Annotated in this window: 45 protein-coding genes, 1 tRNA gene and 1 other RNA gene (1 of these 47 running past the window's edge); 30 read left to right on the forward strand and 17 right to left on the reverse strand. The window is 45.3% G+C overall.

Annotated elements, in window-relative coordinates:
• Positions 1-51: 51 nt before the first annotated feature.
• Positions 52-136 (reverse strand) — tRNA-Tyr (locus KIT90_RS13300).
• A 282-nt stretch (positions 137-418) separates the two neighbouring features.
• On the opposite strand from KIT90_RS13300, the gene KIT90_RS13305 reads away from it, so the two are divergent.
• Positions 419-1,516 carry an efflux RND transporter periplasmic adaptor subunit gene (locus tag KIT90_RS13305; RefSeq protein ID WP_027726604.1) on the forward strand — a complete coding sequence of 366 codons (1,098 nt, stop codon included), beginning with the start codon at positions 419-421 and terminating at the stop codon, positions 1,514-1,516.
• Positions 1,516-4,629 carry a multidrug efflux RND transporter permease subunit VmeF gene (vmeF, locus tag KIT90_RS13310; RefSeq protein ID WP_285377063.1) on the forward strand — a complete coding sequence of 1,038 codons (3,114 nt, stop codon included), beginning with the start codon at positions 1,516-1,518 and terminating at the stop codon, positions 4,627-4,629. The genes KIT90_RS13305 and vmeF overlap by 1 nt, the downstream gene beginning before the upstream one ends.
• Positions 4,630-4,718: 89 nt before the next feature.
• Here vmeF and KIT90_RS13315 read toward each other — a convergent pair whose 3' ends face one another.
• Positions 4,719-5,294: a porin family protein gene (locus KIT90_RS13315; RefSeq protein WP_285377064.1), complete on the reverse strand. Its 576-nt coding sequence runs from the start codon at positions 5,292-5,294 to the stop codon at positions 4,719-4,721.
• 202 nt (positions 5,295-5,496) lie between these two features.
• Here KIT90_RS13315 and KIT90_RS13320 point away from each other — a divergent pair, with 202 nt between their 5' ends.
• Positions 5,497-5,814, forward strand: a complete 318-nt coding sequence (locus tag KIT90_RS13320) for a DUF1244 domain-containing protein (RefSeq protein WP_039841519.1) — start codon at positions 5,497-5,499, stop codon at positions 5,812-5,814.
• A 73-nt stretch (positions 5,815-5,887) separates the two neighbouring features.
• On the opposite strand, the gene KIT90_RS13325 is transcribed toward KIT90_RS13320, so the two are convergent.
• Positions 5,888-6,982, reverse strand: coding sequence for a PLP-dependent cysteine synthase family protein (locus KIT90_RS13325; RefSeq protein WP_285377065.1), 1,095 nt, complete (start codon positions 6,980-6,982; stop codon positions 5,888-5,890).
• A gap of 145 nt (positions 6,983-7,127) precedes the next feature.
• On the opposite strand from KIT90_RS13325, the gene KIT90_RS13330 reads away from it, so the two are divergent.
• Entirely contained in the window at positions 7,128-7,595 is a 468-nt protein-coding gene (locus KIT90_RS13330; RefSeq protein WP_020195052.1) for an Lrp/AsnC family transcriptional regulator, read from the forward strand.
• Between the two features lie 57 nt (positions 7,596-7,652).
• On the opposite strand, the gene tesB is transcribed toward KIT90_RS13330, so the two are convergent.
• Complete coding sequence (tesB, locus tag KIT90_RS13335; protein WP_039841523.1) at positions 7,653-8,513, reverse strand: acyl-CoA thioesterase II; 861 nt, start codon at positions 8,511-8,513, stop codon at positions 7,653-7,655.
• A gap of 167 nt (positions 8,514-8,680) precedes the next feature.
• Here tesB and KIT90_RS13340 point away from each other — a divergent pair, with 167 nt between their 5' ends.
• The gene (locus KIT90_RS13340; RefSeq protein WP_005437540.1) at positions 8,681-9,115 is read left to right on the forward strand and encodes a YbaY family lipoprotein; all 435 of its coding nucleotides are present in this window, start codon (positions 8,681-8,683) and stop codon (positions 9,113-9,115) included.
• A gap of 37 nt (positions 9,116-9,152) precedes the next feature.
• On the opposite strand, the gene KIT90_RS13345 is transcribed toward KIT90_RS13340, so the two are convergent.
• Positions 9,153-9,455 (reverse strand): DNA base-flipping protein, encoded by a 303-nt coding sequence (locus KIT90_RS13345; RefSeq protein WP_005446629.1) that lies wholly within the window; start codon positions 9,453-9,455, stop codon positions 9,153-9,155.
• A gap of 272 nt (positions 9,456-9,727) precedes the next feature.
• On the opposite strand from KIT90_RS13345, the gene KIT90_RS13350 reads away from it, so the two are divergent.
• From KIT90_RS13350 to gmtX, 6 genes are all read left to right on the forward strand, one after another.
• Complete coding sequence (locus KIT90_RS13350; protein WP_005437538.1) at positions 9,728-10,471, forward strand: hypothetical protein; 744 nt, start codon at positions 9,728-9,730, stop codon at positions 10,469-10,471.
• Between the two features lie 172 nt (positions 10,472-10,643).
• Positions 10,644-12,641, forward strand: coding sequence for a GGDEF domain-containing protein (locus KIT90_RS13355; protein WP_045412781.1), 1,998 nt, complete (start codon positions 10,644-10,646; stop codon positions 12,639-12,641).
• 142 nt (positions 12,642-12,783) lie between these two features.
• Positions 12,784-12,880, forward strand: an RNA gene (gene ffs / locus KIT90_RS13360) — signal recognition particle sRNA small type.
• Positions 12,881-13,046: 166 nt separating this feature from the next.
• Positions 13,047-14,510 (forward strand): gamma-mobile-trio recombinase GmtY, encoded by a 1,464-nt coding sequence (gene gmtY, locus KIT90_RS13365; protein ID WP_285377066.1) that lies wholly within the window; start codon positions 13,047-13,049, stop codon positions 14,508-14,510.
• A 7-nt stretch (positions 14,511-14,517) separates the two neighbouring features.
• Entirely contained in the window at positions 14,518-17,109 is a 2,592-nt protein-coding gene (locus tag KIT90_RS13370; protein WP_285377067.1) for an integrase family protein, read from the forward strand.
• Positions 17,102-17,767 carry a gamma-mobile-trio protein GmtX gene (gmtX, locus tag KIT90_RS13375; RefSeq protein ID WP_285377068.1) on the forward strand — a complete coding sequence of 222 codons (666 nt, stop codon included), beginning with the start codon at positions 17,102-17,104 and terminating at the stop codon, positions 17,765-17,767. Before KIT90_RS13370 ends, gmtX begins: the two co-directional genes overlap by 8 nt.
• A gap of 114 nt (positions 17,768-17,881) precedes the next feature.
• Here the strand turns inward: gmtX and KIT90_RS13380 are convergent, their stop codons facing one another.
• From KIT90_RS13380 to KIT90_RS13390, 3 genes are all read right to left on the reverse strand, one after another.
• A complete protein-coding gene (locus KIT90_RS13380) occupies positions 17,882-19,657 on the reverse strand; it encodes an ATP-dependent helicase (RefSeq protein WP_285377069.1) in 1,776 nt (591 codons plus the stop codon).
• Positions 19,650-21,428 (reverse strand): AAA family ATPase, encoded by a 1,779-nt coding sequence (locus KIT90_RS13385; RefSeq protein WP_285377070.1) that lies wholly within the window; start codon positions 21,426-21,428, stop codon positions 19,650-19,652. Before KIT90_RS13385 ends, KIT90_RS13380 begins: the two co-directional genes overlap by 8 nt.
• Positions 21,429-21,582: 154 nt before the next feature.
• Positions 21,583-21,900 (reverse strand): helix-turn-helix transcriptional regulator, encoded by a 318-nt coding sequence (locus KIT90_RS13390; RefSeq protein ID WP_285377071.1) that lies wholly within the window; start codon positions 21,898-21,900, stop codon positions 21,583-21,585.
• A 133-nt stretch (positions 21,901-22,033) separates the two neighbouring features.
• Between KIT90_RS13390 and KIT90_RS13395 the strand changes: the two genes are divergently transcribed.
• Together KIT90_RS13395 and KIT90_RS13400 are read left to right on the forward strand one after the other, a co-directional pair.
• Positions 22,034-22,528: a hypothetical protein gene (locus KIT90_RS13395; protein ID WP_306310053.1), complete on the forward strand. Its 495-nt coding sequence runs from the start codon at positions 22,034-22,036 to the stop codon at positions 22,526-22,528.
• Positions 22,522-23,889 carry a DEAD/DEAH box helicase gene (locus tag KIT90_RS13400; protein WP_285377073.1) on the forward strand — a complete coding sequence of 456 codons (1,368 nt, stop codon included), beginning with the start codon at positions 22,522-22,524 and terminating at the stop codon, positions 23,887-23,889. Before KIT90_RS13395 ends, KIT90_RS13400 begins: the two co-directional genes overlap by 7 nt.
• 303 nt (positions 23,890-24,192) lie before the next feature.
• On the opposite strand, the gene KIT90_RS13405 is transcribed toward KIT90_RS13400, so the two are convergent.
• Both KIT90_RS13405 and KIT90_RS13410 read right to left on the reverse strand, forming a co-directional pair.
• Entirely contained in the window at positions 24,193-26,406 is a 2,214-nt protein-coding gene (locus KIT90_RS13405; RefSeq protein WP_285377074.1) for an AAA family ATPase, read from the reverse strand.
• A gap of 180 nt (positions 26,407-26,586) precedes the next feature.
• Positions 26,587-27,141, reverse strand: a complete 555-nt coding sequence (locus KIT90_RS13410) for a recombinase family protein (protein WP_285377075.1) — start codon at positions 27,139-27,141, stop codon at positions 26,587-26,589.
• Between the two features lie 131 nt (positions 27,142-27,272).
• Here KIT90_RS13410 and KIT90_RS13415 point away from each other — a divergent pair, with 131 nt between their 5' ends.
• The 4 genes from KIT90_RS13415 to KIT90_RS13430 all read left to right on the forward strand — a co-directional run bounded on the left by KIT90_RS13415 (position 27,273) and on the right by KIT90_RS13430 (position 33,154).
• Positions 27,273-27,971: a hypothetical protein gene (locus tag KIT90_RS13415; protein WP_285377076.1), complete on the forward strand. Its 699-nt coding sequence runs from the start codon at positions 27,273-27,275 to the stop codon at positions 27,969-27,971.
• Positions 27,961-28,665 carry a hypothetical protein gene (locus KIT90_RS13420; protein WP_285377077.1) on the forward strand — a complete coding sequence of 235 codons (705 nt, stop codon included), beginning with the start codon at positions 27,961-27,963 and terminating at the stop codon, positions 28,663-28,665. The genes KIT90_RS13415 and KIT90_RS13420 overlap by 11 nt, the downstream gene beginning before the upstream one ends.
• Positions 28,666-29,482: 817 nt before the next feature.
• Entirely contained in the window at positions 29,483-32,236 is a 2,754-nt protein-coding gene (locus KIT90_RS13425; protein WP_285377078.1) for a cation-transporting P-type ATPase, read from the forward strand.
• 183 nt (positions 32,237-32,419) lie between these two features.
• Entirely contained in the window at positions 32,420-33,154 is a 735-nt protein-coding gene (locus KIT90_RS13430; RefSeq protein WP_285377079.1) for an RNA methyltransferase, read from the forward strand.
• 90 nt (positions 33,155-33,244) lie between these two features.
• On the opposite strand, the gene fdxA is transcribed toward KIT90_RS13430, so the two are convergent.
• A complete protein-coding gene (gene fdxA, locus KIT90_RS13435; protein WP_005431654.1) occupies positions 33,245-33,568 on the reverse strand; it encodes a ferredoxin FdxA in 324 nt (107 codons plus the stop codon).
• Between the two features lie 232 nt (positions 33,569-33,800).
• Here fdxA and KIT90_RS13440 point away from each other — a divergent pair, with 232 nt between their 5' ends.
• The 5 genes from KIT90_RS13440 to udp all read left to right on the forward strand — a co-directional run bounded on the left by KIT90_RS13440 (position 33,801) and on the right by udp (position 41,180).
• Positions 33,801-35,420 (forward strand): NAD(P)/FAD-dependent oxidoreductase, encoded by a 1,620-nt coding sequence (locus KIT90_RS13440; RefSeq protein WP_009707141.1) that lies wholly within the window; start codon positions 33,801-33,803, stop codon positions 35,418-35,420.
• 346 nt (positions 35,421-35,766) lie between these two features.
• Positions 35,767-36,186: a CBS domain-containing protein gene (locus KIT90_RS13445; RefSeq protein WP_005437523.1), complete on the forward strand. Its 420-nt coding sequence runs from the start codon at positions 35,767-35,769 to the stop codon at positions 36,184-36,186.
• A 63-nt stretch (positions 36,187-36,249) separates the two neighbouring features.
• Positions 36,250-37,701, forward strand: coding sequence for an MATE family efflux transporter (locus KIT90_RS13450; RefSeq protein WP_039985985.1), 1,452 nt, complete (start codon positions 36,250-36,252; stop codon positions 37,699-37,701).
• A gap of 100 nt (positions 37,702-37,801) precedes the next feature.
• A complete protein-coding gene (locus tag KIT90_RS13455) occupies positions 37,802-40,108 on the forward strand; it encodes a zinc/cadmium/mercury/lead-transporting ATPase (protein ID WP_285377080.1) in 2,307 nt (768 codons plus the stop codon).
• Positions 40,109-40,421: 313 nt separating this feature from the next.
• On the forward strand, positions 40,422-41,180 hold the full coding sequence (gene udp, locus KIT90_RS13460) for a uridine phosphorylase (RefSeq protein ID WP_005437517.1): 759 nt from the start codon (positions 40,422-40,424) through the stop codon (positions 41,178-41,180).
• A 159-nt stretch (positions 41,181-41,339) separates the two neighbouring features.
• Here udp and KIT90_RS13465 read toward each other — a convergent pair whose 3' ends face one another.
• Both KIT90_RS13465 and KIT90_RS13470 read right to left on the reverse strand, forming a co-directional pair.
• On the reverse strand, positions 41,340-42,500 hold the full coding sequence (locus KIT90_RS13465) for a DUF1887 family protein (protein ID WP_005437515.1): 1,161 nt from the start codon (positions 42,498-42,500) through the stop codon (positions 41,340-41,342).
• Between the two features lie 165 nt (positions 42,501-42,665).
• Positions 42,666-44,657, reverse strand: a complete 1,992-nt coding sequence (locus KIT90_RS13470; protein WP_078607682.1) for a methyl-accepting chemotaxis protein — start codon at positions 44,655-44,657, stop codon at positions 42,666-42,668.
• 235 nt (positions 44,658-44,892) lie between these two features.
• Between KIT90_RS13470 and hinT the strand changes: the two genes are divergently transcribed.
• From hinT to KIT90_RS13505, 7 genes are all read left to right on the forward strand, one after another.
• Entirely contained in the window at positions 44,893-45,243 is a 351-nt protein-coding gene (gene hinT, locus KIT90_RS13475; RefSeq protein ID WP_005437511.1) for a purine nucleoside phosphoramidase, read from the forward strand.
• 72 nt (positions 45,244-45,315) lie between these two features.
• Positions 45,316-46,710: a COG3014 family protein gene (locus KIT90_RS13480; protein ID WP_020195037.1), complete on the forward strand. Its 1,395-nt coding sequence runs from the start codon at positions 45,316-45,318 to the stop codon at positions 46,708-46,710.
• Positions 46,710-47,102: a YcfL family protein gene (locus KIT90_RS13485; protein ID WP_005437509.1), complete on the forward strand. Its 393-nt coding sequence runs from the start codon at positions 46,710-46,712 to the stop codon at positions 47,100-47,102. Before KIT90_RS13480 ends, KIT90_RS13485 begins: the two co-directional genes overlap by 1 nt.
• Positions 47,103-47,189: 87 nt before the next feature.
• Positions 47,190-47,780 (forward strand): penicillin-binding protein activator LpoB, encoded by a 591-nt coding sequence (lpoB, locus tag KIT90_RS13490; protein WP_005431666.1) that lies wholly within the window; start codon positions 47,190-47,192, stop codon positions 47,778-47,780.
• A 42-nt stretch (positions 47,781-47,822) separates the two neighbouring features.
• Positions 47,823-48,704, forward strand: a complete 882-nt coding sequence (gene thiK / locus KIT90_RS13495; RefSeq protein ID WP_285377082.1) for a thiamine kinase — start codon at positions 47,823-47,825, stop codon at positions 48,702-48,704.
• 75 nt (positions 48,705-48,779) lie between these two features.
• Positions 48,780-49,319 carry an alpha/beta hydrolase YcfP gene (gene ycfP / locus KIT90_RS13500; protein WP_005437506.1) on the forward strand — a complete coding sequence of 180 codons (540 nt, stop codon included), beginning with the start codon at positions 48,780-48,782 and terminating at the stop codon, positions 49,317-49,319.
• 526 nt (positions 49,320-49,845) lie between these two features.
• Positions 49,846-51,135: an NAD(P)/FAD-dependent oxidoreductase gene (locus KIT90_RS13505; protein ID WP_038896278.1), complete on the forward strand. Its 1,290-nt coding sequence runs from the start codon at positions 49,846-49,848 to the stop codon at positions 51,133-51,135.
• Between the two features lie 86 nt (positions 51,136-51,221).
• Here the strand turns inward: KIT90_RS13505 and KIT90_RS13510 are convergent, their stop codons facing one another.
• The 4 genes from KIT90_RS13510 to KIT90_RS13525 all read right to left on the reverse strand — a co-directional run bounded on the left by KIT90_RS13510 (position 51,222) and on the right by KIT90_RS13525 (position 56,661).
• Positions 51,222-51,770 (reverse strand): GNAT family N-acetyltransferase, encoded by a 549-nt coding sequence (locus KIT90_RS13510; protein WP_041054844.1) that lies wholly within the window; start codon positions 51,768-51,770, stop codon positions 51,222-51,224.
• A 79-nt stretch (positions 51,771-51,849) separates the two neighbouring features.
• The gene (locus KIT90_RS13515; protein ID WP_285377084.1) at positions 51,850-52,617 is read right to left on the reverse strand and encodes a peptidoglycan binding protein CsiV; all 768 of its coding nucleotides are present in this window, start codon (positions 52,615-52,617) and stop codon (positions 51,850-51,852) included.
• Between the two features lie 7 nt (positions 52,618-52,624).
• On the reverse strand, positions 52,625-56,086 hold the full coding sequence (gene mfd / locus KIT90_RS13520) for a transcription-repair coupling factor (RefSeq protein ID WP_285377086.1): 3,462 nt from the start codon (positions 56,084-56,086) through the stop codon (positions 52,625-52,627).
• A gap of 5 nt (positions 56,087-56,091) precedes the next feature.
• The gene (locus KIT90_RS13525; RefSeq protein WP_045412803.1) at positions 56,092-56,661 is read right to left on the reverse strand and encodes a PilZ domain-containing protein; all 570 of its coding nucleotides are present in this window, start codon (positions 56,659-56,661) and stop codon (positions 56,092-56,094) included.
• Between the two features lie 264 nt (positions 56,662-56,925).
• On the opposite strand from KIT90_RS13525, the gene lolC reads away from it, so the two are divergent.
• On the forward strand, positions 56,926-57,671 hold the 5' portion of the coding sequence (lolC, locus tag KIT90_RS13530; protein ID WP_285377088.1) for a lipoprotein-releasing ABC transporter permease subunit LolC. Its footprint extends 463 nt past the window's final position; only the first 746 of its 1,209 coding nucleotides appear in the window; its start codon is at positions 56,926-56,928; the stop codon falls past the right edge of the window.

The raw sequence follows: 57,671 nt of genomic DNA on the forward strand, positions 1-57,671 counted from the left end.
CCTAGCTTCCAAGTTGTTCTTATGTTCAAAGGAAAAACACAAGAAAGAATATGGTGGAGGGGGACGGATTCGAACCATCGAAGGCAGTGCCGGCAGATTTACAGTCTGCTCCCTTTGGCCACTCGGGAACCCCTCCAGGGTATTTTTATACTTAAGATTGTTTTCCCAACACATCTCTCAAGTGCGGAGCGCATCATAGCAAACTCGCTCAGGCTGTAAAGCGTTTTTCTTACGTTTTTACGTTGAATGCTGCCTTTTTGGGCAAAGATGGTAGAAAGTCAGCGTTTTGTATGTCGTTTATACAAAAGAGAAACTGACTTTTTACTTGAATTTACACTACTTGACGTTAGGCGTCGTATCAACTGATAAACTGTATTCAGTTTAATGACATAAGTTTATCTGATTAGTAGTCAAAATTATGAGTATGAGAGCCACTTTATCTGTTTTAACGCTTTCTATTTTAATGGCATCACCAGCCGCTTTTGCAGCCAAACGTGGTCCATCAACAGTTACGGTGGTAACTGAGCAAGTAGAGACGCATCAAATCAACCAGTCTTTGTCACTGATCGGCAAGCTTGAAGCTGCCCAATCGGTTGTTGTTGCTTCTGAGGTCGCAGGCAAGGTCAAAGAGATCGCCGTAAAAGCCAACCAAAACGTTCAACAAGACCAACTTCTTATTCTATTAAATGACGATAAAGCGCAAGCTGCATTAGTAGAAGCAAAAGCTTACCTAAAAGATGAGCAACGTAAGTTAAAAGAGTTTCAGCGTTTGGTTAAACGTAACGCCATCACTCAAACAGAAATCGATGCACAAAAAGCGAGTGTAGAGATTGCCGAAGCACGTCTTGATGCATCAAAAGCCAACTTAGCGGACCTAAATATCAGTGCACCTTTTGCCGGCACCGTTGGTTTCATCGATTTCAGCCGAGGAAAAATGGTGAGTGCAGGTTCTGAACTGCTGACTCTGGATGACCTTTCTGTCATGGAGTTGGATCTGCAAGTACCAGAGCGTTACCTGTCGATGCTGTCTGTCGGTATGGAAGTTCACGCGACGACCAGTGCTTGGAACGGTGTTGATTTCGTCGGAAAAGTAACCGGTATCGATACTCGCATCAGTGCAGAGACTTTGAATCTACGTATTCGTATTGAATTCGACAATCCAGAAAATCATCTCAAGCCGGGTATGCTTATGAATGCGTCTTTGGCATTCCCTGCAATTGAAGCGCCAATTATCCCAGTTCAAGCGCTGGAATACTCAGGTACTAAGCGTTTCGTGTACGTTATTGATGAAGACAACAAAGCTAAGCGTCAAGAAGTGTTCTTGGGTGCTCGTGTTGATAATGAAGTAGTGATTGAATCTGGCGTAGAGATCGGTGACAAGATCGTCGTGCAAGGCATTGTGAACATGCGTGATGGTGTTGAAGTCAAAGAGATCGTCGCTCCAGGAAAAGCGAAAACCGCTAAGGCAAGTGGTGAGCAGGGCACGCAAGACGAAGCGGCTAAGGAAGCGAACTAATGTTACTTTCTGACGTTTCCGTAAAGCGCCCCGTTGCGGCGTTGGTATTAAGCATGCTGCTGTGTGTATTCGGCTTTGTGTCGTTTACAAAACTAGCAGTGCGCGAAATGCCAGACATCGAAAGCCCAGTTGTATCGATCAGCACTCGTTACGAAGGCGCTTCTGCAACCATCATTGAAAGCCAAATTACTTCAGTATTGGAAGACCAACTTTCGGGTATCAGTGGTATTGATGAAATCAGTTCCACTACTCGAAACAGTATGTCGCGCATCACCATCACCTTTGAATTGGGTTATGACCTTAATACGGGCGTAAGTGATGTTCGTGATGCGGTGGCTCGTGCTCAACGTTCATTACCGGACGAAGCCGACGATCCTGTGGTCTTTAAGAACAACGGTTCGGGTGAAGCTTCCCTCTATATTAACCTTAGCTCGTCTGAAATGGACCGAACCCAGCTAACAGACTACGCGGAACGTGTTCTGATGGACCGTTTCAGTCTGATCTCTGGTGTAAGTTCTATCGATCTGTCTGGTGGCCTTTACAAAGTAATGTATGTGAAGCTTAAACCAGACCTGATGGCGGGTCGCTCGGTTACAGCATCTGACATTACAGCCGCTCTGCGAAGTGAAAACTTAGAAAGCCCGGGTGGTGAAGTACGTAACGACTCAACCGTGATGTCGGTGAGAACCGCGCGTACTTACAACACGCCAGAAGATTTCCAATACCTTGTCGTGAAACGCGCAAGTGATAACACGCCTATCTACCTAAAAGATGTGGCGGATGTGTTTATCGGCGCAGAAAACGAAAACTCGACGTTTAAGAGTGATGGTGTGGTTAACATCAGCTTAGGTGTGGTGCCTCAGTCTGATGCAAACCCGTTAGAAGTGGCACAAGCTGTTCGCTCCGAAGTCGATAAGATTCAGAAGTTCCTGCCTGACGGGACTCGTCTAGCGATTGATTATGACGCTACCGTTTTTATCGAACGTTCGATTGACGAGGTTTACAGTACCCTCTTTATTACGGGTGGTTTGGTAATTCTGGTTCTGTACATCTTTATCGGTCAGGCGCGTGCGACCCTTATTCCGGCGGTGACTGTACCCGTTTCACTGATTTCCTCGTTCATTGCGGCTTACTACTTTGGCTTTTCTATCAACTTGATTACTTTGATGGCACTGATCTTGTCTATCGGTCTGGTTGTGGACGATGCGATCGTAGTAGTAGAGAATATCTTCCACCATATTGAGCGTGGTGAATCACCATTATTGGCCGCTTACAAAGGTACGCGAGAAGTAGGCTTCGCGGTTATCGCAACAACGCTTGTCCTTGTGATGGTATTCCTACCGATTTCCTTCATGGATGGCATGGTAGGCTTGCTGTTTACCGAGTTCTCTGTATTGCTGGCAATGTCAGTGATCTTCTCCTCACTGATTGCTCTGACACTGACTCCTGTTCTAGGCAGTCAGATTCTAAAAGCGAATGTGAAACCAAACCGATTTAATCGAGCGGTTGATAAATTGTTCGCCAAGTTAGAATCGGGTTACCGCAAAGCACTGCGCGGCGCGTTGAAAGTTCGCTGGGCGGCACCTTTGGTTATCGTTGCGTGTATGGGCGGCAGCTATGGCTTGATGAATCAAGTACCTGCACAGTTAACTCCGCAAGAAGACCGTGGTGTTATCTTTGCCTTTGTTCGTGGTGCAGATGCAACGTCATACAACCGTATGTCTGCAAACATGGACATCGTAGAAGACCGTTTAATGCCGTTGTTGGGCCAAGGCTTTTTGAAGTCGTTCAGTATCCAAACCCCAGCTTTCGGTGGCCAAGCAGGTGACCAAACGGGCTTCGTTATCATGATTCTGGAGGATTGGAACGAACGTGACGTTACCGCGCAAGAAGCGTTGAATGAAGTGCGTAAGTCACTGGCCGGTATTCCTGACGTTCGTGTCTTCCCATTCATGCCAGGTTTCCGTGGTGGATCGAGTGAGCCAGTTCAGTTCGTGCTTGGTGGATCGGACTATGATGAGCTTTTGGTCTGGGCAGAAATGCTTAAGAATAAGGCCGAAGAATCACCAATGATGGAAGGCGCGGAGATCGATTACTCCGAGAAAACACCTGAGCTGTTGGTGTCAGTAGATAAGCGCCGTGCAGCTGAACTTGGCGTGAGTGTACAAGACATCTCTGAAACACTGGAAATCATGCTTGGCGGTAAGAGTGAAACGACTTACATCGACCGTGGTGAAGAATATGACGTTTACCTGCGTGGTGATGAAAACAGCTTCAATAATGCGGCAGATCTAAGCCAAATTTACTTGCGAACCACAAGTGGTGAGCTGGTGACATTGGACACGGTGACCAAGATTGAAGAAGTCGCGGCATCGATTCGTTTGTCTCACTATAACAAGCAAAAGTCGATCACTATTACGGCTAACTTATCGGAAGGTTATACCTTAGGGGATGCACTCGATTTCCTAGATCAAGAAGCGATTGATAGCTTACCGGGTGATATTTCAGTGAGCTACTCTGGTGAGTCAAAAGACTTTAAAGAGAACCAAGCTAGCGTAGCGGTCGTGTTCGCATTAGCTCTTTTGGTGGCGTACTTAGTACTCGCAGCGCAGTTCGAAAGCTTCGTTAACCCGCTGGTGGTGATGTTCACCGTACCGATGGGCGTATTTGGTGGCTTCCTTGGTTTGGTTGTGATGAGCCAAGGGATGAACATCTACAGCCAGATCGGCATGATCATGTTGATCGGTATGGTAACCAAGAATGGTATCTTGATCGTTGAGTTTGCTAACCAGTTACGTGACCGTGGTATCGAGTTTGAAAAAGCGATCACAGATGCGGCAGCACGTCGTCTACGCCCAATCATGATGACGGCATTTACGACGCTGGCTGGTGCGATTCCGCTGATCATGTCGACGGGCGCGGGCTATGAAAGCCGTGTGGCAGTAGGTACGGTCATCTTCTTCGGTATGGGCTTCGCGACGCTAGTCACCTTGTTCGTTATCCCTGCAATGTACCGATTGATTTCTGCGAAGACGCGTTCACCTGGTCATGTTGAAGCGGAGCTTAATAAAGCGCTTAGCCATGACACTAAGGGACGTATCGCACACCCTTAATCGAACTCTAAAACACAAAAGCCGAGGCAATGACCTCGGCTTTTCTTTGTCTTCAATTCTAGGTTTAAAGCCAGAATTGAAGCGTGCGATTAGAAGCGTTTACCCAAGCTCACTTGCACGCCTTCATAACTGTCGTAGAAGTCATCAAAACCCATGTCGGCGACGTTGTAAATGTATTCAGCACGTAGCCAGATATCTTTACTCATATCCCAATGGATACCTGCACCGATGTTGAATAGCGCGCCAGAATCATCTGTGACTTTTTGTTCGTTTGGAACATACATTTCAGCTTGAGTGCCAAGAGCGGTTACGCGGCCAAATAGTGACAGTGGCGTATCACCTAAGTTATCACTGGTTACAACCGCAGACATACCAGCTTGGTAATAGTGAAGGTCTAAGTCAGTTTTTAGAGCATCATTCTTAAGTTCATTTTGTGAATAACGCAGTACCCCTTCAAATGCGAGGTATTGGTTTACATGGTAACCCCAGCCAACCGTAATGTGAGGTGTCGACCAGCCACTGTCGCGATCAGAACCAAAATTCGGTGTATCAAAGCCCACATTACCTGTACCTAGGTATAAATAAGATTGGTGGGTTTGCTCTTGAGTGGCGAAAGTTGGCAGACTCATGGTCAATGCAGATAATAATAGGATGGCGTTTTTCATAACTTGGCGATAACCTTTGTGAAAGACCGTTTTTAGAATTAGTATTAATTTAATCAATAAGATAACTGGCAGTTATCATATCAGTCTTTTGGGTGAGTGCGTGGTTTTAGAGGGAAATTTGTTGTAATGGCGCAAATTTTAGACTCATCAGGCTCACTCATTTCTATGCTATGAACTGCGAGATAATTAAAAGGAAAGTAAAGTGGCTGAATTCAAATACAAAAATCTATCCCAAGAAGAGCAAGACAAACTGGACGCAGCGACGTTTCGCCGTTTGTTAGCGCATTTGGATGCAAACAAAGACGTGCAAAACATTGATCTTATGATCCTTGCTGGTTTCTGTCGTAACTGTTTCAGCAAATGGTACAAGGCAGAAGCGGAAGACCTTGGTGTGGATATCGACATCGATGATGCTCGTGAGCGTGTTTACGGCATGACTTACGATGAGTGGAAACAAAACCACCAACCAAAAGCGACACCAGAGCAGTTGGCTGCATTTGAGGCACGTCAGAAAAAGTAACGCTTCTCAGAGCAAAGATAATAAAAAACAGCCCGCTGAATGAGCGGGCTGTTTTTGTATGTGAAGTCTGATTTTATTCAGTGATTGGACCGCAGCATGCTGGCTCAACGCAGCCTTTCGACTGAATAATTTCAAGCTGTGCTAAGTAAGGTTGAATGTCACCGATGTTCTCTTTTACCCACTCTGTGTTGTAGTAAGTGTCTAGGTAACGTTCACCTGAATCACAAAGTAGTGTCACGATAGAACCAGTCTCACCACGTTGCTTCATTTCACACGCTAGCTGAAGTACGCCATATAGGTTAGTACCTGTCGATGCGCCAACTTTACGACCGATCAAACCAGACAACCAATGCGCCGTTGCAACACTCGCAGCATCAGGGATCTTGCGCATTTCGTCTACGACACCAGCGATGAAGCTTGGCTCCACACGTGGGCGGCCGATGCCTTCGATCTTACTGCCGTTTTCGCCTTTGATATCTGCATTACCAGATTGGAAGTAGTCGTAGAATACTGAGTTATCAGGATCAACCACACACAGTTTTGTGTCGTATTTTTGGTAACGGATAAAGCGACCAATCGTTGCAGATGTACCGCCAGTACCTGGGCTCATCACAACCCAACTTGGGATCGGGTGATCTTCTAGCTCCATTTGGCTAAAGATAGAGTTCGCAATGTTGTTGTTACCACGCCAGTCCGTGGCGCGCTCAGCGTAAGTAAATTGGTCCATGTAGTGACCGTTTAGCTCTTTCGCTAGGCGACGAGACTCATCGTAAATTTGGTCTGAACGGTCAACAAGGTGCGCTTTACCGCCGTAGAATTCGATTTGTTCAATTTTCTTGCGTGCTGTGGTTTTTGGCATTACTGCGATAAACGGTAAGCCAAGTAGACGCGCGAAGTACGCTTCAGAAACCGCTGTACTGCCTGATGATGCTTCGATCACCGTGGTTTCTGGACCAACCCAACCATTACAAATCGCGTAAAGGAAAAGCGAACGTGCTAAACGGTGCTTCAATGAGCCCGTTGGATGCGTGCTTTCATCTTTTAGGTAGATGTCGATGCCTTCCAAAGAAGGTAGGTCTAATTTGAATAGGTGAGTATCTGCTGAACGTTGAAAGTCTGCTTCGATTTTGCGTACAGCATTGTTGATCCAGTTGTGGTCAGTACACATAACGTGACTCCTCGAAAATCTGTAGGGTAGTTGTTTTTGTCTATAGGGATAATCTACCTATAACCTTAGAGAAAAACTTTGCTATTATTGTTCTGTTATTCATCAATGGTAGAAAAGTTTTCTCTAAATTAGGAAAATGCTAGGAATGAGCTTAGATAAAATCGACAGGCAGTTACTTTCTTTCCTCCAAAACGACGGAACCTTGTCTCTAAATGACTTGGCCGAGCGAGTGAACCTGACTACTACGCCCTGCTGGAAGCGTTTAAAAAAGCTAGAAGATGAAGGCTATATCGAAAAGCGCGTGGCGTTGTTGAGCGCAGAAAAGCTCGATTTGTCGTTTATTGCGTTTGTGCAACTTAAGACCAGTGACCATTCAGAAGGTTGGTATCACCACTTTGTGACCACGGTAAGTGATTTTCCTGAAGTGATGGAGTTCTATCGTATGGCGGGGGAGTACGACTACATGATGAAGGTTGTGGTCAAAGACATGAAGTGCTTTGACGAGTTCTACAAGCGATTGGTGAACAGTGTAAGAGGGCTATCCAACGTTACTTCGACCTTTGCGATGGAGCCAATCAAGTATACAACTGAGTTGCCTATTTACGGTGCCTAACCCGAATCAAAAAAGGAGTGCATCGGCACTCCTTTTTTGATTGAACATCGCGATGGCTTATTTGGTAAAGCGCATCACGCCTTCTTGAACTGCGGTCGCAACAAGGTGGCCTTGCTGGTTGTAAATCTCACCACGAACCAAACCACGCGTATTGCTTGCTGTTGGGCTTTCGATGGCATACAGCAACCATTCATCCATCTTAAATGGACGGTGGAACCAGATAGAGTGGTCGATGGTTGCCACTTGGAAGTTTGGTGTCATCAACGATACTTCGTGTGGGTGTAATGCGGTGATCAGAAAGCCCCAGTCCGACGCATAAGCGAGTAGGTATTGGTGAATCAACTGATTATCTGGCATCTCACCGTTGGCACGAATCCACAAATATTGTTTCGCTTCGGTTTTCTTCGGCTTCAGTGGGTTAACGATGTTTACCGGACGTGTTTCAATTGGCTTCTCGCCGCAGAACGTTTTACGTAGTTTCTCTGGCAAAAATTCCGCAATGTGGCTTGCTAGTTCCGTCTCAGAAGGGAAGTTCTCTGGCCCAGGAATGTCTGGCATGGTGTTTTGGTGATCAAACCCCGGAGCGTCACCATGATAAGAAGCGGTCAGGTAGAAAATCGGACGACCGTTCTGAATTGCCTTCACGCGGCGAGTACTAAAGCTACGGCCATCACGCAGGTTTTCGACATCGTAAATGATCGGCTTTTCAGGATCGCCAGGGTATAGGAAGTAACTGTGAAATGAATGTACAGTACGTGCGTCTTCTACCGTGTATCGCGCGGCAGATAGTGCTTGTCCAATAACCTGACCACCATAAACTTGAGGTAAACCTAGGTTCTCGCTTTGTCCGCGGAACAAGCCTTCTTCTAGTTTTTCGAGTTGTAGTAGGCTGAGCAATTCTCTTAATGGTTTACTCATGATGTCTCCTCACCTTATTTTTATTGCTGCTTCAATTATGAAACAAAATCAACTGTTTGGTAATTTCTAACTTAGTCAAACTATTGTCAAATCGCTAAACGTACAGCAGACAGTTTAATAATCTCCCTCTATACTTAGCGCGAAATGATACACCCGTTGAGGAAACTATGAAAAAAACACTACTACTTGTTACTTCTTTACTATTCGGTGCTGCACTAGTGGGTTGCCAAACTTCTCAAAACACAGAAATGGAATCGGCTGAGGCGTCTATGAAGACAATTACAGGTACAGTGGCTTACCGTGAGCGTATCGCACTGCCTCCACACGCAGTAGTAACGGTTGCACTTGAAGACGTTTCTCTGGCGGATGCTCCAGCTAAAGTTCTTGCTAAACAAACATTCGAAACTGAAGGTAAGCAAGTACCTTTGGCATTTGAACTAAGCTACAACAGCAACGACATTAAACCTAACCATCGTTACAGCTTGCGTGCTCGTATTGAGGTTGATGGTAAGTTGCGTTTTATCAATGATACTAGCATCCCAGTGATTACGGACGCAGAGCAAACACACGAAGCAAACATTCGTCTAGTTGGCACGCGTTAATTGCTACCGGCAATGTAAACCTATTAAAAATGGCAGCTTAAGGCTGCCATTTGTATTTTCTGAGTGAGACTTTTCCGATCTCAGACACTTCAATCCCTTCTGCTTCAAGCTTTTGCTTTTGTCTTTCTAGGTCTCGACCTTTTAATGAAATCTTGCCTTGACTGTTAATGACTCGAAACCAAGGCAGTTTACTGCCCTCCGGCAGATTACCTAGCGCTTTACCTACGTGCCTTGCGTAACCAGGGTAGCCCGCCATTTTTGCTATTTCACCATACGTAGAAACCCGCCCTGTGGGAATTTGGTGAATTACAGCAAAGATTTGCATCAAAAATTGGTCCATACTGAAAGTGTCCACTGTTGTTTACCAAGGAATGGTAATACACAAGACTTGTACTTCGCTATCAGTTCTTGCTCCTTAACATCATTTGCCGCTCGTCCGTACCTACCATTTTTCCGTGTTCCTTTTTTGAGCTGTAATTGATTACCAGAGTAAGTTGGAAATACAAAAACAGGCTTATGCTTAGTTTATAAATAGACCCGCTCAACGACTTTTAATGCCCAGTTTGACATGCCGTTGAGTTACCAAGTTGGTTGGGGAAGCCAGGAGGCGCTATGATTTTTTCGACACTTCAATTTCTTGTTACGACTCTTCTTGCCGTGGTGTGCGCTCGTGCCATCAGTTTGAGCGAAGGAGAGATTCCGGTTCTCGCCTTAATGATTCCCGCATTGTGGATACTGCCACAAGGTGGCCTTGCAGGTCTGATTCTGCTCGGTGCCATGACCGTTTATGGCGTCACCTTATCGATGCAGCCGATTGCGCTGTCTGTCGGTATCCTGATCCTTTTCCCATTACTCATGGTGGTGTTCTCTCGTCGGAGTTCGTTGGGCGTGTTGCTGACTGCTGGTCTAATTGTTCTCACGTTACAAGTAGGCATTATGGTCACGCAGGAGGGAGGTAAGCTAGGAGGTTCCGCTTGGCTAACCGCTGTGCAAACCTTATCGGTGATTGTGATGTGGTGGTCTGCCAATCATTGGAAACCATCGGAAAAGCATGCTTGGTGGTCTTTGTTGTTGTTACTGCCTTTATGGCTAGCGGATTTGCCGTATGCGGTGCTTGTAGCATTAAGCATCACAGGTATTTTGGCGTCGATGGAAGCGCTGACTAAGATTAAAAATTCATTGCGCTGGGGTAAATTGCTTTGTTGGACCTTACCAACCGTTGGCTTTGCCGCTTTGGTCGTTAGCCCCAATATCGAAGTTCCTAACCCTGTTTTTGTTGTGTGGATATGCTTACTGGGCACCGCTTGGATGACGGACTACATCTTACGTAGTAGTGATGAGCAAGCCGAGTTATAAAATAGTTGTAGCTGCACTGAGTAAATAGTGACCCGTGCGGCAGACTATTGATTTGTTTATGAAATAATAGGCCGGATGTTATATGTTCGGCCTTTCATATTTATTGTGCATTTAATAATAAAAATTCAATCTTAGCCCCTATATAAAGTGGGCCTTTTTAGAAACGTTAGTCATGGTTAAAGTAGTTCAAAGGCTGTTGGTTTTTGCTTGCTTTCTATTGAGTCTGAGTCTCAAAGCAGAACCAGAACAAGTCTCTCATTATAAGGTGGCGACAGAGGCGGATGATGTCGTTACGCGTGTCCTGTTTGACGCGGTGGCAGAGAACTTTGGTGTCTCAATTCAGTATGTTAATTACTCGAGTTTTGATGCGATTTTAGATTCTGTCGCCCGTGGTGAAAGTGATTTTGCCGCCAACATCACCTACACCCCAGAAAGGGCAAAGCTGTTTAGTTACTCGCGTCCCACCAACATTGAATACACCTACCTGTATGGTTTAAGTGATACGATTTTGAGTGATGCGACCGTCGTTGGTGTCCCACAAGACACCATCTACGAAGCGTTACTTGAACAATATTATCCTGAGTTGATTCAGGTGCCTTACCAAGGGCATGAAGAGGCGGTATCGCTGTTACGTTCTAGACAAGTAGATGGCGTTGTCGATGCCATCAATCAACTCAAACCAATGTTACTTGAAGGCTTTGATGCCAAGCTGCTTAATGACCACATCTCAATAAAGCCAGTATCGATTGTTAGCCAAAAGGGAACCCACCTTGAAGAACTGTCTCGATTTGCTGATTTTATCCATAGCGAAGCAGTGCAGAAGTTACTTCGAGAGAAGGTGGCTTTGTACCAATTTGAGTTGAGACAAACCGCATTACGTGAGTCTATCAAGCAACTTCCTATCGATTTAGAAAAGCCGTTTACCATCAAGTTTGAATCTATCTTTCCTTATGTAGTGTACAAAGAAGATGGTTCTGTTGAAGGAATGACGGCGGATATCGTCTTAAAGAGTTGTGAGATTTTGGCATTGAATTGCCAAGTGATCAGCAAACCAAACGAGAGCTGGGAATCTATGTATAACCAGTTTATCCAAGGTGAGTTCGATATGCTTGCTCCTTTAACGATTAGCCGCGAGCGACGTACGTTTAGCCACTTCCCTCAGCCTCATTACTACCCAACCTCCGTCATGGTTAAGCGCCTTGGCTACAAACCAAACGTGTATTCTCATGTCTCTCAGCTGATTTCTGAGCGTATTGGTGTGGTGAAAGATGACTTCTTCGATCAAATGCTCACACAAATGCTGCCATTAAAGGAACTCAATCGTTTTGATTCTCAGCAGTTGATGTTGGATGCCTTATTGGCGAGAGAGATTGATTACATTGCGATGGATACCGCAATGCTCAATCATTTCTTACGTTTGAGTGAGCTAATTCCCATCGAGCAAGACGATGCCATCGGAGAGTTTTACGAATCAGAACTGTCGGTTGGCTTAGCAACCAGTCAGCGCGGTGAGATTCTCGCCCCTTACTTTAGCCGCGCTATATCCATGTTGGACTTGGAAAAGATTGTTGCCCAATACGATTTGAGGCCAGACTGGCGCACTGCATTGGAATACGAAGTTCGGTTAGCAACTCAGACGCAAGCGGTATTTATTTTTGTGTTGGTGTTTGCGCTTGGTGTGACGCTGTATCTGTATCGCCAATCGAATACCGACAACTTAACCGGATTAAGAAATCGTCGCTCGCTGCAAGTGAAGTATCGACAAGGCGTGCCAAAAGACTTGGCTATCTTGTACCTCGATATCAATAAGTTTAAGCAAATCAACGATACTTATGGGCACAGAGCAGGGGATAAAGTACTGCAATTGCTTTCGCTAAAGATACATCGCGTTTGGGCAGGTAGAAGTTATCGTATTGGTGGTGATGAGTTTATCCTGCTGGGTTACCCGACAGAAACGCAGTTAACCAGAGCGATTGAAGAGCTAAGTGCCCTTGATGTAAAAGGTGAACATTTTGGTGATTTGAATCAGGTAACGATCTCTGTCGGTGTGTCGACTAAACGCGAGCGCAGCGTTAGCCTAGAGCAAGCATTGCATTTAGCGGATGAGGACATGTACTCAAGTAAGCAAGCCTCTCGCACAAGCGTTGAGCCAAACCCTTGCATGAGTTGACTTTAAAACGCTGAATTGACCGAGTTTTGTTCAAACAGAAATGAAATGGGCAAAATCGTCGCTTTAGCCCTTGCAATCCGAGAGGCGATGCTGAATAATCCTCACATCATTTGAGACGCGCTCTCAAAACAGAATTATGGGGCCCTGGTCCTCTCGCAACAATAGCTCGTGAACTCGGTCAGGTCCGGAAGGAAGCAGCCGCAGCGGGTGACTTGTGTGCCGGGATGTGGCTGGGGTCCCACCCTTTATGAAGCCTGCAATATATGTTATATCTATAGTAGATAAAACTATACTATAAGCGGTTCTAAGCCAGAGTAAGATTAGTTTCTCACTCTGGCTTTTTTGTTAGATTTATAGCTATAACTGTACTAAACCTACTAAAACTGATTTGTTCAAGATAGGTTTATGGTTGGGATCGTAAAAGTCACCGCTCAAATCAAAACGGATCATTCAGGCGCCGTTCTTGAAGTCCCGGTTTTGTTGACACATCAAGGGGTGTTTGAACCTCTGCTTGATTACATCCTCAGTCAATCTCATCGAAATAGTCTTCCTTGGATGAATCGCGTCGTGTTGTCCTGTCAGTTGCTTCTCGAATATATGGAAGCAAACAAAGGGTTGTTTTCTGAACCCAGTAAATTATTTCTCTCGTTTGTCCAAAAGCTGTCGATAGGAACCATTGGTAAGGATGGAAGCGATCCATCACAACTTTACTGGTTGCCCCGTTCGGTTTCTAACGTGAATCAGCTTCTCTCATCACTGAACGGTTTAACTGACTGGTTGGTGCTCCACAATCAAAGCCAGAGCATTAACCCATTTGAGCAAGCCACAAGTCATCAAGAACGTCTAAATTACGCCGCTTGGTTTAAAAGAAATCAGCATAACTTTCTTGGTCATATCAAAAATAACGCACTGACAGACATGCTCAAAAAAGTCAGAAAAGTGCGCGGAAAACAAGATGTACTGAAAGTTGATGGTGACGCCATTTCTTTCCCTGAAAACTTATTTAAGTCTTTTTTTATCGATGGTGCTGGCTCAGCAAGAGATGTGCGGGTTGCAGTGCGAGACCAATTGATTTTGTTATTGATGCACGGTGCAGGCGTCAGAGAAAGTGATGCCTTGCACTTGTGGATTGATGACGTTTTTCATGATCCTGAAAACAGCAATAGCGTGATTGTCAGGCTCTATCACCCAGAGGATGGGAAAGCACCAAACAATTGGCGAGGTCGAAAGCGACAAACAACGAGAGCGGCGTATTTAGCTGAGAAATATCATCTTAAACCACGCAATAAGCTAACAGGCACGGCGCGAGTTGGTTGGAAAAACAGAGTGGTAGATGACAGTGATAATTTCATTCATCTTCATTGGTTTCCTGCTTATTACGGTGAGCTGTTTGCAAAGCTGTGGCGGCAATATTTGCTGTACTTACTCCCACTTGAGCGAACTCATCCATACGCGTTTGTTAGCTTTTCAAAACATCATCTCGGCCAGTCATTGACGCTGAACGCGTTTAATCAAAGTTATAAAGCGGCGATGGCACGAATACAGCAAACCGTTTCTAAACCCACAGGTCGAACGCCACACGCTCACCGACATGCTTATGGGCGCCGGTTATCGAATGCAAAAGTCGACCCGTTACTGATCAAAAAAGCACTTCATCATGCTTCACTTTTATCGCAGTCGGTCTACACCCAACCGGGCATTAGAGATGTCACAGATGCGTGTGAAGAGGCAATGGCTCGCCTAGATAGGCAAGAGCACGCGATATTTCGGCAGGATGTCGAACTGAGTTGGAAAGAGATCATGGAAACGGGGTTTGAAGATATCGACCCTAATGGTTTGTTCGCTGGCAAATACCCTAAATTTCGATAGGTGATGGATGAAATCAACCGATTATGAATTTACTTGGTTCACGCGAAATAATGGCTCTGGTTGGGAGACTTGGCGTGAATTGGCGGCAACATGGTTGAATGAAAAGCAATACAGCATTGATCATAAACGACATGCATTAGCCCGTTTTCTGGAAGAGTATTTAGTACCTCTTTTCATTACAGATCCTGTCGAGTTGTTTGATATGGGGGCACAGGACTACAATCAGTTTCTAACAAAATTCGACTTATCAGAGCGTTACCGAGTTAGGCAAAACAATGAGGTTTGCACGTTTATCGACTGGGTATTGGAAACGTATTATTCTCAACCGGATGATAATGGTGATCCAGTGCCAATGTTTAAAAATCCGTTCCGCAAAGAAAGTAATCCAATTAATAATCAAGAAACGGTCTACAACACTCTACCTTTTTACTACATAAAAAAACTGCGGAAAATAATCTGTCCTACACAAAGAGGAAACTTTTCAGATTGGCGTTGGGCAATTGAACAATCCGGTTATTTTCTGGTAAATAGCAGACACAAGAGGGATTGGTTTATTGTCGATAAAGCGATGATAGACCCAAGTGATCACGACTGTGTTTGGCGTGAGGTCAAGCTTGATAAAGATCGTTCTATTCGAGTCAACGGTGTGCTAAAGCACTACAAAGCGGGGGAATCGCTTCATCTGATTTGGTCACCAGTGCGGGCAATGGTGCTGTACGTAAAGTTGCAATTGCCTCTGAGGACGTATCAAGTTCGGATGTTAGATTCTGGCGAAGCGGATACTTGGCGATATGAGCGTGGTCAATGGGTGCACAACAAGAAACACGATTTTGTTCAAGGCAATGAGAAGCGGCCATGGCAAAAAGGTGTAATGCACAGGATCGTTACGCCGGACATCGGCGATGTGATGACGGGCTTATACATCAATACCAACAAAACGGCCGATAGAAACAAAGATGAAATCACGCGAGGTTATGTCATCCCTTGGCAGAATGAAGATGTACTGTATTGGCTTGAAAAATTGCGCAACTGGCAAGAGAAGTACAATCCAATTAGTAAGCAGACTTCAATTTATGATTTAGACTACAAGCACTTTGGCAGCACCAAATCGCTAACGCAACGGGATGAGATTGGCAATATTTGTTTTCTTTTCCGCAATGCAGCCGCTCGAATTGAGCGAGAAATAGAACTTCCCATAACCGCTGGGTTTGTTAGTACCCTCTGGCTTGAATTGCTTAGTCAGCTAGAAGAGGATGTTTACAAAGTCGGTCACACCTTAACGGATGGTGGCAAAGTACATTTTGTTGATCCGAAGAATCCTCGTAAAGCACTGTTCCCACTTCATTCGCTGCGCGTTTCACTCATCACCTGTTATACCCTCGAAGGCGAAATTCCAACGCCCGTACTGTCAAAACTTTTGGTGGGACACAGCCGTTTCATCATGACGCTGCATTACACCAAAGTCAGTGCTGTGATGATGGCTCGAAAGATGAAGCAGGCCGAGGATAAGATCACCGAAAAAGGTCAAGAGAGTTTGCAAACATTCCTTGCCACTCAATCGATAGAAGAGATTGGACTACAGACTTCGTATCAAGATTTGGAAGCGTTGCAGAATATTTTCCGGGTTCGTAATCCGGCAGGCTGGCAAGAAAAAGCCATTGGGATCTGCTTAGCCGGAGGTAATACTCAGCCCTCAGCTGAGAACACGCCTATTCCAGGTTGTTGGAATGGCGGAGAGCGGCTAAAGCGAGCCAATCGAAATCAAGCGGATCTTTATGGTCCGGTGCCTCATGGCCTAGAAAACTGTGTTCGTTGCCGCTGGTTCATCACAGATCTAAGTTATCTCCGTGCCTTAACTGCGCATTTTAATAATCTCAGCTATCACGCCTCTGAGTCGGCCAAAATTGCGGCAGAGCTCGAGCAGCAGCAATCTCTACTACTTGATGAAGAATACTTTTGTGAAATCAATGGGCAAGCATTTACCAAATACCAAGATTTGCATGTACTTGAGCGCCGCCTTGAAAAGCAACAGAGCGATGCTGATGAATACGCGAAAGATCTCGTTGCATGCTTTCAGATCATCCGCAAACTATTAGCACTAGAAACGCAGCGAGAGGCTGGAGATGGCAAAGATAAAGTGGTGGCACTGGGCTCACCAGAAGACATTTCTCCTTTCTTCAGCTTTTTGGATACCGAGTCTGAATTTCGGCAACTGATTCAGATTTGTGATGATGCTGAGATCTATACCGATCTACGTGACGATCTTAGGAAAACCTCAGCCATCGCGCACCGCAGTAATAAGCTCAACGGCATGCTAATGAAATCAGGCTATATGCCGTTTTTGCTGCAGCTAGATGATGAAACCCAGTTGTTGGCTGGCAATGCCATGGTCAATGCAATGCTCAACGCTACAGGTGAACCTGATAGATACAAAGCAATGGCTCGAATAGCCAGCTATTTAGATGCAGAGGCATATCTGAAAGATGCAGGGCTACTTGAAGCAGGGGTAAAAGGTATTGAAGCCAAAACTGGCATCAACATTCTCAGGCTTGTCGATTTAACGAGTAAAAAAGCGAAGGGGCTAGAAGATAATGACTGAAATCATCCATCCAGACATTGTTCTTGAAGAGTTGTGTTCGCAAGCGACAACGCGCACAGAATCAGCATTGAGAACGCTTAATGCTGTACTGGCGAAGCAGAGCCAAATTGAACCATTGGATTTCTCCATCGCCACAATCGGGAAGTTGTCTAAAGCTCAGGGAGGCCCTACAACTCAGACTATTCGAAACCGAACAGGTAAGCATTTTCAGCAATTGATAGATGCATGGGCTGCGTATAGTGGCACGACGCGTAAGAAGCCCCTCTCGGTAAGGCAAAAACAACTGTTAAACAGCAATGATCAACACATACTCGATTCCATAGATGACCCCGTGATCCGTGCCGTAGTCGGCTCTTTGATTGCAGAGCGAAACAAATATCGTGACCAACTCAATGTACTCAAAGCCAACAGCGATATCGTTATCGACAGGACACTGCAAAAAAATCAATCCAACGCGCATCTAAATGATGAACGACAGCGCCCAGATAGCGCCATGACTCCATTAGAAGCAGAAGCTATTCGCGATGCCATTTCAGATGAAAAAATGCAGAAAATGGAATGGGTTGTGATGCCAACAGGGCAGGTGAAAGACAAAGATGGGCACGAGATCTACCGCAGAGGTTATGTACATGTGTTGAGCAAGTTGCTTGAGAAGTAGTGGTTTACTAAATTTGAAAAGATCAGAGGGGAAGTCGTCGTTGATTGAACTGATAATTTGCCTTGAACAAGCTAGAGTGAAATTGAACTCGGAGATAAAGAATGCGCCATGTAATTACTTAATTTTATTGTAGAAGTCTAGTACCCATGGGGAGCAAAACCCCTCTTGAAATACAAAAGATAAATGCAATCTCGGGCGTGTTACTCCAACGTAAAAGAGTCTACGAGCTTCTCTAAAGCTTTTCTCATTTTGCAAGTCTTGCTGACTGGGCAACCCATTTTGATTAACACCAAACATTATTACAGCATCAAACTCGCGGCCCTTGGCACTATGCAAAGTACTGAGAGTTACACGACCTGAGCCCTCTATTCGGCCTGCAAAAAATTTGAGAGGCATATCTCGGCTATTTTTAGGATCTGTTCGCTCAAGCATCCTTAAACAAAGGTCCCACTCTTGGTGGACGTTACGACATACCAGTCTCCATGGTTCAATCAACTCACTCAAAAAACGTTGTAACCATGGGTGGGTGAATTCACTCATACCAATACCACTATGCAGGAAAGCCATTAACTGTTGCGAGAGCAAGTTTTTTTCATCTTCGGTCGCACTGCCACCATAAACTAAATAGTAAGCTTCCTTCTGTAGCCTATTAAATGAGGGGCTGGCTTCTATCCATCCTCCCGTAGTCCAACGTGCACAGGCTTCTATAAAACGAGCTAACCTGGAGCTTCTATTTATCAGCGAGTTGCCATCAGTTCGCTGATATGGTGTAGCAGTTGAGTCAAGAGCTGAGGCTACTTTATCCCCAAGCCAAGCTGCTCTGTAGAGAATAGCTACTTGATCTGCCTTTATACCTTTTTCAAGCAAGTTGGGTATTATCGCTTTTGCAATATAACGAGCTTGGCCATCGATATTAGCAGGTACTGGGTAAAAGCTGATTTCTCCTTCACCTGAGCCATCGAGTCCGCAGTAATCTCGTTCTTCACCAAGCACGCCAATAGAGCCACGAATTATTTTGCTTCCAGAACGATAATTAAAACGAAGCTTCATTGTAGATACATTATTTCTAGAAGTCAGTCCGCTTAGAAGATCCGGATTTGCACCAGTAAAGCCGTAGATAGACTGATCGGCATCCCCAACAGCGAATAAGCGAATGCCGCCTTCAAAACAAAGCAATAGTACTAGTTCATGGAGGGCATGACCTAAGTCCTGATATTCATCAACAAACAAGACAGGAAAACGAGATAATAAAGCTCGTCTAATCCAAAAATTATCCTTGACCATTTTGAAAGCAATTAGAGGCATATCGTCAAAGTCAATAAGTCCGTTCTGACGTAATTCTGCCTCGTAGGCTTCGATGAAGAATGAAAGTTCTTCATTTCGTCCTCGCCAGTTAGGCAGAGTTCTATCGACGTCTTGCCTACGTTTTTTTTCAGCTATTTTCCAGCGTTGATGGGGATCTCCTCCATCATTGAATACACGAACGTATGCAGCCTCGACCGCAGTTCGACACTCTTGAGCAGTTGCAATGCGATAGTTTGCCGGTAAAAATCCAGGCATACAGCGCGCATAAGGCGAGATAATCTGAGTTAGAGCAAAGCTATGAACAGTGCCGATGAAAACACGCTCATTAGTAGTGATACCAAGCTCTACCAAGCGGGACTCTAGCTCGAGAGAGCATTCATTGTTATAAGTGATGCATGCAACGCCGCGAGGTTCTTTGATCTCTTCTGAAAGGATCCTCGCCATAGTTACAGTGAGTGTTTTTGTTTTACCACTTCCTGGCCCAGCAAGAACGATACAGTGTCCTTTAGCATAGACAGCTTGTTGCTGCTCAGGGTTGTTTTTGAGTTCCTCTAAGGCGAACTCAAGAGCTTTAGGTTTAGACATTGGACACCACAAATTTGATTGCAGAAGTGATGTATGGTGGCGGCATCAATCCATGAATTTTCTTAGCAAGCTTGGCACTTAATCGTCCTTTTCCTATATCAGACACCATAGAAAGAAGATGACTGGGATCTACGCTCTGGCCAGTTTTCCATGCGTTGATTCTTGCAGAACGTGTGGAGCCAAAACCTTGTTCGTCTAATATATTTAGAAGAGCACCTTGAAGACTTGGGGTATGTGCTACTGCCACTTCAAAGGTTTGATTGTTCAAAAATATACCAGCTCGTGACCAGCTAGAGGAAAAATCAGTAAAATCGCAGCTCGACCATGATGCTCTTTCGGAAGTGCTCAATAGCTCTCTTCCTGAGACTTCGCAGTAAGCATCCCAAATACCAAGTGTACGCTCAATGCCTAAAGGTTGCCTAGTTCCATCCAGCGGGTCCCAGTCTGTTACTACTGAAAAGGGCAACCCTAATCCAGTAGCTAGTTTTACATAAGGCTTAAAATTAACGCCAGCGACATTACAAACTGTAATACCTAACTCATCTAAGTTGTGTCCGAGGGAATCAGCAAACACTGGCAGTAAGGCTTCTTCCGCATCTCCTTCAACAAAGATGACACCTCGCGCAAAGAGCATTTCTGAGCGAGTTGCTGTTAAGTAGCGTTCTATATCTTCCAATTCGTCGGGTGAAATTGGAAGGCGAGCGAGTGAAAATGCTTTGGTTGCCCCGCCTAGATGCCGTAAGTTGATTACTGATCTCAGAGGAGCAATTGCTGCGAGGGTTGGTGAATGACTTGTTACAACAAGAGACTGATCTGATGTAACGTCATTGAAAAGCTTATCAAAAACTGAACGCTGAAGTTGAGGATGCAGATGTGCCTCTGGCTCTTCGATACAAAGCACCGAGTAATTACGCTCATTTTTCTGTCGCAGCCAACTAAATTCGGCTAATTTGAGAGCTAGTAAGGCGACATTAGCCGACCCAAGACTGGCTTCGTTTATGCCGCGCTTCCCTCCGTCAATAAAAAGAGAGAGTGCGCGGAATAGACGCGTTGGATCTGAAGGGGAAAAACGAAGTCGAGGATCAATGTCTTGAGCGTTCCCCGAAAGATCGTGAATTCTACTCCTTAAAGAGTCTTCAAGTTTCCTAACTGATTCAAATGATTCAATTCTAGCATTGGCCGACTCAAGATCATTCGCTACACTTTCAAGGTCAGTGCTCTCAACAGATGCCATGGCGTCTTCAAGTAATGGACGAAGTGGAGAGTTCCTCCACGATGCTAGTTGTCCTTCAGCATCCCGAAGAGCATGTAGCATGTCCAAAGATATGCGACGCCGAACTCTACTTGGCACGGAGCGGGTCTCCTCACCACCGCCGAAAACTATAAATTCATAGTCCTCACTTGAACCAGCAGTTCCCAATACGCTAGCTTTCTTTCTAAACACATAACTTAGGCGCGCTACAGTTGGTGAATCTGATCTACGAAAATCAGTCAACAATGCTGCTAATGACAGGTCACTGTCAAAATCTGCAAAGTCCAGATGTACTTCGATTTGAGGAGCTTTCGATAGATCGCAACCATCCCAAAAGTCTGAAAGTTTAAGATGCCGATCTGAATCAGGTAGAGAGGAATCAAGTACTAACCTAATTGCGTGAAGCAAATTACTTTTCCCTACTCTATTTTCCCCAAGCAACACTATATTTTTTGTTAATGGTATATCGATGTATTCAAAATTTCGGAAGTTTTTAATTATTAGATTTGATAAGTACACACCGCTCTCTCTTATAAGGACTGCGTTCAAGTGCTAACGTTTGTCCGGCAACATAATAGTTTGAGATTTTATAATTAAATCATGCTACTAGAAAATGAGTTGACGCACACTAATTGCAGTCAATAGCGGGGAGAAAGAGAGAAATCAAACATCGTTATTCTTCAGAAGGAAGACTGGCGATAATCTCGGCGAGTTGTTTCTTCTGATCGGTAGACAGCTTAGAGATTGCGATTGCTAACTCTGCCGAGACCTCATCCTCACAAAAAAAGTAATTCAGTGGCACATCAAGCGCATCAGCGATGAGCTTCAAAGTTCGCACATCTGGCGTGTGGCGTCCTTTCTCGTATTGGTTCATTCTCGCACTCGCCGTACTCTCATCCATGCCTATGCAGATACCCAAGGCTTTTTGGGACAAGTTTGCTTGCTTGCGGGCCTCTTTGAGGCGCTGTGGAAATGGGTTTTGGAATGGCACGTAGTCATCATACTGGTAGTCTTTGTCTAACTAAGATTTTCTTAGTTTTGCTCATTTGCGTATACTAAGCAATCCTTAGTTTTAAATATTGTTTGAGTTATCAATGAGACGAGTTAGAAAAATTGATGCATTAATGCACAAGTTATTGATTGAAAAAAGAATAGATGGTTTTTCAGTCGTCGAATTACGGGATGCATCCTTGCCTTATGTTCAGCAAACTTGTGATTTAGCGAATCTGCGTTTGCGACTCTATCGTCAATTACTGCGCTTTGAACGTAACAATTGGTTGAGAGTCGAAGGTTCACGGACCAACAAACGCTATTTTCAAACGGAGTTGTTACATGCTCATGAGTTTGCACCGAAACCAGAACCTGTCGAGGTCATTGAGGCAGAAGTACTCACTTGGTCGGTATTAGCCACTGAGCGGAATGAGTCGCGTGGCGAGCTGGAGATTGCACTTGGTGAGGTGGGAGAATACCAGTCATTAATTCAGCGCTTCCCAGAGCTTGAACCAAAACTCGATGTGTTGCTGAATCAGGCCAGAGAGCGTTCTGCGCAGTTGTTAGGTAAGGTGAATGTGTTGACGACGGTCCTTGATACGATCGCGTGTGAGCAAAAGACATGTTGAGGGTTTGGCAACAAGAATGCGCCACAGCTGCCATCAATAAATACCTCAGTGGTGAACGCCATTTCTTTTGTCAGGCAACGCCTGGAGCGGGTAAAACAGTGCTTGCTGCTACCATTGCGTCAAGACTTCTGGAGCTGAATTGTGTTGACCTCGTTCTTTGCTTTTCTCCATCACGAGCTATCGCTGATGGGATGAAAATAATCTTTTCAGCAATATTACAGCGACCCTTTAGTGGCGCATTGGGTTCGGTTGGTCAATCAATGACCTACCAATCACTGCAGTTTATTGATGATGAATTCATGCTTGCTATGAAGCGTTATCGAGTATTCGCTATTTTTGATGAAATTCATCATTGCGCAGGCTCAGAAACCGGTGACGGGAACGCATGGGGTAAACAAGTTCTAGCGAAGATTCAAAATTTTGCATCTTATACCATTGCATTATCAGGGACTCCGTGGCGATCCGATGCCTTACCGATCGTAATGGGTGATTACACCAATGAGCTTGGCACCCTGCGAGTGGATTATCAATACACTTTAAAACAGGCAGTTACCGATAATGTATGTCGAACGCCCAAAATTGTATTGGTTGATAGCGATCAACTGTCGCTAGTTGGCAAAGAGACTTCTCAATCATTCACTTCCATCGCAGAAATGTTAAAGCAGACAAGCAATTCATATCTGAGTGTCATTCAGAATCAGGATGCGATGGCGTATTTGCTCGAACTGGCCTGTGAAAAGCTGAATCACTTGAGAGTACATAACTCAAATGCAGCTGGTCTTGTAGTCGCCGCCTCTGTTGAACACGCATTACAAATCGAGCAGCTACTCATCAGTAAGTTCGGGCAATCTACAACAATCGTTACTTACAAGCATGAGCAGCCATTAGCTGAAATTGAACGATTTAGGAACAGCAATCAACAGTGGATCGTTAGTGTCGGAATGATCAGTGAGGGTACGGATATTCCTAGGCTGCAAGTTTGCTGTCATTTAAGCGCTATAAAGACGGAGCTGTACTTTAGGCAAGTGCTTGGTCGAGTGCTGCGCGTCAATAACAGCGCACAGCAAGAGGCGTGGTTGTTCACGTTTGCAGAGCGAAACTTGGTCGAGTTTGCGGAGCGTGTTGAGCAGGATATACCCGAAGCATGTGTGTTGGTTGAGCGTGAGGTTAGCGCAAGTACAGGTGCTGGCGAGTCGGTGTTTAATGTGGTCACCGGTAATGCAGTTAGCAAAAATGACCCAAGGGGCATTGTCGATTGGAAAACAGGCAGTAGCGATTTATTGTTGAAGCAAGATGGCAAACATTTCGATGAACTCTTCCTTCAAGCGTTCAAGCAACGTGTTATATCTGCTTTTGGTTAGGCTACGTGATGTTTGTATAGCCCGTCTATGCCTCCAGACATATTGTGAGCGCACGTAATAATGATGAGATTTATTTGGGCAACAATCTGCTGCCCAATTACGAAACAACTTGTTTCGTAATTTGTTTCTGTTCAAAGTGGTGTTGAGGCGACTAGCGCTAACTCACCTTTGCCCCAAAGTGAGTTTGAGACAACAAACACTATCAATATCAGTTCGACAGTTTCCGTTAGATTTTCTTATGCGACCATGGAGTCAGCGAAGTAATCACTGACTCTAGGTTGAGTTCAAAACTCGAAGAACAAATCAAGCGAAATAAGCGTCATAGTGTGGCTTATCATTCGTTTCAATAGCAGTGCAGATTATGCCCCAAATAGCCGCCAATTGTGGCTGCACGGCTTCAGGAAGTTGCGTACCAAGCTCCATTGACTTCGCATGGCACTTCTCATTCATGTACTCATACAAGGCGTTTGACTTCACTTCTGCGTCATCAATGCCTTTCAACAAATTAGGGGCGATATGATCTATCCCTTGCTTTCTGAAATCAGTCAAGTTGAATCTGAACGAAAAATACACTTCCATTATCTTTCTGACATACGACTGAACAGCAATAGCATCACAGTTTTGTGACTGGTTGACAGCTTCTTTGACCTTACTGATCAGGTAAGCGTATTCAGATCTATGGTTCTTCAATAAATCAGGCAACTGGTCAATTTGCGAATGATCACCTTTACGGTTTATCAAGAAGTACTGCGAACGTTTTTGGTTACCTTCTCTTGCACGATAGTAAGACATCCACATCTTCACTAGATTGAAGAATTCAAAGTTATGCGTAGATATGAAAAGCTGTTCTACGTAGTCATGATTCAGCTTACTTTTTATGATCCCAAGAACGTTGTAAATGTGGTTTGAATCAAGGCTACAGATGGGGTCATCCAGATACACAATTGGCTTAAAATCCTTCAGTGATTCATCTTCAAGCTGCGTTATAAAGTACGCAAAGGCAATAGCCGTACGTTCACCATCCGATAGATGCTTAGCTTCTCGGTTCTCGCGCATGAACTTGTATGTGCCATCAATTGGCTTAATTTCAATATCGGTCTTACCAAAGTACTGTCTTAGGTTTTCATTAAGGCTTTGAGCGCCTTGCTTAGTGTTATTCAGATCAGCTTTGATGGCAGCGATACGGGTATTCATAGCATTGATGTCATCTTGCGACGATTTAGCTGCATCTCGAAAAGTTCTGATATCTATTGCTGCTTGTAGGTGGTCATAATTCTGCATCTCTTGGTAGACATAGTGACGCTTGATCGCTTCAATAGCTTGTCGCTGTTCAGTTGAGTGATTAGAGGCCCTTTCGTTATTCGCTTCGATTGGCGTATTGAATTTCTCAAGTAACTCTGTTGCATCTGGTAATGGATAATCTGAAGCACAGAAGGGTACGACTTCTGCCATGTATTCTTTTTTATCAGTCAGCAAATAAATTAGTGATAGCTTTACAGCATCAAAAGATTTATTCAGTGGTTCAATTTCATTTCTAAGCTCATCAAATCCCGCCTGCAAGTCAGGATACAACTGGCTAGTTTTAGGAATGCTGGAAGTTAATGATTTTGCTTTTACAGTCGCAATAGCAGATTCAATTCGCTGACTTAAATCCTTATAAGCTTTCGAAAAGTATCTATTTAGTTCTTCTAACCGTGCTGGATTGATTGGATTCTGACAGAACTGACAAGTTGTGTGGCCTTCGTTACGTTCTATGCCGTCTTCAACCCACTCCCTTAATTTCTTGTCAGCATCTAATTCAGCAATGGTGATCTGTGTAACTGACGTACTCAAGATATCTTTGATTTCGGTGAAGACAGTTGTCATATTAGGTACAGATATTATTGCTTTAGGCGCACTAGCAATGGCAGTGGCTTTTGCTGTATCTATGAACGCACTTAATTGCTCTGGTGTAAGTTTATGTTCAACGGTTACATCACTAAGCATTGATTTTACACTTGCCGCATTGAAGGTCGATTTGCCAAGAACGTTTAACTCTGTGACATTGCGACCAACAGCTGTAAGTCGGTCTTTCTTTTCTTTTTCTTTATCGTTCGCTGATTTTGAATTGTTCTCGCGTTCTTGTTCTTTTGCGGGAATGGCTGCTTCGAGCTCTATAAGTTCTTTTTCTAAGTCAATGTTGCGTTCACCAACAATCAAAACAGGGTTAACGCTTGATTCATCAAAGTTAACGTTCTTTGCGATGTAATCTGAATTGAAAACACGCAAGTTCTCAACTTTTTCTATCGCGTTACTTGAGATAGAAGTACTTTCATGCTGTGCAATTTCAAACGAACCAGTTTCAAATCCCTCTGGCATTTCACCCAACTGCATCGCACGGAAGATTCGTGATAATGTTGTTTTACCTGAATAGTTAAAGCCATATAACAGATTGAACTGGTAGAAAGGCTGGCCACCATTGGTCCTAACATCCTTGAAAATGCCGAAGTTTTTTATTGATTTTATGTTTTTAAACATGTGCTTACCCCAGAAGAAACTCAGGGTATTGTACTACGAGTTATGCGTTTACCCTGCAACTTATTTGATAGGTCGCTTATCTGTGAATAGCAACCGAGTTTGAAGATGAATTTCCCCAAACTCTACTTATCCGATATAGCCGCATTCAACCACAATCCCTAACTCGGAACTGTCCAAAAATCATTCAGACTGTTCTCGGATGGTCTTGTAGACAGTATTACGCGAAACGTTACATAGTCGAGCGATCTCGGATACAGACTTATGTTTCTGATACATGAGCAGAATTTCCTGTTGAGTAGCCTTAGGGGTCGGTTTACGGCCCTTGTATTTTCCAGCAGCTTTTGCTGCCGCTATACCCTCTAACTGTCTCTCTTTACGAATATTAAGCTCAAATTCAGCAAATACACTCAGCATATCAAGGAAGGCTTTACCGGCAGCGGAGCTAGTTGAAATAGGCTGCTCCGTTGCTGTTAGCTCGATTTCTTGTTTTTTTAGATAAGCGACTAGCTGTTGCAGATCTAATACGGATCGAGCAATTCTATCTATACGTGTGACTACGAGCGTATCACCAGACCGAAGATAATCTTTTAATTCCAGTAACCCCTTGCGATTAGCGTCACTACCTGATGCCGTGTCAGAAAAGACTTTGATACAGCCAGCTTGTTTTAATGCTTCGAGTTGTAGCATCAATGATTGATCATGAGTGGATACTCTTGCGTAACCGACTTTAGTCATGGCAAATGCTCATTTAGGATCTAGACTTTATGAACATACTGTTAATTAATTCAGATAGCTACCCTAAATGAACAATTCAAATACAGTAATATGATGTTCATCTAGGGTATACCCTAGATGAGCTCAGGTTAATGGCAGATTTGTTGAAAGATAATCTTACCCTCACGCGAGAATCCAAGTTAGGCGTGTCGTTCCTTAAGTTGAGTGATGGGGTCGGGGGAAAGGTAACTTTGACAGATATTGAACAAGGTACGGAGTTTCATTTGGAAAGCTCGTATTTTGAATCGTTGCTTGAGTCCGGAGTGTTCAAAGTAGCCAACCAATTGGAAATAGCAGCTTTCTTGGATCAATTGCCTAAGTCCGAATCACCGCAAGAGATTCGTGATAATACTGAGCAACAAAGGCGCCTGAAGTACGTCAGAGGGGCAATCGATGCTGATATCCCTTCAGGAACCCAACATAAGTTAGCAAGCTATATTTCTATTAAATCAATTGAGCTAGTTGATTGTAAGCCACCCAGTGCAGTTACATTATATCGTTGGATCAAGGCGTACAAGCAGAGTGGTTGTGAGGAGAGCAGTTTGATCCCAGGGTACAGGAAAGCTGGAAACAGGTTACCTAAGATCTCCGATGATCATAATGCATTGCTCACGGACTTTCTAGAAAGCACAGATCACCATCTAAAAGTTCCTGCCGTTTATCAGGATTATCTTGAGGTGCTTGAAGATTTGAATACAGAGCTTAGAAATGTTGGAAAGGAGGAAATAAAACCTATCAGTGCACAGGCTTTACGAAAGCGTATTAGATCAAGGAAGGCTCATGAACTTTAGAGACCCAGAGCTCGTTTTCGTAAAGCATTTTCGAGGTGGAAAGCGCTCTTACTATCAAGTTGGATCGATAAGCAGGGACGAAATTGCGCTTAAGGATATTGTTCAGGGTGGGCAGTTTGTTTTCCCACGCAGGCAATTGGAAGCTCATATCCAAAATGGCATTTTGAAACGGATTTCCAAAGTTGATGTGCCAAGCTCGTTGTTTGAAGATCCTGTATCGAAAAAAGAGAAAGCAAAGAAGACAGCTCGGCAAAAAGAGGATGATCGCGAAATGGAACGACGATATCAGTATGTAAGAGCTGTTCTCGACGAGGTTCCTGCATATACACAAAAGCGATTGGAGCCATGGCTAGCTGACGCCAGTAAGCGATTCGATGATGCTTCTCCACCATGCTGGAGAACTTTATCGAAGTGGGTAAGTGTATTCGTTGAGTCTGGCTGGAAGAAAAGCGCATTGAGGCCAGCACATGCTAATAAGGGGAATCGAGCCCTTAAAACTGATCCTGTCGTCATTAAGGTGCTTGACGAGTTAGTAAAGGAGTACTGTCTTGCTAGTGTCAGAGTTAACTTCACGAAAGCTCATAAGGACTTTGTTGCTCGTATAGAAAAAATCAACATCAAAAGGGCTAAGGATGGAGTCGCTCCGTTAAAGGCAACTAGCTATCGAACGACTGTAAATCGTTTCCAGAAGTAGTACAGGTAAAACTCGGTGTACTAAATTGATACTCAATTAAAGGTCAATAAAATCAATCTATTGAGTTTAATGGTATGAAGGGTGCTATAAATTTAAAAGTTGTTGCAAGCATCACTTTAAAAGCCTCGCTTATACAGCGAGGCTTTTTCGTTTCTGCACTGTAAAATACTCTCTCAAACCTTTTCCCTTTCTCTCAACTGGCTATTCGTCTGGCTGGTGGTTTCTCATTACTCATAACCAAATTTGTATGCAGTATTCAGCCATGTCTCTTGTGGTTTCTCTTTGTTGTTAAATTGAATAAATATGCTATTTGCATAACTCGAATGTGATGCATTTCGACTAGCTAAAATTGGTCATTCTTTATTAGCAATTTTTCTATCTTCCCTTACAGATCTTTTCGAATAGTTTGTATTTTTGTCACGCTTGTTAGCCACTCTTAATAAAATCATTCTGTAGAAAAATTACACTTTTCGGGAAAAATGAAGTGTTTTTTCAGTCTAATCGGGGTCTTATTCATGTTCATTTACACTTAATTGATCTTTTGTATGACAAAATAAAATTGAGATTGATTGGGGTCAAAGATTCGTCCGCATTCGCTATCTGCCTATCTGAAAGTTAATTACAAGTATTCATCGGTTCGGGTAGGTTATTTTTACTCGCTGGCATAACACTGAATAGATTCTTGATAAATATTCAAAATGAAAATAAACGGTGCAACGGTGTCTAGCGAGGCGATTTAACTCAATTCTATTCAGCGAATGCTTTTTATCAGTTTGAAATTGTACTGATGTCGCTTGAATGCTTTTTGGAGACCCCCATGACTAAAAAGTGGTTTACTGAGTCGGTTGAAGAAACACTGACTCAATTTAATGTATCAACTGAGCAAGGTTTGACTTCGGAAGAAGTAGAGCAGCGTCAGGCTGAACACGGCAAAAACGAGCTACAAGAGCAAGAAGGCAAATCTGCTCTTGAGCTATTTCTACACCAATTTAAGAACCCATTGATCTTCATTCTGGGTATTGGTGCGATTGTTTCCTTCTTTACTGGTCACCTTGTGGATGCGATTGCCATCACTGTGATCATCTTCATCAATGCCATCATCGCATTTTGGCAAGAATTTAAAGCTCAGAAGGGCATGGAAGCGCTGCGCGAAATGGCAGCGCCAACGGCACAAGTTCGTCGCAATGGCGAGTGGGTTGATGTGTTGGCACGTGACATTGTGCCGGGTGACATTTTAAAGATTAATACGGGCGATATCCTTGCTGCGGACGTGCGCATCATTGAAGCGAACCGTCTTGCGGTAGATGAAGCCGCACTTACTGGTGAGTCTGAGCCGGTTGATAAAATCGTTAAGGTGATTGAAGACGAAACCGTCGGCCTTGGTGATCAGCGTAATATGGGCTTTATGACCACGATTGTGACCACTGGCACAGGCTTAGGTGTGGTTGTCAGCACAGGCATGAAGACCGAAGTTGGCCATATTGCGGACATGATGGCAAACACCGAAGAGACCAAAACACCAATGCAAGAACGTATGGATACCATTGCGAAAACCTTGATGGTCGCGGCTTTAGGTGTGGTGGCTGTGGTTTGTGGTATCGGTCTTTACCACGGTATGCCTTGGCTGGAAATTCTGAACACGGGTATTTCGTTGTCGGTAGCGGCGATTCCAGAAGGTCTGCCAACAGTTATCTCAATTGTGTTGACCATGGGCTCAACGCGCATGGTGAAGAACAACGCATTAGCGAAACAGCTTTCTGCAATTGAGACACTGGGTTCAACCACAGTTATCTGTTCAGATAAAACAGGTACGCTGACACAAAACCAAATGCAGGTAATGAAAGCGTACGATGCAAGTGGCCGTTACTGGGAAGTGTCGGGCAAAGGCTTTAGCCCTGAGGGTGAATTTAAGCCGCTAGGCCACACGGTTGATGCAAAGCAAAGCCCAGAGATGATGAAAGGCTTAGTAGTTGCGACCCTATGTAATGATGCGGAATACATCAAAAATGGCGATAACTCGTCTGTGCGTGGTAACCCAACTGAAGGAGCATTGATTGTTGCAGCGGCAAAAGCGGGCCTAGAGCAATCAGACATGCTATCGACAGGCGGTTACTCTATCGTTGAGAAGTTCCCGTTTGACTCTGCTCGTAAGATGGCGTCAGTGATTGTCAAAGGACCGGATGGTAAGCACTTCCTTGCTATTAAAGGTGCACCAGATGTGGTGTTACGCAATGCCTCTGGCTTTATGGTCGACGGTGGTGAGTTACCTACAGCGCCAACGATGTCGACAGGCAGCTTAGCGTTAGCGGCAAGTCCTGCAGAAGAGGTGATTTCGAACTACGAAGCGGCAATTCAGGACTTTGCAGAGCAAGCGCTTCGCACTTTGGCAGTAGGTTATAAAGAGCTGACAGAAGATGATCTCAAGCGTGATCCTGCTGAGTTAGAGAAAGATGTTACCGTGCTTGGTTTGTACGGAATCATGGACCCACCACGTCCAGAAGTTCGCGACGCAGTAGAGAGCTGTTACAACGCGGGCGTTCGCACGGTGATGATCACCGGTGACCACGCACTTACTGCAGCGGCAATTGCACGGGAAATCGGCATTATCCGCAGTGAAAAAGACTTGGTCATTACGGGTGCACAACTGGATGAAATGGATGATGAGGCACTACGTAAAATCTGTCCGGAAGTTGCCGTCTTTGCTCGTGTAACACCAGAACACAAACTGCGCATTGTTCAAGCTCAGCAGCACAATAATGAAGTGGCAGCGATGACAGGTGACGGCGTGAACGACGCGCCAGCTCTTCGCCGTGCGGACATCGGTGTTGCAATGGGTATCACCGGTACATCGGTAGCCAAAGACTCGGGCGATTTGATTCTACTGGATGACAACTTCAGCACGATCGTGAAGGCCGTGCGCCAAGGTCGTCAGATCTTCGATAACTTGCGTAAGTTTATTCGCCAAGCACTGACGGCGAACGTGGGTGAAGTATCGGTTATCTTGTTTGCTTTCTTGATGATGGGACCAGAAGCGATTCTGCCTCTTACGCCGCTGATGATTCTATGGATTAACCTAGTTTCTGACGGTCTGCCTGCGTTGGCACTGGGTGTAGAACCTGAAGAGAAAGATTTGATGGAGCGTAAGCCGCGTAAGCGTAACGAAAGCTTCTTCAGCGACCATCTGGGCACTCGTATTGTGACACGCGGTTTGGCATTAGGCGGTATGAGCTACTTGGCCTTCAACTGGGCACTGAGCAGTGGTCAAAGCGCGCAGTATGCACAAACAATGGCGTTCGCAATGCTGATTTTTGCTCAGCTATGGCACTTGTTTGACTCGCGTACGTTTAACTCGCTATACCGCAAGAATCCATTCACCAACAAATACCTGTTGGGTGCTGTAGCGGTCTCGGCAACGCTGTCCCTTGGTGTTATTTATACTGGTCTCGGTCAGCTGATCTTTAACACAGAGGCACTAAGTGCTGGCCACCTATTTGGTGTGATTCTTGTGTCTTCACTGCCGACATTCATTTTGTCTGGCATTAAAGAGATGACGAAAACCAAAGTCGTTTAAGAATGGTGGTGTCGATTCTTTCAGCATAGGGAAGCGACAGATACCTAAAGCCCGCCGAGAGTGATAGCTTGGCGGGCTTTTCTTTTCTCTCAAGCAAGGCATCTCTTTAGCTGTGCGAAGGTTTACTCTATAATCCCCCCGTTTTCATCTGGTACTTCACCAACTTTCATCTGGGATATTTTCATGATTTCAAAAAACCAACTAAAACTGCTGCGTGCTTTAGGTCAAAAGAAGCAGCGTAAAGCGCACGGCTTATTTCTGGTTCAAGGTGAAAAGAACGTACTGGAATTGGCGAGCAGCTCACTCACGGTAAAGCAGATTTTTGCGACGGCCGAGTTTCTGAATGAGCATCGCCAAGAACTAAATGGCTTCGAATGTATTGAAGCGTCACTAGATGACCTAACTAAAGCAAGTACCTTGGTGAGCAACAATGCAGCCATTGCTGTGGTTGAAATTCCAAACGTAACAGTGCCTCAGGCAAAAGGCTTGATGATTGCATTGGATGGCGTTTCTGACCCGGGCAACCTAGGTACGATCATTCGCGTGGCGGATTGGTACGGTATTAAGCACATCATCGCGAGCACGGATTGTGCAGACCCATACAACCCAAAAACCATCAGTGCAACTATGGGCAGCTTTGGCCGCGTGCAAGTGAGCCTAGTGGATTTACCAAGCTATCTAGAAGAGGCAAACTTGCCAGTATATGGCGCTTTCCTTGAAGGCGAGAGTGCGCACAAGACTGAATTCTCAGCAGAAGGTATTTTGTTGATGGGCAGCGAATCTCATGGTGTGCGTGAAGCGGCATCGAAGTTTGTTACTGACAAGATTACCATTCCAGCATTTGGCGGTGCAGAGTCTCTAAACGTGGCAATGGCGACAGGTATTATTCTCGACAACATGCGTCGTCAACACAGCTAATCGCAGCAACGAATCATAGATACACAAAAAGCGTAACGAGCCAGACTTTTTCAAGTTGAGGTTCATTACGCTTTTTTCGTTTTAATGCGCTTATTTTTCTAGCATGTCCAACTTGTTTGGCACGCCGTTCCACTTTTCCGCTTCATCCATTGCTGGCTTCACTTCAGTTTGTACCGGCCAGATTTCTGCAAGTTCTGCGTTGAGCTCTTTGTAGATCACTTGATCTTCTGGAAGCTCGTCTTCTTGGAAGATGGCGGCTGCGGCACATTCGTCCACGCACAAGCCACAGTCGATGCACTCAATCGGGTTGATTACCATAAAGTTTGGGCCTTCGTGGAAGGCATCAGCAGGGCATACCGCGACACAGTCAGTGTATTTACATTGGATACAGTTATCGGTTACGACAAACGCCATGATAATCAGCTCTTAAGTTAGTCAAAATTGAAGAATGGGGATAATACTCATCCCAAGGCAAAATTCAACATTCGCTACGTTAATTCCGCCGCGCAACTTGGATTTAGTATGACAGACAAATCAATTTCTCGTAAAATGCGCGCCATTGTGAGCTGACTGCTTTTTCACCCCCGATATTCACGAGGAGAAATTAGTAGTTCTGGCTAAGACACCTACCATAACGAGACATCACATGATTCGTATTAATGAAATTAAACTTCCTCTTGATCATGAGGAAGGCGCGCTATTGGACGCGATTACTAAAAAGCTTGGCATTGCTGCTGAGAAAGTTATCTCTTTTAATGTCTTTAGACGCGGCTACGATGCTCGTAAGAAAACTAATATTCATCTTATCTACACGCTAGACATCATCGTTGAAGGTGATGAAGAAGCGTTGCTAGCGAAATTCGAAAAAGATCCGCACGTTCGCCAAACACCAGATATGGAATATAAGTTTGTTGCGAAAGCACCAGAGAACCTAACAGAGCGCCCAGTGGTGATCGGTTTTGGTCCTTGTGGTCTGTTTGCAGGCTTGGTTTTGGCTCAAATGGGCTTTAATCCAATCATCGTTGAGCGCGGTAAAGAAGTACGTGAGCGTACTAAAGACACGTTCGGCTTTTGGCGTAAGCGCACACTAAACCCAGAATCGAACGTACAGTTTGGTGAGGGCGGCGCGGGTACTTTCTCTGATGGTAAGCTTTACAGCCAAGTGAAAGATCCAAACTTCTACGGTCGTAAAGTGATCACTGAGTTTGTAGCAGCAGGCGCACCAGAAGAAATTCTATACGTAAGTAAGCCGCACATCGGTACCTTTAAACTGGTTACCATGATTGAGAAGATGCGCGCGAAAATCATCGAGCTAGGTGGTGAGATCCGCTTTAGCACTCGTGTTGACGATCTGCATATGGAAGATGGCCAAATCACAGGCGTAACGCTATCAAACGGTGAAGAGATCAAATCTCGTCATGTAGTACTAGCGGTAGGTCATAGTGCTCGTGATACCTTTGAAATGCTGCACGACCGTGGCGTTTACATGGAAGCGAAGCCGTTCTCAGTTGGTTTCCGTATTGAGCACAAACAGTCGATGATCGACGAAGCACGTTTTGGTCCAAACGCAGGTCACCCAATTCTTGGTGCAGCAGACTACAAACTGGTTCACCACTGTAAGAATGGCCGTACGGTTTACAGCTTCTGTATGTGTCCTGGTGGTACTGTTGTTGCGGCAACTTCTGAAGAAGGTCGCGTAGTAACCAACGGTATGAGCCAATACTCTCGTGCAGAACGTAACGCGAACAGCGCAATCGTAGTGGGCATCTCACCAGAAGTTGATTACCCAGGTGACCCTCTAGCGGGTATCCGTTTCCAACGTGAACTAGAATCGGGCGCTTACACACTCGGCGGTGAGAACTACGACGCACCAGCACAGAAAATCGGTGACTTCCTGAAAGGTCGCGATCCAAGTGCACTGGGTGATGTTGAGCCATCATTCACTCCGGGTATCAAACTGACTGACCTGTCAAAAGCGCTACCTGCGTTTGCTATCGAAGCGATTCGTGAAGCAATCCCAGCATTCGATCGTAAGATCAAAGGCTTTGCGTCAGAAGATGGTCTACTGACTGGCGTTGAGACGCGTACGTCTTCTCCAGTTTGTATCAAGCGTGGTAAAGACTTCCAGAGCATCAACTTGAAAGGTTTCTTCCCTGCGGGTGAGGGTGCTGGCTACGCGGGTGGTATCCTTTCTGCGGGTATCGATGGCATTAAAGTGGCAGAAGCGGTGGCTCGTGATATCGTCGCTTCAATGGAAAACGCATAATTTAATCGCGTGATATAACATCGAAAGCCAGCCTAAATCTAAGGCTGGCTTTTTTGTTTCTGCTGCATAGCTAGTTATTTCTTTTCGCCCTTCTTATATTGACTCACTCCTGACTCGAATCACGTCCAAGCTTTGTATATTCTTTGCTCACAGCCAAGCAGATGGTCGATGTAACTTTAAATAAATATGCAACTCAGTATTCATTGCTTTGTGTTATGTATCAATTCAGATAAAGATCAATAGACTACACCTATAAATAAAATTGCTAATTTCCATTTAGTAAAATCAAGAAATTAGACGACACTTATCTTAAAGGCAGCAAAAACGTGCCGCTAAGGAGATAAGAATGCATTCACTTAAAGTTAAAGATTACATGACGTTACAGGCAGTGACTTTCACCAAGAACATGTCGTTGACGGCGGCTTTGGACAAGGTGATGCAAAGTGTTACTCTAGGTGGGCCTGTTATCGACGAAAACGAGAAAGTCATCGGATTCCTTTCTGAACAAGACCTTTTAGACAAACTCGTTAAAGCCAGTTACCACTGTCAGGACACACACACAGTAGAAGAGTGCATGCACTTAGACGCGCTATCGGTATCGCCTGAAATGTCGATCATCGAATTGGCTGACATGATGAAAGTCGGTAAACCTAAGATGTATCCGGTGGTGGATGACAAAGATAAGCTCGTTGGTGTGATCACAAGACGCGATGTTTTAAGAGCCATCGGCAAAACACTGAACGAATGTTTCAAACATCCCGTTTAAGAACAAAACAATAAGTATTAAGACGAAAGACGCCTCGGCGTCTTTTTGTCGTTGAGGAAGAATATGTCCACGCAAGACGCGAAGTTTGTCCAAGGTTCTACCATGCGCCACATCTTAGTGATGTCTGGCGCAGGCTCTGTCGGTTTGATGGCGCTGTTTGTCGTCGATCTGCTCGATATGTTATTCATCAGTATGCTAGGGCAGGTAGAGCTTGCTGCGGCTGTCGGTTTTGCTGGAACGCTGATTTTCTTCTCAACCTCTGCATCTATCGGTACTTCGATTGCTATGGGGGCTTTGGTCTCTAAAGCGATTGGCGCAAAGGATTTTGAACGAGCAAGGTTGATGAGTGGCAGTATCATGCTGGTGGCCTTTATGATCAGTTTGGTCATTACCATTAGTATGTTCATCCACATCCCAGAGTTATTGGCCGCTATAGGTGCAGAAGGGGTCGCTGCCGAGCGTGCAGAAGCTTATCTCAATATTCTATTACCAAGTGCACCGATACTTGCATTGGGTATGTCAGCCGGTGCTGGACTGCGTGCTGCGGGAGATGCGAAGCGATCTATGTGGGCGACTTTGGCGGGTGGTATTGTTAATGCGATTCTCGATCCGCTGTTTATCTTCGTCTTCAAATGGAACGTGGAAGGAGCAGCGGCGGCGTCTGTTATTGCGCGTTTCACAGTATTGGCTTTCTCCCTTTACCCACTAGTAAAAGTGCACAAGTTGGTTTCATTCCCTAATCTCGATATCGTTAAAATTAACCTCAAGCCGATTTTGGCGATTGCCGTGCCCGCCATTATTACGAACACTGCTACGCCGATTGGTAATGCGATTGTGACCACTCACATTGCCCAATTTGGTGAGGATTTTGTGGCAGGTTTTGCCGTGATAGGGCGTTTAACTCCAGTGTGTTTTGCTGTGATTTTTGCTTTGTCTGGTGCGGTCGGCCCAATAATTGGTCAGAACTTTGGTGCGGAGCGGATGGATCGCGTGAAGCGAACTCTGACTGATTCTTTACTGGTGACTACCATTTATACTCTCGCCGTATGTGCTCTGCTTTACGTTCTGCAAGATTATATTGTTGCCATGTTCAGCCTGACGGGTGACGCTGCGATTATTGTTGCTGCTTTCTGTACCTATGTGGCGATTACGTTTGTGTTCAATGGTACTTTGTTTGTCGCCAACACTTCCTTCAATAACCTTGGTAAACCGCTGTACTCAACGGCATTAAATTTGGGTAAAGCGACCATCGGTACGTTGCCTTTTGTTTACTTCGGTTCGCAGTGGTATGGCGCGCTTGGTGTGCTTTATGGCCAAGCAGTGGGTACGATTGTTTTTGGTCTACTGGCGTTGGTTGTGCTGAATAAACACATCAAAGACCTGATGCAGAACTTTGGTGAAGACTTGGTGGAAGACGATCCTGCCATCACTTGCGTTAATACTCAGCCTTTCTGTTCTCACGATGCGGTATTGATTGATGAGGTCGCCACCGCTCTTGAAGAGGAAAAAGCGTAAATTTTCCTAATTTCACATAAATACGCTTGACCTTGGAGTTAGCTCTAAGGTTTATTCTTAGCGGTAGATAGAGACTTATCACCAATAAGGAAAGTGAATTATGTGTACGAAACATCAAGGTTGCCAATCAGGCAAAATCAACTCTGCGGTGGCGCTAGGTGCAAACGACTCTTGCTGCGCACCGGCAAAACCTGCTCTTAATATTACGCAAGCAAACGTAATTACTTCAGAGGATTCTTGTTGCAGTGGCGGAAGCTGCAACTCGGATTCTCTTGAAGATGAAGGCCCTGCCGAACCCCTTGAATCTTCCATTCGCCATAGCTGGTTAGTGTCAGGCATGGATTGTCCTGCCTGCGCTCAAAAACTTGAAAAAGCCATTTCTTCTGTTGAAGGTGTCACGAACGCCAAAGTCCTATTCGCGACTGAAAAACTGGTGGTGGATTTTGATAACCGTGCACTTGCGCCTGTCATTGAGCAAGTTTCTCAACAAACCGGTTTCCCACTGACTTCGACAGATGCGCCAAAACCAAAAGCCGAGAAAAAAGGTTGGTTAGGCGTTATCAAAGACAATGTTCAAATCCTTTCTATCGCAGGTGCGATGGCGTTAGCCGGTCTTATCTCTGATTTACACCCAACCTTCAGCACGTGGCTCTTTACGTTGACCTGTTTGCTTGGTCTGTATCCGGTTGCGATGAAAGCGGTCAAGTTGGCTCGTAGTGGTACACCATTTGCGATTGAAACGCTGATGAGTGTCGCGGCGCTGGGTGCTTTATACCTAGGTGAAACCGCTGAAGCGGCGATGGTGCTATTGCTTTTCCTTATTGGTGAAAAGTTAGAAGCATACGCATCATCTCGTGCGCGTAGCGGCGTTCAAGCATTGATGGATCTCGTTCCAGAAAATACCACTCTGATAGTGGATGGCGAACGTCAAGAAGTGCCTGCGTCACAACTACAGCCGGGTGACGTGATTGAAGTAGCGCCGGGTGGTCGTATGCCAGCTGATGGCGTACTGATGACTCAAGCGGCAAGCTTTGACGAAAGTGCGTTAACGGGCGAGTCTGTTCCGGTAGAGCACAACGAAGGCGGTAAAATCATGGCAGGTGCCGTGGTTGTCGATAAAGTCGTGCAAGTGAAAGTGACGTCTCGCCAAGGTGAGAACGCGATTGACCGCATCCTACATTTGATTGAAGAAGCGGAATCACGCAAAGCACCACTTGAACGTTTCCTAGATAAGTTCAGCCGTTGGTACACACCATTGATGATGCTTGTCTCTCTATTAGTCATCATCACACCGCCATTGTTGTTTGCTCAACCTTGGGAAACGTGGGTATACCGTGGCTTAGCATTGCTGTTGATCGCATGTCCATGTGCGCTCGTCATCTCTACGCCAGCAGCGATCACTTCTGGCTTGGCGGCAGCGGCAAAACGAGGCGCACTGATCAAAGGTGGTGCAGCGCTTGAGCTACTGGGTCGTGTTGAATCTGTAGCATTTGATAAAACGGGTACACTGACACAAGGCAAACCGCAAGTAACTGATGTGGTACCTTTTGGTGTGACGGAAGAACAACTGCTGAGCTTGACCGCTTCGATTGAGATTGGCTCAAGCCATCCGCTAGCAATTTCTTTGGTGAACAAAGCACAAGAGCAGGGCATCAACATTCCTGAAGCGGCAGACAAAACGGCGCAGGTTGGTTCTGGTGTGACAGGGCTTGTTGAAGGCAAATTGGTTCAAGTGATTGCGCCATCGAAAGCCGATTTTGCCATCGCGTCTGACATCGAACAGCAAGTCGTGGTGTTGGAAGACCAAGGTAAGACGGTGGTTATCGCTCGTCACGATGAACAAGTGATTGGTTTGATTGCTTGGCAAGACACACTTCGCCAAGATGCTCAACAAGCGGTTGCTGCGCTGAAAAAACTGGGTATTTCATCAGTGATGTTAACTGGTGATAACCCTCGCAGTGCCGAAGCTATTGCGAATCAAATTGGCCTTGATTACAAAGCAAGCTTGCTACCAGCAGACAAAGTGCACTACGTGGAAGAGATTTCTGCGCAGCACACTGTCGCGATGGTGGGTGACGGCATTAATGATGCGCCAGCAATGAAAGCGTCAAGCATTGGTATTGCGATGGGCGGTGGTACTGACGTTGCACTTGAAACGGCTGATGCTGCACTGACTCACAACCGTTTGATCGAGCTAGCAGGTATGATCGAGCTATCACGTGCGACGCTGAATAACATCCGTCAGAACGTGGCGCTTGCGCTGGGTCTAAAAGGTGTGTTCTTGGTAACGAGCTTACTGGGCATTACCGGCTTGTGGGTTGCGGTACTTGCCGACAGTGGTGCGACAGCATTAGTCACACTGAATGCTCTGCGTCTGCTTCGCTTTGAATCAAAACAAGTGAAATAAATCAGTTAACAGCTGAGCGATGAATAAGAAGCCTGAGGCAATCCTGTCTTGGGCTTTTTTGTGTCCATAAAACGGTAATCAACATGCTGAATAATTCGTTTGGCAAATCACTCATTGGTATGCAACGAAATGATCTTTTGGCTATTAAAATGTGATCTAAACCGTTTTTATTTGAAAGTGTAGATTTATTACATTGTTTCATTGTGACTGTGATCACTCAATGTTGGTGAAAGGTTCGCTACAGTGCATCTGTACCCAACAACTTATTAATGAGCTTATTGTTTACAAAATAAGCCACAACAAGGAGCGACTTATGTCTCAAGCTGTATTCCATTTAGGTGTTACTGAAGCGGATCTTAATGGTGCTACTCTAGCAATCATTCCAGGCGATCCAGCGCGCGTACAAAAAATCGCAGAAGAAATGGAAAACCCAGTATTTCTAGCAAGTCACCGTGAATACACGCTATACCGTGCAGAGCTAGACGGTAAACCTGTTGTGGTTTGTTCTACAGGTATCGGCGGTCCATCTACTTCTATCGCAGTAGAAGAACTAGCGCAGCTTGGCGTTCGCACTTTCCTACGTGTTGGTACTACTGGTGCAATCCAGCCGCACGTAAACGTAGGTGACATGATCGTTACTACAGGTTCTGTTCGTCTAGACGGTGCGAGCCTACACTTTGCTCCAATGGAGTTCCCAGCAGTAGCAGACTTCGAAATCGCAACAGCAATGAAAGCAGCTGTTGAAGAGTCTGGTGCAACTGTTCATATGGGTGTGACTGCTTCAAGTGACACTTTCTACCCAGGTCAAGAGCGTTACGATACATTCTCTGGCCGTGTTGTTAAGCGTTTCCAAGGTTCTATGCAAGAGTGGCAAGACATGGGCGTTCTGAACTTCGAAATGGAGTCAGCAACACTGCTAACTATGTGTGCAAGCTCTGGCCTGAAAGCAGGTTGTGTGGCGGGTGTAATCATCAACCGTACACAAAAAGAGATTCCAGATCATTCAACGCTGAAAGAAACGGAAGCTCGCTCAATTAAAGTTGTAGTAGAAGCAGCGCGTAAGATGCTTTAAGCACAACATTTAGTTGGCATTTAAACAAACGGGAAAAACCAGAGGTTCGCCTCTGGTTTTTTCTATCTGGCAGTTTTGTCTGAGTATTCAAACAACAAATCTGACGCAATAAAAAAGCAGCTCGAGGCTGCTTTTTTGATGTTTGAACGATATCGACGATTAGATTTCGTCAGAACCACCTGCGGCTTCAAACCAAGCACTTAGGTGAGTTTTGAGATCTTTCAGCTCGTCTGGGCCGATAAGTGCTAATCCTAAGTCTTCAGCACGTGTGATGTCGTTATGACGCAGCGGGCGGAAGCTGACCAGCATGGCACGAGCTTGTAGGCCACCTAGCAGATCACGCAAAGATTCAAGCTTGTACAAGGTGTCATCACCATCATCGCGCATGCCTTTGGTTTTACATTCGATGATGTGAAGTTTGTTGTTCACCACCGTTGCGACATCAAGTTCATTGCGAACTTCACTTTCACCAAGTTTGCGATAAACCTGCACGTTCAATGAACGGTCTTGGATCGTCGGCATGGTGTCTTGAATCTGTTTCACAGTGCTGTGCACTAGCGTTTCTAACCATTCTCCGTTAGAGAAGCGACGAGCGTCTTCATCCGCAAACGTCAGCACGCCATTTTCGTATGTCGCGATTTGTGCCTCGACCAAATCGGTCAGCAGCATGTTCAGTTCGCGGTAGCCTTGTTGCTTCTCAGAAAGCTCAACATCCAGCTTCTGCTCTTTACGACAAGTGGTTGCAAGGTAGTTTAGCGTAGCTAGACCAGGGCCCAGTTCAAGTGCGTTAGATGCCCAGCGTTCGCCCAGTTCGTAAAGCTTTTGGTCAAGTTGAGGAGGAAGGTCTACGTGGTGGAATTCACCGCGTGCGCCGAAAATCGTGAGGTAATCAGAGATGGTAATGTGGTCTTCTACTTGTGTATCTTCTTTGCCATCTGGGTAAAGCCAGCACAGTTTGTCACTGTTTGGTTCTACTACGAAGATAGGCCAACGGTAAGTACGGAAGACTTCGTACACGGAAAGCAGGCGGTGACGTAGGCCACAACTTGCATTGAGTTTAACTTCTTCACCTCGGTCGTGGAGGTCTTTTGCCAATTTGTGGACAGATTGTTTGATCAGAGAAGTGTTTACTGCAGAAGGAATTTCAAAGAATTCAGACGTAATTTCTCGCTGCTCTAATACTGCGCTCAGTCGCTCGTACATATCGGATTGGCTCTTGTCGCCGATGAAGACGATATGTGTACTTACAGTGCGATTATCCAAAAGAGGAGTGACTAATCTCACTGGATCTTGGTCGATAATACCAACATGAACAGCCATAGGTTTTCCTTCTTATTTGGCTTGCTCGAAAAGAGAAAAGAAAAGGGATGAGCAAGCCATATAAACCATATGTAGACACAGCTCATAAAAAACAAGGGCGACTTCAATAAAAAGTCACCCTTATACAGTTGGTTGCAATAAATCCGTTAAATTTGGCCGCGGATTTTATAGCTTAAATCGATGAACCAGTTCGTTTTGCTGATGCGCTAATTGCGTCAAAGATTCGCTAGTTTGAGCAATGCTCGACATCGCATGGTAGCTTTGATCGGCAATGCTATTGATGTCTTCAATGCTGCGCGCAATATCCGCTGAAGTCTCGCTCTGCTCTGCTGCCGCTTGAGATATATGGGTACTCATCTGGCTGATTTCGATAATAAGCGCTTGAATTTCTTCCATAGAGCTATTTGCTTTTGAAGCTTGCTCAACGGACATTTCCATATCACTCATACAGCTCTGAATAACTTGGCTAGCAGACTGCGAACTCGATTGAAGGTTACTGATCATTGCTTCAATCTCAGTTGTCGATTGTGTGGTCTTGGAAGCCAGCACGCGAACTTCATCCGCAACAACCGCAAAACCACGACCTTGTTCACCCGCACGAGCAGCCTCAATGGCAGCGTTGAGTGCCAACAAGTTAGTTTGCTCGGCGATGTTACGAATCACGTCGAGAATCGAACCGATTTGGCCGCTCATTCTCTGTAGCTCAGAGACGGCTGACACAGACTCATTCAAACGCGTTTCCAACTGGTTAATGGTCGAGATGTTACTGTTCATAACGTTGCGACCTTGGTCAGAAGCCGTTTCTACACGCTGAACCATTTCTAGTGAGCCTTGTGCACTTTGTGCGACCTCTTGAACCGAGTGAGACATCTCTGTCATCGCTGTCGCCACATTTGCAGTTTGCTCACGCTGTGAGTTCAATTGACCTTGCGCTTGAGAAGAGGTTTGCTCATTCGTTGAAGCGGTCGAAGCAAGGTTCTCTGAAGCGTCGTTAAGCTTCACAAGAATGTTGTGCAAACTGTCCGCAAGGGTATTGATATGCCCACTTACGCGGCTAAATTCGTTGTTGTGACGATTTTCAATACGCTGTGTCATGTCGCCTTCTGTTAGGCTTTCTAGCACTTTCAAGATGCGTGTTAGTGGCTCACGAACACTTTGTGCGATGTGGTAACCGATGGCGGTTGCAAACAGAACAACAATCACTGCAATCACAATTGCTTTCGTCACGCCCGCAGAGTAAATGTCTCCTGCATCTGCTAAAGATTCGTTGAGCTTATCTGTTGCGGTTGTTGTGAATTGCTCAAGAATCGACATGCTTGAGTCAACTTTGGTGGCAAGGTTCGCAATGTTGTTGTAAAGCGCCGCACGAGCCGAAAGGTAGTTGTTGTGTTGGTCTAACACACCACCACGCATACCGACATCACGTGTGAATTGTTCTACTGATTCACCAAAAGCTTTTTGAAGTTCAGGAAGTTGAGTTACCAAACCACGGAATGCGTAGTTTAGGTGTGTGACGGCCTTGCGGTTTTTCGCTACGGCTTCAGTTACAAACTCAGGGTTCGAGCTTGCTAAGGCATCGGACGTAATGACTTCGGCATCTTTCAATTTGATGAAGTAGCTCTTTGCCATCACTTTTACAGAGATACTGCTTTGGTCAGCCACGTACTCTTTCAGGCCAACAGAAAGCTCAGTGTTAAGTTGTTGGAAGCGACGAGAAGACTTTTGCACTTCTTCTTGCGCAGCGAACATGGCTTCGTAGTTATCCATGGCTTCTTTTGCTTCAGTAAAATAGCTCTGCTCAAGTTCTTTAAGCTGAGAAAAAGGTTCGGCAAGAGAAGGGTAGATTTGGCTCGCGACTTCAAGTTGGATCAAGGTCGCTTCAAAGGTTTGTTGAGATTTGGCAAATTCCTGACGCATCTCGTCCATGCGTTGTTTATTCTCTGTGGTCAGGAAGTCTTTAAAAGATTTGTCTGCAGAAAGCAGTTCAACACTGGTTTGGTTAGATAATGAAACAAGTGGTAATGAAGACTTAGATACCGTCTCAAACTTACCGTGAATATCATTCATGCCCCCCATCATAATGGCAATCGTGACAGCAAACAGGACGATGATCAGTGCGAAGCCTGCATACATCCGTTTAATAACTGAACCTCGCATAAGTGAGCTTCCTCTCCCAAAAATAGACAATATAAATAAGAATTGTCTTAAAAAAGTAACAAAATTCACTGGATTGTATTGAGTTTGCGACGCACGTTTTATGACGCACACGACAAAAAAAGCTTCAACGTCACGACTTATATTGATAATGTTAAGTGAACACTGTTTTTTATTGAGCTCGCTTTTGGCTTAGCGCATACTAAATAGGTTACACACCTTATAAAATGGAGTACCCATGGCGGAAGAAACCATCTTTAGCAAAATTATTCGCAAAGAAATCCCAGCAGATGTCCTTTACCAAGATGACTTAGTAACGGCATTTCGTGACATCAATCCGCGTGCGCCAAGCCATATCCTTATCATTCCAAATAAGCTGATCCCGACAGTAAATGACGTGGAAGCGGAAGACGAAGCGATGATGGGACGTATGTTCACGGTAGCGAAGAAGCTTGCTAAAGAAGAAGGCATTGCAGAAGACGGTTACCGTTTGATCGTAAACTGTAACTCACATGGCGGCCAGGAAGTCTATCATATTCATATGCACCTAGTGGGCGGTCGTCCTTTAGGTCCTATGGTATTGAGCTAATCTATTAGAAGTGGGTGAAGTGATTCATCCACTTCTTTATTCCTGACGAACAACACATTTGTGGAGATAAATGTGAAACATGGTGTGAAGCTATTCGGATTAATGAGCTGGGTCCTGCTTGCTACAGGATGTGCAAACTTGTCCGCTGGCAATCTCTTCAGTCATTACAGCGACCAAAATAAACAAGTCTATCAGGCAGTGGTTGCGGGTGAATATGCCAAAGCTGAGCAACTGCAATCGAGTGATGTTGGTGGCGATATACTTGGCAACTTTGAGCAAGGTCGAATCTCGTTTCTTGCCCAAGATTACCCAAAAAGCCTGAGTTCACTTGAAGACAGCGATCGTGCAGTGCGTAAACAACAAGATCGCGCAACCATTTCTGTAACGGAAACGGCGACCAGTGTTGGGTCTCTTGCCGTTAACGACAACCTAAACGAATACCAACCTGCCGACTATGAACTCGGCTTTTTGCATTTGTACCTCGGTCTGAACTACCTACAAAAGAATGACCTTGAAGGGGCATTGGTTGAAATGCGTCGTGCAAACCAAGTGCAAGAAGCGGCAAAGAAAGCACGTGAAAAGGAACTAAAGCAGGCAGAGAAGGATCTTAAGAAGCAAGGTATGTCAGCGAACCTAGGTAGCGTGTTAGCTAACTACCCAGACGCAGGCAAGAAGCTTAGCTCAGTGCAAAACGGTTACTTGTTCTACCTTTCTGGTTTGCTTTATGAAGCGTCACGAGATTTGAACAGTGCGTATGTAGACTATCGTCGAGCGCTTGCTGTGATGCCAGATAACAAGCAAGTGATTGAAAGTACAATGTATGCCGCGAAAAAACTCGGCATGCGTCAAGATCTTCGTATGCTAGAAAAGCGTTACGGCAAAGCGCCTTCAGGACTGAGTAAGTCACAAGGCCGCGTGATCGTGATAGACGAGCAAGGCGTGGTGGAAGCGCTGCAAGGTTGGCGCATTGATTTGCCGATTTATGATAGCCGAGGCGACGGTGCGATTTATTCGCTTGCGCTGCCTTACTACCCGAAACGTGGAACACAGCGTTTTGGAGATGTTGCGTTAAATGGCAACAAGCTACCTTCAAGCACATTGGCCGATGTGAACGCGATGGCGCAAAACGATTTGCACGAACGTTTGACTACGATTGTGATTCGCCAAGCGATTCGTGTTTGGGCAAAAGACAGAATCCGAAAAGAAGCGGCAAAAGGCGATGATGTCGGCAACATTCTTTTCAATGTGTGGAATACATTAACCGAACAACCTGATACCAGAAGTTGGCAGACGCTACCTGGTACGGTGAAAACGGCGTCGAAAGTCGTGAAACCGGGGCAGCAAAGCTTAAACGTTGGCGATCAGGTGTATCAATTCGAAGTGCCAGCACAGCAAACAACGTTGGTTTGGGTATCTCGTCAGGGATCGCATTCCACAGTTTGGCATAAACAACTAGGGAGGTTGTAATGAGAGCATGGCTTATTGGCTTGGCAGTGATCATTGGTTTAGCGGGTTGTGCTGACAACACCGCTGGTATCCGAATCGATGGCCAAACCCAAAAGGTTTTCTTCCACGATAACGTCATGGGTAGTCGCCTGTTGGTGGACAACATTACCACGACTTATGTGGATGACCGTCCGCGTGGCGTTGTGCAGTTGAGCAGTAACTATAAAGGTGACCAAGAGATCCTTTACCGTTTTTACTGGTACGACAACACTGGTCTTGAGGTGAATACCAAACCGGGTCCATGGCGCAAAATGATCGTGCGTGGATTTGAACAAGTGACTTTGTCGGAAGTGACGGTGAACCCTAACGGGACTCAATTCCGCGTACAAATTCGCGAAGCACAAGATAACTAACTCGTTTCGAGTAACACAATTTCGGCGGCTATGCTGCTTTGCCAAGGTGGAGACGCCTTGGGATGAAACACAAACTAAGGAACTCTCATGAAAAAAAGTATTATTGCTCTTTTAGGTCTTGCCGTCATTCTGGGTGGTTGTTCAAACAAAGTCTCTTACGGTGATGCGCAAGCGACAGAAACCACAACGATCGACTTCGGCTCGACGGATCTACAAAAAATTGCTGGCGAAATGGTAGACAGCATGATGATGTCAGGTTCAGTGGCAGCAATTACTCGTGACCAACGTCCTATCGTGTTTGTTGAGCGCATCAAGAACAAGACAAGCGAACACATCGATACGGAGTCTATCACTGACACTATTTCTACTAAGATGCTGAACTCTGGTAAGTTCCGTTTCGTAGACATGGATCGTGTTGAGTCTGTTCGTGAGCAACTTAACTTCCAAAACACTGATGAGCTAGTAAACCAAAGCACGGCAATCCAATTCGGTAAAATGGTCGGTGCGCAATACATGCTTTACGGTAACCTTTCTAGCATCGTGAAAAACGCAGGCAGCGACAAAGACGTTTACTACAAAATGACTATGCGCCTAATGGACCTAGAAACGGGTCTAATCGAATGGGCGGATGAAACGGAAATCCGTAAAGAACAATCTAAGAGCCTATTTGGTCTTTAATTGATTCAGTTTGGTCTTATGACCTAAGTGGAGAAGTCATTCATGGCGTGGTTTTCTTGGCAACAAGCGAAACAATTAGACCCGAGTTTAAATGCGCTTGATGGCTTCTTTGCATCACCGCCGGTGAAGGTTCAAACCGTCACTGGCGGGCTTACCAATCGCTGCTGGCGGTTGGAATCCTCACAAGGTCTTGCTTACGTCTGGCGACCGACCAGTAACGTGTGCAAAGCCTTTGCTATTTCTCGTCACAACGAATATCAAGTACTCAATGCGATTACCCCTCTCAACCTAGGTCCAAAGCCCGTCTTTATACATGAGCAAGGTTTGTTAGTGGAGTGGGTGCCGGGTGAAACGCTGACGAAGCCAGGTATTGATATTGAAGAGCTATTACCGATTGCTGCTAGGGTTCATGAATATCCTGCAACGGCGGTTCCTTTAGTTCCGTTCTCGTATCTTTCGCGCATCGATCATTATTGGTTGGAACTGGCTGGCCAGTACGTCGGCACTGAGTACGAAGCGCTTTATCAAAAGTGGCGTTCTGAGCCAAGCGTGGCGCAAGTCCCTGCAGCACTGTGCCATTTTGACCTTGGGTGTTACAACTTAGTTCGTGGCGAAGAGGGCGTGAAAGTGATCGATTGGGAGTACGCTGGCTTAGCGGACCCAAGACTCGACTTGACGCTGATTCTGCAACTCGCTGATGTGCCTATTGAACTGGGTGTAGAACAATATTGCCAGATTCGTGGCATTGAAGACGTTGCTTTATGGTTGGAAGGCGTGCAAGCGTGGATGCCAAGAACTCGAATGATGGCGATGCTTTGGTATTTATTGGCCTACAAATTGTGGGATGATGAACAATACTTAGACAGTGCTCGTGAGTTTAAAGACTTATTATGTATGGAAGATCACTGTTTTGATAACTCATGACTTTTTCCTCTTTAACCATAAAGAAATAGTGGTAGTTTAAAGTGAAGTACCAGCAAGTCACAGGGAGAGGTACACATGATTATTTACTTGCACGGCTTTGATAGTACAAGCCCGGGTAACCACGAAAAAGTTCTTCAATTGCAATTCATCGATGATGACGTTCGTTTCATCAACTACAGTACACTTCATCCTAAGCATGACATGCAGCACTTATTGAAAGAAGTGTCTAAGGTTATTGACCAAGCGGACGATCCAAACCCACTGATTTGTGGTGTTGGCCTTGGCGCATACTGGTCAGAGCGAATCGGTTTTCTTTGCGGCATTAAGCAAGTGATGTTCAACCCGAACTTGCATCCAGAGAAGACGATGGCAGGGCGTATTGACCGTCCTGAAGAGTACGAAGATATTGCGACCAAATGTGTGGAGCAATTCCGTGCGAAAAACAAAGAGCGCTGTTTGGTGATCTTGTCGAAAGAAGATGAAATCCACGACAACTCAAAAACCGCAGCAGAACTGGATAAACACTACGAAATCATTTGGGATGAAACCCAAACCCATAAGTTCAAGAAGATCTCTCATCATCTGCAAGCGATGAAGGCATTCAAAAGCGCCTAACTTGTCTTAGAGCGAACAAACTTATTTTGTTTAAACAGCACTTTTCGAAGTGCTGTTTTTGTTTCTACTGGTGCTCAAACGAGCGGCATTGATTCCTCAAGATTTTACATTTTGTATCGATTTATCGGCTTGATTTATCGATTTAACCTTTTGTGGCACGAAAACGTTACCGTCAAACAGACGAAAATTAGCCAATCCGTATCTCGAGTAAGGATTTTTGTTGCCATCAAAAGATTGCCCTATATAATGAACTCAGTAAAAATAATTTGATAAATATCAAAAAAAATTGAGAGCGAGTAAGAAACTTGCCCATTTTTTGTCTGAGATCGTGTATTTCAGATCAAGAAACCGATGCACATCAATAAGCTAATAAGAATAAGCAAAAAATAAGATGGTATCGGTGTTTATCCAAAAGTGAGCTCACCTCTAGAGACCAAAGAATTCATCGGTTGGATGTATGACCGCAGACTACTGTGAGTCAGCATCGAGCTGAACCCATATATTCATTTTTGTAGAGGATAACATTGTGACACGCATTATCGTTGTAGGCGGCGGTGCTGGTGGCCTTGAGTTGGCAACCAAACTGGGCCGCACTCTGGGTCGTAAGAACCGTGCGCAAATTACACTGGTAGACCGTAAAGCGAGCCACTTGTGGAAACCGCTATTGCACGAAGTAGCAACAGGTTCATTGGATGAAGGTGTGGATGCACTGAGCTACCGTGCTCATGCGAAAAACCACAGCTTTGACTTCCAAATGGGCAGCCTTCAAGACATCGACCGCGAGCGTAAAGTGATCATTCTTAGTGAGCTTAAAGACGATCACGGCGAACTTCTTATGCCAAGCCGCGAACTAGAGTACGACATTCTAGTGATGGCAATTGGTTCTACATCAAACGACTTCAACACTCCTGGTGTTCGTGAAAACTGTATCTTCCTAGATAGCCCAGAACAGGCACACCGTTTCCGTAGTGAAATGAACAACGAGTTCCTAAAGCTACACGCGAAAAACGGTAACGGCACAGTCGATATCGCTATTGTTGGTGCGGGTGCAACGGGTGTTGAGCTATCTGCTGAGCTTCACAACGCGGTGAAAGAGTTACGTACATACGGTTTTGGCGACCTAGATTCTAGCAAGCTAAACGTAAACCTTGTTGAAGCGGGTGAGCGTATTCTTCCTGCACTTCCACCACGTATATCTTCTGCGGCACACCAAGAGTTGGTTAAGCTGGGTGTAAACGTACGCACAGCGACGATGGTGACACAAGCAGATAAAGATGGTCTGACAACGAAAGACGGCGAGAAGATCCCTGCTCAAATCATGGTATGGGCAGCGGGCATCAAGGCTCCAGATTTCATCAAAGATATCGCGGGTCTAGAAACGAACCGTATCAACCAACTTGTTGTGAAAAATACACTACAAACCACTCGTGATGACGACATCTTTGTTATCGGTGATTTGGCACAATGTACTCAACCAGATGGTTCATTTGTACCGCCACGTGCTCAAGCTGCACACCAAATGGCGAGCCAAGCTTTCACTAACATCGTTGCTAAGCTTAACGGTCGTGAGCTAAAAGAGTACGAATACAAAGACCACGGTTCTTTGGTTTCTCTAAGCCGCTTCTCTACAGTAGGTAGCTTGATGGGTAACCTAACTAAAGGCTCCATGATGGTTGAAGGTCGTATTGCTCGCGTGGTTTACATCTCGCTATACCGCATGCACCAAATGGCGCTGCACGGTGTGATTAAGACTGGCCTAATGATGTTGGTTGGCCGTATCAACCGCGTACTACGTCCAAACTTGAAGCTGCACTAATTTGAAGATTGAGTCCTGTGTCGAGTGTTCGATGAAAGAACCGAATGATAAATAAAACAAAAGCCACCGCATGTCGGTGGCTTTTTCTATTCTAAGTCGCTAGGAAGCAGCGAATACACTACGCCGTCTTTTGGCTTTCCGTGAAAGATAAAGCGATTTCTCGCAATGGTCTCTTTTTGGGCTCCAACCGACTCAATCAACGCCTGACTCGCTGTGTTGTCTAAATCGCAGACGATCTCTACTCGCGTTAAATTCAGTTTTGCAAAGCAGAACTCTGCTAGTGCTCTAATTGCCTCGTGAGCATAACCATTGCGCTGATAGCGATCAGCAATCCAATAACCAATGCTCGCCATGTTGAAGGTGTGGTAGAGCTCATTAACTGCTGCCATTCCAACGAGGTTGTTGTGTTCTCGTTCATAGACCCCAAAGCCGAAAGCTTCGGTTTTTACCCAGTTTAAACGGGTTGCTAGTAAAAAATCTTGGGCGTCTTTTAGAGTGACGTCCTCGTCACACCAATCTAACCATTGATGCAGAGAAGGGGATTCGACGAGTAAACGTTGCAATGAGTGTGCTTGCTCTGATGGAATCAGTTTGAGCGCCAAGCGTGGTGTTATGATTTCAAAATCTGGTGCCATGAATCGATACAACTTCCGTGTGAGATTCTAGATAAAACAAAGCGCAGCCAGTGCTGCGCTTTTCTGTTGAATTCGTGCCTTATTGAACGCGACGAACTTGAATGATCATCCCCATCAGTGGGTTGTCTAAGTAGTGCGTTTCACTACTGCGCATACGGCGCTTTTGATCCATTCGGAAGCTCTTCAAGAACTTCTCTTCGGTCACTGTTGGCGACACTTCTGCCAAGTTACCGACTTGTACATCACCGTCTACTTCACCCAACTCATTTGTCAGCTGATCTGATGGCTGTGATTCGATGTGGATTTCACGAACACTCGGTTCACGTAAATCCATGGTCGTTTCAGCGAACAAGTAGTGCTGAACGTAAATCTGTAGCTTGCCGTCTAGCTCATAGAGTGGACCGCTCACGTTCTCTTCGCTGTAACCATCGCTTGTTAGCGAAGAGCTACTACCGATTGGGCTACCATCAGCATTGTAAGAGCCTGAGAAATCACGACCACCAACGATGCGGAAAATAGGAGCGCTTGCTTTACCTCGGTCACCTTGGCGCCATGCCACGTGTTTAAGCACTTTGAAACCAGCATGATTATTTAATGCAGATTCTTGGGCGTTCAAACGGAAAGAAGAACGTGGTAGCAAGGTTACGCCTTTTGAACGGCGGTAAGATTCGCTGTCTAAACTGCCGACATTGCTCATTTCGATCTTAGGCAGTTCATTTGGCCATGATTCACTGGTGCTTTCAGCGTCGACTGCTCGCTTGAAAATAATTACTTCAATATCAAATTGACGCGCAGCCCAAGATGGCATTGAGACACAAAGAAGCAATAATGGGATCAGTATTCTCATTCGACTATTAGCTCGTTGGTAATAAATTCTGTTTAAAATCATTCAGTAAGTCTTGAACAAACTGAATGCGTTTACGTCGGTCCGTTAATGGTACGCTAAACTTGAACTTAGTTGGACCTTCCATTGCAAATTTTTGCGGCTGTGATTGCAGGAGTTTAACTAAATACGCTGGGTTTATGTCAGCATCAGGGTAAAACTCAATGAATCCTCCCTTGTCATGCGCCTCAATCTTCTTCGCTTTGAGACTTCCTGCCCCAATTTTCAGCTCTGAGACAGATAGGAGATTCTTAGTTGCATCTGGCAACAGACCAAATCGGTCAATCAGTTCAACCTTAAGCTCGGATAAGCCCTCATTATCGCTCACACTTGCAATTCGTTTGTACATCGATAAACGCGTGTTCACATCCGGGATGTAATCATCCGGCAGTAGGGCAGGAATACGCATCTCGATTTCGGTTTGCTCGCGAAGTAGGTCATCCAGCGATGGCTCTTTACCTTCTTTCAATGCTTCAACCGCTTGTTCAAGCATCTCCATATACAGTGTAAAACCAACCGATTGAATTTGACCACTTTGTTCGTCACCTAATAACTCACCCGCACCACGAATTTCGAGGTCGTGCGTTGCAAGGGTGAAGCCTGCGCCTAGATCTTCCAGCGAAGCGATCGCATCAAGACGCTTAATCGCATCTTTTGTTATCGCTTTTGGATGTGGCGTCAGTAAGTAAGCGTATGCTTGGTGATGCGAACGACCAACACGGCCACGTAATTGGTGTAGCTGTGCAAGACCAAGGTTATCTGCTCGGTCCATGATAATGGTGTTGGCGGTCGGAACGTCGATACCGGTTTCTATGATAGTGGTACACACCAAAAGGTTGAAACGCTGATGATAGAAGTCATTCATGATGCGTTCTAGTTCGCGCTCACGCATCTGGCCATGGGCAACGGTCACACGTGCTTCTGGGATGAGTTTCTGTAGATCTTCGGCTGTTTTCTCGATGGTTTCGACTTGGTTATGTAGGAAGTAAACCTGACCACCACGCATGATTTCACGCAGTGCCGCTTCACGAACCACGGAGTCTTCACGTTGACGCACAAACGTTTTGATTGCCAAACGGCGTGCTGGCGGAGTTGCGATGATCGACAAGTCGCGCATGCCACTCATCGCCATGTTCAACGTTCGCGGAATTGGTGTCGCGGTAAGCGTTAGGATGTCGACATCAGCACGCATCGCTTTCACTTTCTCTTTTTGGCGCACACCAAAGCGATGTTCTTCATCGACGATCAACAAACCAAGGTCTTTGAATTTGATGTCGCTTGAGAGCAGTTTGTGAGTGCCTACTACGATGTCGACTTTGCCATCGGCAACATCTTGGAGAATCACTTTTTGCTCTTTTGCCGATTTAAAGCGAGAAAGCACTTCTACGCGAATTGGTAAGTTTGCAAATCGGTCACGGAAGTTTTCAAAGTGCTGTTGTGCAAGTAGGGTCGTCGGAACTAAGACGGCCACTTGTTTACTATTGTCTGTGGCAACAAATGCCGCGCGCATCGCAACTTCTGTTTTACCAAAGCCCACATCACCACACACAAGGCGGTCCATGGCTTTTGCTTGGCACATATCGGACAGAACCGCATTGATGGCCATTGATTGATCATCGGTCTCTTCAAACGGGAAAGTCGCTTTGAAGGTCGCGTATTGGCCACGGTCTAGCTCAAACTTGTAGCCCGGTTTCAATTCTCGTTTCGCGTAAACATCCAGAAGCTCAGCGGCAACATCACGCACTTTCTCTGCAGCTTTACGACGAGCTTTCGCCCATGCTTCACCACCCAGCTTGTGCAGCGGCGCACTGTCTTCTGCGCCACCTGAATAGCGACTGATTAGGTTTAATGAAGACACTGGTACGTAAAGCTTGGCATCGTTTTGATACTCAAGAGTCACGTACTCAGTTTTCATTCCGCCAGCTTCAAGCGTTTGCAAGCCAATGTAGCGGCCGATACCGTGATCGATGTGGACAACAGGCTGACTCGGTTTAAGCTCCGCTAGGTGACGAATAACCGTGTCACTGTTAACGGTTTTCTTGTCTTTACGGCGGCGTTGGATAACGCGATCGCCCAATAAGTCACTTTCGCAAATCAGTGCAAAGTTGAGCTCATCATGGATAAAACCGTGTTCTGCGGCACCTAGAATCAAGCTGAAGCGATCGTCAGATTCGAGCGCTTGATAGAGTGAACCATGCACGACAGGGCGAACTTTGATGCCTTGGAGAAGCTCGGTTAGTGCCTCACGGCGACCTTCCGACTCGACTGAGAAGACGATTTTGCCTACGAACTGCTCACTGAATTGACGTAAACGTGCGAGCGGCTCTTTGTTCTGCTGTTGAACGCCAAGCTCGGCAAGAGATTGCACCGCAAGGTTTTGGCGGCCTGCGCGCTTAACGATTTTCTCTAAGCTTAACTGTGCTTGTGGCAGTTGTTTAAACTGGGCAAAGAGTTCGTCTTTCTTGAGCCACAATTCGTGTGGCGCCAATAGCGGACGCAGTGGATCGATTTTCTTTTGATCATAGCGGTAGTCGACGTCATTTAAGAAGGTATCAACTGCGGCTTCAATATCACCCACCATGATCAGTTGAGAGTCTTCAGGTAAGTAGTCAAATAACGTTTCTGTATGATCGAAGAACAGTGGTTGCCAGTATTCGATACCTGCTGGCCACGTGCCTTTGGTGACTTGCATGTAAATCGATTCAGGTTCGCGTCGCGCTTCGAACTGAGAGCGCCAACGAGTACGAAAATCTTCAATCGCCGCTTTTGTGGTCGGGAACTCGTGAGCAGGTAATAACTGGATTTGCTGAATGTCTTCGATAGAACGTTGGTTCTCTGGATCGAACGTTCGGATCGTGTCGATCTCATCATCGAAGAAATCAATACGGTATGGATCCGAACTGCCCATCGGGAACAAATCAAGGATCGAACCACGGCTCGCGTACTCACCAGGACCAAACACTTGATCGACATGGCGATAACCTGAGTTTTCAAGTTGAACGCGAAGCTTCTCTAGCGAGAACTGATCGCCTGTTTTTACCATCAAGGTGTGTTGCAACAAGAAGTCACGTGGAGACTGGCGCTGTAATACGGTGCTTACTGGCACAATCGTTACGCCACTGGCTTGGTTTGGTAGTTGATATAAACGCGCAATACGGTCTGAGATGATCTCTTGGTGCGGAGAGAAGTTATCGTAAGGCAGTGTTTCCCAATCAGGGAATAGGCTGACCGATTGAGTAGTAAACTGTTCTATTTCTGCTTGGAGCTTAAGCGCCATTTGCGGATCGGGAACCACAAGCAGAGAGTGGCTTGAATGCTGTTTAGCCAGTTCTGCAATCGCCATTGGCAATGCGGCACCAGGTAGGTTGCCAAGCTGTTTTTTGTCGCCACGCTCAGACGGATTCGTGACGGAGAGAATCGTTGCTTTTGTCATGGTAATTATTTGTTATCTCGCTCTAGTGAGCGCTGACGGAGTAATTTTTGCTGTTGGTATAGCGCGGCTTTAATTAATAAATCTTGGTCAGCTTCTCTAAGTAATTTGTACTTGAGTGTGATCACATAGCCTTGCTCGGCAGATTCGCATTCTACTATCTGAGCGTAGCAGTAAATTGCTGCAGCTGGATGATCTAAGAAGAGTTTTACGCGAACCAGTTTTCCTGTTTCTACTTCTGAATCACTGCGATAGCTCAACTGGCTAGCGCCGAATTGAGTTGTTTGAAAACGTAATTTGGCATCATCTTGTTGAGAAAGCATAAAACTCAGTAGCAGGTTTAATTTTGAGTTCTGTGTATCCAGCAAATAGATGACGTGTTTGAGCTCTTTGCTTTGCAGCTCTAGCCTCGCGTTATCAGCCAACATATCGAGATGACTGAATTCACTCGCAACAATGAAAGGTGCTGGGATTTCTGATACAAAAGTCTCTTCATCTGGCAGAGCAAAGCCCGTCTCTAACGTTTCGACGTTGATCGTCAGATTGTGGTGTACGGTGAAGTATTCTTGCTCTGTCATAATTTGGTCCTTTTCTGCCAACGAGCGCTCTCATTTCATTGAAGAATGAGTAGGATAGGGCAATGATTATCGCTAATCAGTTTAAGTTATCAAGTTTACCTGTTTTTCTGGCTGAACTTTTTGCTGTAAATAGGGACTTATTGCATGTCGTTGACAAATTTGGCGATTATCTTGTCTTCTTCATAGTAAGAGTAAGGTAAGATAACGAATATTAATTAGCTAAGTAATAGCTCCATTATTAAAAAACCAGTTGGTTTGCCTTATATGTATCATCCTATCTCTCTGTTTATCGGCTTGAGGTATCTTCGGGGACGCTCCGGAGATAGGTTTAGTCGATTTGTTTCTTATATGTCGACAGCGGGTATCACGATCGGTGTGATGGCGTTAGTGACCGTACTTTCCGTTATGAATGGCTTTGAAGCCCAGCTTAAAGAACGCATTTTAGGTGTGCTTCCTCATGCGGTCGTTTCACAACATGATGGTAAAACTCCTATCAGTGAAAATGCCCCTCAGTTCATTCAAGATATGTCGACAAGCGCGAAACCGGAACCTATCGTTCGTGGTGAAGCGGTGATCCAAAGTTCTGCTCAGTTGACGGCTGGCTACCTAATTGGTATTGAACCTAAATTGGGCGATCCTATCTCTAATCACCTTATTGCTGGCCGTTTATCGTCACTAAAACCGGGTGAGTATAAAGTTTTTCTTGGTCACAGTTTAGCGCGCTCCCTGAAAGTTTCTATGGGTGACAAAGTGCGTTTGATGGTGACCAATGCCACCCAATTTACGCCTCTAGGACGTATTCCAAGTCAACGTAACTTCACTGTTGCGGGCATTTTTAATACCGGCTCTGATGTCGACGGTCAGCTCATGATCGTTAACATGACGGATGCTTCAAAGCTAATGCGTTTGCCGAAAGACACCGTCTCGGGTTGGCGCGTGTATTTCTCTGACCCGTTTATGGTGACTGAATTTGCAGACAAGCCATTGCCAGACGATTGGAAATGGAGTGA

The organism is Vibrio sp. B172a (assembly GCF_030248355.1).
Lineage (GTDB): Bacteria > Pseudomonadota > Gammaproteobacteria > Enterobacterales > Vibrionaceae > Vibrio > Vibrio owensii.

Coding starts and splice junctions, on each gene's coding strand:
- KIT90_RS13305 (WP_027726604.1), top strand. CDS start 419: ATGAGTATGAGAGCCACTTTATCTGTTTTAACGCTTTCTATTTTAATG.
- vmeF (WP_285377063.1), top strand. CDS start 1,516: ATGTTACTTTCTGACGTTTCCGTAAAGCGCCCCGTTGCGGCGTTGGTA.
- KIT90_RS13315 (WP_285377064.1), bottom strand. CDS start 5,294: ATGAAAAACGCCATCCTATTATTATCTGCATTGACCATGAGTCTGCCA.
- KIT90_RS13325 (WP_285377065.1), bottom strand. CDS start 6,982: ATGTGTACTGACCACAACTGGATCAACAATGCTGTACGCAAAATCGAA.
- KIT90_RS13330 (WP_020195052.1), top strand. CDS start 7,128: ATGAGCTTAGATAAAATCGACAGGCAGTTACTTTCTTTCCTCCAAAAC.
- tesB (WP_039841523.1), bottom strand. CDS start 8,513: ATGAGTAAACCATTAAGAGAATTGCTCAGCCTACTACAACTCGAAAAA.
- KIT90_RS13340 (WP_005437540.1), top strand. CDS start 8,681: ATGAAAAAAACACTACTACTTGTTACTTCTTTACTATTCGGTGCTGCA.
- KIT90_RS13345 (WP_005446629.1), bottom strand. CDS start 9,455: ATGGACCAATTTTTGATGCAAATCTTTGCTGTAATTCACCAAATTCCC.
- KIT90_RS13350 (WP_005437538.1), top strand. CDS start 9,728: ATGATTTTTTCGACACTTCAATTTCTTGTTACGACTCTTCTTGCCGTG.
- KIT90_RS13355 (WP_045412781.1), top strand. CDS start 10,644: ATGGTTAAAGTAGTTCAAAGGCTGTTGGTTTTTGCTTGCTTTCTATTG.
- gmtY (WP_285377066.1), top strand. CDS start 13,047: ATGGTTGGGATCGTAAAAGTCACCGCTCAAATCAAAACGGATCATTCA.
- KIT90_RS13370 (WP_285377067.1), top strand. CDS start 14,518: ATGAAATCAACCGATTATGAATTTACTTGGTTCACGCGAAATAATGGC.
- gmtX (WP_285377068.1), top strand. CDS start 17,102: ATGACTGAAATCATCCATCCAGACATTGTTCTTGAAGAGTTGTGTTCG.
- KIT90_RS13380 (WP_285377069.1), bottom strand. CDS start 19,657: ATGTCTAAACCTAAAGCTCTTGAGTTCGCCTTAGAGGAACTCAAAAAC.
- KIT90_RS13395 (WP_306310053.1), top strand. CDS start 22,034: ATGCACAAGTTATTGATTGAAAAAAGAATAGATGGTTTTTCAGTCGTC.
- KIT90_RS13400 (WP_285377073.1), top strand. CDS start 22,522: ATGTTGAGGGTTTGGCAACAAGAATGCGCCACAGCTGCCATCAATAAA.
- KIT90_RS13405 (WP_285377074.1), bottom strand. CDS start 26,406: ATGTTTAAAAACATAAAATCAATAAAAAACTTCGGCATTTTCAAGGAT.
- KIT90_RS13410 (WP_285377075.1), bottom strand. CDS start 27,141: ATGACTAAAGTCGGTTACGCAAGAGTATCCACTCATGATCAATCATTG.
- KIT90_RS13415 (WP_285377076.1), top strand. CDS start 27,273: ATGGCAGATTTGTTGAAAGATAATCTTACCCTCACGCGAGAATCCAAG.
- KIT90_RS13420 (WP_285377077.1), top strand. CDS start 27,961: ATGAACTTTAGAGACCCAGAGCTCGTTTTCGTAAAGCATTTTCGAGGT.
- KIT90_RS13425 (WP_285377078.1), top strand. CDS start 29,483: ATGACTAAAAAGTGGTTTACTGAGTCGGTTGAAGAAACACTGACTCAA.
- KIT90_RS13430 (WP_285377079.1), top strand. CDS start 32,420: ATGATTTCAAAAAACCAACTAAAACTGCTGCGTGCTTTAGGTCAAAAG.
- fdxA (WP_005431654.1), bottom strand. CDS start 33,568: ATGGCGTTTGTCGTAACCGATAACTGTATCCAATGTAAATACACTGAC.
- KIT90_RS13440 (WP_009707141.1), top strand. CDS start 33,801: ATGATTCGTATTAATGAAATTAAACTTCCTCTTGATCATGAGGAAGGC.
- KIT90_RS13445 (WP_005437523.1), top strand. CDS start 35,767: ATGCATTCACTTAAAGTTAAAGATTACATGACGTTACAGGCAGTGACT.
- KIT90_RS13450 (WP_039985985.1), top strand. CDS start 36,250: ATGTCCACGCAAGACGCGAAGTTTGTCCAAGGTTCTACCATGCGCCAC.
- KIT90_RS13455 (WP_285377080.1), top strand. CDS start 37,802: ATGTGTACGAAACATCAAGGTTGCCAATCAGGCAAAATCAACTCTGCG.
- udp (WP_005437517.1), top strand. CDS start 40,422: ATGTCTCAAGCTGTATTCCATTTAGGTGTTACTGAAGCGGATCTTAAT.
- KIT90_RS13465 (WP_005437515.1), bottom strand. CDS start 42,500: ATGGCTGTTCATGTTGGTATTATCGACCAAGATCCAGTGAGATTAGTC.
- KIT90_RS13470 (WP_078607682.1), bottom strand. CDS start 44,657: ATGCGAGGTTCAGTTATTAAACGGATGTATGCAGGCTTCGCACTGATC.
- hinT (WP_005437511.1), top strand. CDS start 44,893: ATGGCGGAAGAAACCATCTTTAGCAAAATTATTCGCAAAGAAATCCCA.
- KIT90_RS13485 (WP_005437509.1), top strand. CDS start 46,710: ATGAGAGCATGGCTTATTGGCTTGGCAGTGATCATTGGTTTAGCGGGT.
- lpoB (WP_005431666.1), top strand. CDS start 47,190: ATGAAAAAAAGTATTATTGCTCTTTTAGGTCTTGCCGTCATTCTGGGT.
- thiK (WP_285377082.1), top strand. CDS start 47,823: ATGGCGTGGTTTTCTTGGCAACAAGCGAAACAATTAGACCCGAGTTTA.
- ycfP (WP_005437506.1), top strand. CDS start 48,780: ATGATTATTTACTTGCACGGCTTTGATAGTACAAGCCCGGGTAACCAC.
- KIT90_RS13510 (WP_041054844.1), bottom strand. CDS start 51,770: ATGGCACCAGATTTTGAAATCATAACACCACGCTTGGCGCTCAAACTG.
- KIT90_RS13515 (WP_285377084.1), bottom strand. CDS start 52,617: ATGAGAATACTGATCCCATTATTGCTTCTTTGTGTCTCAATGCCATCT.
- mfd (WP_285377086.1), bottom strand. CDS start 56,086: ATGACAAAAGCAACGATTCTCTCCGTCACGAATCCGTCTGAGCGTGGC.
- KIT90_RS13525 (WP_045412803.1), bottom strand. CDS start 56,661: ATGACAGAGCAAGAATACTTCACCGTACACCACAATCTGACGATCAAC.